Raw genomic sequence first — 45,000 nt, 5'->3', positions numbered from 1 at the left:
GAACCTCCGACCCTCTGATTAAAAGTCAGATGCTCTACCTACTGAGCTAATGGCTCGTTTCAAAAAAAGTTTTTAAATAAGATTTTTGACGTCCCGCTCTCAGTATGCTTAATCAAGTAGCAGCTCGAGCGGTACGCTGTTGCCTTTTCAAAGAAGCTAAATCGATCGTGCTCTACCTACTGAGCTAATGGCTCATCACATTCATGGCTGGGCTAGCTGGATTCGAACCAGCGCATCACGGAGTCAAAGTCCGTTGCCTTACCGCTTGGCTATAGCCCATTGATATAACTTCATGAAATACTTCTACGAATATGCTTCATGAGTTAACACCGCAGGATAATTTCAAGAATTTCTGTCAGGAAATTCGGGAAATTATCCGACATTGATATAATATTTTCAAAACAATGGCGGTCCCGACGGGGATCGAACCCGCGATCTCCTGCGTGACAGGCAGGCATGTTAACCACTACACCACGGGACCACAAAGAGTGGAGGATGACGGGATCGAACCGCCGACCCCTTGCTTGTAAGGCAAGTGCTCTCCCAGCTGAGCTAATCCTCCGAAATAAAATGGAGTGAACAAAATGAGCACTCCAAAAGATGACCCGTACGGGATTCGAACCCGTGTTACCGCCGTGAAAGGGCGGTGTCTTAACCACTTGACCAACGGGCCATGTTTATCATCTTCGTGGCGGAGAAGGCGGGATTTGAACCCGCGCGCCGTAAAAGAACGACCTAACGGTTTAGCAAACCGTCCCCTTCAGCCACTTGGGTACTTCTCCAATGGCTCCGCAGGTAGGATTCGAACCTACGACCGCTCGGTTAACAGCCGAGTGCTCTACCACTGAGCTACTGCGGAACAATCAAATCATAAGGACTGTTTATATTATATTTACTCTTTTTTGCTCTGTCAACTATCTTTTTTATTTTATTTCTTCGCCGAACGTCGAATGACGACGACCTTTATAATTTAGCACAGAAAGATTCGACTTGTCAACACTCTCTTTTTATTTTTTTCAATTTCCCTCGGCAAAAGCCGCATACGTATCGAGTTGTATCTAATGCTTTTCTTCGCACATACATATAGCGACATGATGTGCATTTGTAATAATGTTCTTTTGTCTTCGATAATAAAACAGGCTTACAAAAACGTGGAGCTTGTACCTTTTGTAATAATTCGCGAAAATCACGATCGCGATGGCGATAGCCTTTTCCTTCAAGATGCAAATGATAGTGACATAATTCGTGCTTAATGACTTGAATGAGTTCTTCTTCTCCGTACTGCTCATAATATTTTCTATTTAGTTCGATATGATGTGTAGAAAGCACATATCGCCCACCAGTCGTGCGTAATCGATCATTAAATACCGCACGATGACGAAATGGTTTATGGAATACATCCAACGATATGCGCTCAACAAGCGCCTGTAATTCACACTCATCCATTTTACTTCCGTCCTTTCACCATTGGGCTCTTTTACTCATAACATAATAAAAAACAATTTGAAGGTGATCATTATGCCGATGTGGTTAAAAAATCAAATGCGGCGTGCATACTATGAGAAAAATCGCGCACAAATTAAACTTCTTAATCAATGTTGGTTTTTTTATCGGAAAACACACTGCTCATGACAGTGTGTTTTCCAATGTTGGTGGAATCATTGTTAAAGCGATGCGCTCTTTTTGTAAATCGACCGAATCAACCCATACTTTCACAATATCTCCGACAGACACAACATCAAGCGGATGTTTGACATATCGCGTACTTAGTTTCGAAATATGAACAAGTCCATCTTGTTTCACACCAATATCTACAAATACCCCAAAATCGACGACGTTTCGTACGGTGCCTTCTAACTCCATTCCCTTTCTTAAATCCTCCATCTTTAACACATGTTTCTTTAAGATTGGTTTTGGCAAATCATCACGCGGGTCACGCTCCGGGCGATTCAATGCATCGATGATATCTTGAAGTGTCAATGTGCCGATATTCAGTTCTTGTGCTACCTCTTCGATGTTAATTCCTTCAAGCGCCCCTCGCAACTGCTCACTTCCAATCGCCTCTGTTGAAAAGCCAAGGCGATGTAGCAGTTGGTACACTTCCTCATATCGCTCTGGGTGAATTGGTGTGCGATCTAACGGCTCATCCCCATCTAAAATACGTAAAAACCCGATACATTGTTCGTACGTTTTCGCGCCAAGGCGTGGGATATGTTTTAATTGCGTGCGATTCGAGAACTTCCCGTGCTCTTCCCGATATTTCACAATGTTTTCAGCTACCGTCTTTGTTAGGCCCGATACATATTGCAATAACGTTGGAGAAGCAGTATTAACGTTCACACCAACTTGGTTGACTACTGTTTCAACAACAAACTGCAACGATTGCTCAAGCTTTTTTTGCGACACGTCATGTTGATATTGGCCGACCCCAACAGATTTTGGATCTATTTTTACTAATTCAGCAAGTGGATCTTGCACACGACGGGCAATCGAGACAGCGCTTCTCTCCTCCACTTGCAAATGCGGAAACTCTTTACGCGCCAAATCTGATGCAGAATATACACTTGCCCCTGCTTCATTGACGATCAAATAAAACACGTTCCCGTCCCACTCAGAAATTGTATCGGCTACAAACTGCTCTGTCTCTCGCGATGCCGTTCCGTTCCCAATGGCAATTAGCTCCACTTGATACGTATGAAGTAATTGCTTTAATTTTTCTTTTGCTTTTTCAACTTCATTTTTCGGAGGATGCGGGTAAATGACATCGATATGAAGTACTTTTCCCGTTTCATCGACGACAGCTAACTTACATCCTGTTCGATACGCCGGGTCTACTCCCAAAACAACTTTCCCTTTTAATGGTGGTTGTAACAATAAATTACGCAAATTTTCAGCGAAAATGTGAATCGCTCGTTCTTCCGCGCGTTCTGTCAACTCATTTCGCACATCCCGTTCAATTGACGGAGCAATTAAACGTTTATATGCATCTTCAATCGCTTCCACAACAATGGGAGCGGCCGATGCTTGTTCGTTCGTTACGATTTGTTTACGAATGTATGCAGTCATTCGGTCCGTATCTACGTCAATGTCAATGCGTAAAATTCCTTCTTTTTCACCCCGATTCATCGCTAAAATACGATGAGCAGGTGCTTTGGCGATCGGTTCACGGTGGTCGTAATACATTTCAAATACACGCTTTTCGTCTTTTTCCGTTTCTTTTCCAAAAGAAACAATGGTGCCCGTTTCCCACGTTTGTTGACGAATCCATTGCCGAAGGGCTGCATCATCTGACACTTTTTCAGCAATAATATCTTTCGCTCCTTGGATCACTTCTTCGATCGTATGTACTTCTTTTTGCTCATCAATAAACAATTGTGCTCGCTCTGCAATTGACTCATTAGGAAACGTTAATAACCATTCTGCAAAAGGTTCTAGCCCTTTTTCTTTTGCGATTGTCGCTTTCGTTCGTCGTTTTTGTTTATACGGGCGATATAAATCTTCCACCTCTTGCAGTTTCGTTGCTTTTGTAATCGCTTCTTTCAGCTCATCCGTTAACTTTCCTTGTTCATCGATTAAACGAATCACTTCTTCTTTTCGTTTCGCTAAGTTTTGCAAGTAATTCCATTCATCTAAAATGGTGCGAATTTGCACTTCATCGAGCGCACCAGTCATTTCTTTTCGGTAGCGCGCAATAAACGGAATCGTATTCCCTTCCTCATGAAGTTGGATGACGTGTTGTACATGTATAAATGGAATGTTTAATTGCGCAGCTAGTTGCTTTAGTAGCTCCAAACAAAATTCCTCCCCTAAACAAAAATAGCTACACAACGTAGCTATTTTTCCAGCATATTAAAAATCAATAAGACCGAGACTAATTTGCAACGCTTCATCTACTTTATCCATCATCTCATCATCTAGATGGGTAATCTTATCTGTCAGACGTTGTTTATCAATCGTCCGAATTTGTTCAAGTAAAATGACAGAGTCCCGTTCAAATCCGTAGCGCCTTGCGTCGATTTCAACATGTGTAGGCAACTTCGCTTTTTGGATTTGCGCAGTAATGGCAGCAACGATGACGGTTGGACTAAAACGGTTCCCGATGTCATTTTGAATAACAAGCACAGGGCGCACGCCCCCTTGCTCTGATCCAACTACTGGAGAAAGATCGGCAAAATACACGTCACCACGTTTGACAATCAAAAGATTACCCCCCGCTAACTAAGCGTTCAACGGTGTGGTCAGCTTCATATTCCGCAAGAAAAGCTTCCGACGCAAGCGACAAATTAATTTTCGCCATCTCCATATACCCACGTCTCATCGCTTCTCGAATTTGACGTTTTTTCCGCTCACGGATGTACATTTTCATCGCTTGATAAATCAGTTCATTTCGGCTGCCATTTTCTTGCTTCACAATTCCATCTAATTCGCTCACTAACGCCTGTGGTAACCGAATAACAATTTCTGTTGTTGCGCTGGATTCAGACACAAACACACACCTCCAACTAAACTACAACCACATAGTTGCTCCCAATTTACATCATACCATTTCATCTTCGCGATGCAAAGTCATTTCCAGCATCATTTGTTGAATTTTTGTAGAAATTTTTCGAAAAATACCGTTCTCCTTGCACCTATCTACTATAATACCGCATTTCTCACTTCAATTATACTCTTGTTTTTTAAAAAAATACGGGGAACACGATAACTAATTGTACAAGGAATTTCATAATTAATCGTATTTACATGCGCGGCAACATCATCAACGGAAATACGGTCCCCTTGTTGTTCACCGATGAGCGTCACTTTTGTACCGACAGGAAGCTCATACGGCAAACGAATCATCATTTGGTCCATACAAACCCGTCCAACAATTGGGGCACGTTTTCCATCAACGAGCACAGAAAAATGTTGCGTCCGACGTAACCACCCGTCAGCATAACCGATCGGAACTGTGCCGATCCATTCATCTGTCTCTGCTTCATATGTCGCTCCGTAACTTATTTTTTCTCCGCCTTTCACTTTTTTTACATGCGTTAAGCGACTGTGAAGCGAAAACGCTTCTTTTAACGGATAAGGTAACAATGATTTCATTTCTTGCGACGGTGCTAATCCGTACATTGAGATACCGAAACGAACCGCATTGAATATACGATCGGGATAACGTAGTCCTGCTGCACTATTGGCGCAATGAATGAGCGGTGGCTTAATCGACAACCATTCTAGCATGTGTAGAAACGTGTCATATTGAAACGAAAAATAGTCTATATTTTGTTCATCAGCTGTTGCAAAATGTGTGTATACTCCTTCGAGTATGAAACTAGGATGCTGTTCGATTGCGTGTATCATTTGCTGCACTTCTTCTTTTGTTTTCGCTCCTAATCGCCCCATCCCTGTATCTAACTTCATGTGAACGTTCAACGGTTGTTCATACGGGGCATACACGATCGCCTGTTCAAACCAATCCGCTCGAAAAACAGTTAGCGCAATGTTTTGACTAGCGGCTAACGGCGCATATTGAGGGTTTGTTGCCCCAAGTACGAGAATCGGTACGTCTAAAGAAATGCCTTTTTTTCTTAAAGCGAGCGCTTCGTCTAAAAAAGCGACGGCTAAACGTGTTGCACCTGCTTCAAGCGCTGTTTTCGCCACCTGAATATCCCCATGTCCATAAGCGTTCGCCTTCACGACAGCAATGACTTCAACATGAGATCCAACATGCTGTTTCATTGACTGTACGTTATAAAAAATCGCATCTAAATCAATTTCTGCCCATGTATCGCGGTAAAATGCTTGCTCCATCCTTCAAAGCCCCTTTAAAAATATGTTCACGTTTGATTATTTCTTTTGCCCTTGCATCATGTCAACAAAAAATAAAGACTCGCCGCGCGAGTCTTACTTCATAACCTTCCCTTGCACCGAACGGGCAATCGCAACCATTTCTTCTTTCGTTAAATCTTGTGAAGCGAGAATAAAATCGACACCTTTATACGTCCACGTCAACGTGCCGTTTGCCATCGCTCCAACGGCAAACCCTAAATCAACAGGCTCACCTTTAACCGTTGTCGATACGTTCGCTGTCGGTATAGCGTGCGCTTTTTCTTGTACAAGCGTAAACGACTTTTCCCCAGCAAATGTCATCACTATCCGCTTGCCATTTGCCGTTGTAAATTCTTTTTCTTCAGCAAGTTTCACACCATCGAGTTCGTATGTCGGATACATGATCGGCGCTGCTTGTTGGTTTGCTGCTGTCGTCGCTTCTTGTTCATTTTCTAACTTCGCTCTTGTCATATTTTTACTTACATCAAAAGCGTTATCATCAAACGAAGCATTCCATTCAACTTTGGAAAATTCAACTGTTAACATCGGTTGGGAGTCGACATCCATGACCATCACTTTTACCGGTGTTAAATCTTTTTTGTTTAACGTAATCTCTTGCTTCGGTAACATTTTTTTGTTTTCATAATTTGTTTTCGTTTGGAACACGTAATGGTTTTTTGTCGCTTTAAAATCCGCTTTCGTATCAGCTAAAATGTCTTTTACGAGCGATTCATACAAATATACTTGACTTGCGTTTTGCGGCCAGTCGCTTTGAAAACGAAAACTTTTATTTAGTGCAGGCGTTAATACAAATACTCCTTCGTCGTTGCGCAAAATCATTTGATGTTGATCACGCTGGGCGTTTTTCAAGTTCACGCGATAATAATTTGGAGACTTATGCCAAATCTCAATTTCATATACTTGTGGCTCCGTCCCTGTTTGCAGCGTCATTTTTGCTTCGGCTTTGTACCCAGACATCGTTTGTACTTTCTCATCGAGCGCCTTTAATACATCTTGTTGCGACTTTTCTCCGCAAGCGGCCAAACTGCCTACAATAAAAAGAAGCAGGCACCAAAAAAGCCATGTTCGTCTCATGTTTTCAACCCCTTTACCTCATTTGGACTCCCTTCATAAGCCATCATATGAGGTGAAACGGGAGAATATGCAGACTAGCTTGACAAGCGTTCAATAATTACTTGGGCAACTGCATAATGTTCGCTATGTGAAATCGAAACGTGCACACGTTCATCTATGGATGGAGAAATAATATACGGCTTGCCGTTTTCGTCATTGTTTATTTCAATATCGCGAAAAGAAACATGTGTACCAATCCCCGTCCCTAACGCTTTCGCATACGCTTCTTTTGCCGCAAATCGTCCAGCCACAAATTCAATTTTTCGTTTTGACGACAATTCGAAAAAACGCATACGTTCATTCTCTGTTAACACGCGTTCTATAAACTTCGGTTGCCTTTCTAACAAATGAGCTATACGACTTAACTCTACAATATCGATGCCAATCCCAACAATCATCCATACCCCTCCAACAAACAAAAAGAAGCTATCTGTTCAGACAGCTCCTATCGTTTTGTACGTGTTTTCGCTCCGCGTCCACGCGTCTCACTACGACGTTGGCGCGTTTGGACTTGCCGCTTTTTCTCTTTTTTCATAATCGGAGACTCTTCCGTCAACTGTACCGGCGTCATATCCGGCTCTTTCGTTAACATTTTAATACACGCAGCAACGAGCGAAACGGAGTCATGCTCCTCTAATAATTCCTCCGCTGCACGCTTATAAAATGACAAATTGTTATGTTCAATTGTCGCAAGCAGTTTTTCAATCGCTGCCCGTTGTTGCCCTTCAAGCGCCTCATCTAACGTCGGTGGCTTCATCCGTTCCATTTTCCGCTTTGTCGTCTTTTCAATATGGTGCAACTGTCCAATTTCACGCGGTGTAACAAACGTAATCGCCATTCCTGTTTTGCCCGCACGTCCTGTTCGACCGATACGGTGAACGTAGCTTTCTGGATCTTGCGGAATATCGAAGTTATAAACATGCGTTACGCCAGAAATGTCTAAGCCCCTCGCAGCAACGTCAGTCGCAACTAAAATATCAATCGAACCTTCTTTAAACTTGCGCAAGACAGATAAACGTTTCGCTTGGCTTAAATCACCGTGGATACCTTCTGCTGTATAACCGCGCAAGTTGAGCGCTTCCGCTAATTCGTCGACACGACGCTTCGTTCTTCCGAAAACGATCGCTAACTCCGGAGATTGAATATCTAGTAAACGCGTTAACGTATCAAATTTTTTCTTCTCTTGAATTTCGATATAGTATTGCTGAATGTTCGGAACGGTCATTTCTTTTGCTTTTACACGAACAAGCTCCGGATTGTTCATAAACCTCTCGGCAATGCGGCGAATTGGCTCTGGCATTGTCGCTGAAAAAAGAAGCGTCTGTCGTTCAGTTGGCACATGACTTAAAATAGCTTCAATATCTTCAACAAACCCCATGTTCAACATTTCATCCGCTTCATCTAACACGACGGTATGCACGTTCTGTAAACGGAGCGTACGACGTTGAATATGGTCAAGCACACGCCCTGGCGTACCGACAATAATATGCGGATGTTTTTTTAACGCTCGAATTTGACGTTCAATATCTTGCCCCCCGTAAATCGGCAAGACGCGCACACGCTTCGTTGAACCAATTTTATATAGCTCCTCGGATACTTGAATAGCTAATTCTCGCGTCGGTGCAACAATAATTGCTTGCACAGCATCATGGTTCATGTCAATTTTTTCAATAAGCGGAATGCCGAACGCTGCCGTTTTTCCAGTCCCTGTTTGCGCTTGCCCGATGACATCACGATTTTGTAAACTAAGCGGAATCGTAGCCGCTTGAATTGGCGTCGCCTCTTCAAATCCCATTTTACTAACTGCTTTCATCACTTCTGGACTTAATCCAAATTCTTTAAATGTAGCCAATGTTTTCATACTCCTTCTTCAAATAACTTACGAAAAAAGGCATCCCCGTATTGACGGAAGTGCCTTGTTGAAATTCATTCCGTAAACAGCTCTCGTTCATCATACCATTTTATGCATATGTTTTCAACAAATTGGACGCCTCTTTTTAATTATTTAACAAAGAAATGATTTCCTCTAGCTTCATGCCACGAGATGCCTTAAGTAAAATGACATCACCTGCTTCTATTATCCCACGTACATCCGCTGCTAATTCGAATTTATCGTCATGCGCCCGAACACGCCCCTCGCTAAACCGCTTGCTTGCGCGTTCAGCGATCGCTTTGGCACGTTCACCATATGTCAACACATAATCTATTTTTTGAGGATCGATCATCTCACCAATTTGCTCATGAAAGGCGATTTCTTGGTCACCTAGTTCAAGCATATCCCCGACAATCGCTATTTTTTTGCGATATCCTGTCAGTTGTCCAAGCAGCTCAAGGGCAGCACGCATCGATGTCGGACTTGCGTTATATGCATCATTAATAATTGTTACCCCATCATCTCGCTTGATTACTTCTGTTCGCATTTTTGTTACGGTCAAGCGCGAAAATCCCTTCTTCATACGTGCTACATCGATAGAAGCAAATCGAGCAACTGCAATGGCTGCAAGAGCATTCATCACATGGTGGCGGCCAAGAAGTGGCATACGAAACGTTTCGTTTGGCCAACGATTTACCTTAAACGTCGTTCCGTCCGCTTGAACACGAATGTCTAGCGGATAATAATCGTTTGTCGGTTCCATTCCAAACGTTTGAACATGCGAAAGATTAGCGTTTTCCACACGTGTTTGCAGTAACGGCTCATCCCCATGGTAAATAAATAAGCCGTCGCGTTTTAATCCCTTTATAATTTCAAACTTTGCTGTTGCGATTCCTTCGCGCGAACCGAGCTCTTGTAAATGCGATTCTCCTATGTTCGTAATGACCGCAACATCTGGTTCCGCAAGAGTAGAAAGGAGCTCAATTTCTCCAAAACCGCTCATGCCCATCTCGACAACAGCATACTCTGTGTCCTCTTTTAAGCGGAGAAGGGTCAGTGGCACACCGATATGATTGTTTAAATTTCCCTCTGTTTTTTGTACGCGATATACAGTTCCAAGAAGCGATGCAATCATATCTTTCGTCGTCGTTTTCCCGTTGCTTCCTGTCACGCCAATGATACGCGTCCGAAGTTGTTTACGATACGCATGAGCGAGCTGTTGGAGAGCAACGAGCGTATCATCAACAAAAATGAGAGGGACATCTTTCGGTGCATTTGGCTCGTGTTTGCTCCATAATGCGGCTGCTGCCCCTTTGTCAAACGCCTCCCTAACAAAATGATGTCCATTGAAAGTAGCTCCTTTCAGCGGAACGTATACATTTCCTTGCGCGATCGTGCGCGTATCTGTTGATACACCATGAATCATAACAGAAGCATATCGCTCATCAATCGTACTTCCCGGAATCATCGTTTGAATATTTGCTAATGAACGGGTAATCATGTTATCACCTTAAAATACATACGTAATATTTTGTTTTTCTTTATACCGCTCGATCGCCAGATGAATGAGGCGCTCGATTAATTGTTCATACGACACACCTGTATGTTTCCATAAAAGCGGAAACATGCTAAACGGCGTAAAGCCCGGCATCGTATTGACTTCGTTAATATACGCCTCTCCATCTGCTGTTAAGAAAAAGTCAGCGCGAACTAAACCGGATAAATCGAGCGTTTGAAAAGCAGTAAGAGCCATTTGTTTAATGGTCTCATATTCTTTGTCCGTAATATTGGCTGGGATGACTAATTGTGTGTGCCCGTCGACATATTTCGCTTCGTAATCATAAAACTCTTTTTTCGGCACAATTTCCCCAACGACAGAACAAATCGGCTCATCGTTTCCGATCACTCCAATTTCCACTTCACGACCGACAATCGCCTCTTCCACAATGACTTTTCGATCGTAACGAAACGCCTCTTGAAACGCTGTTTGTAATTGCTCACGGTTTTTACATTTACTAATTCCCACGCTCGAACCAGCATTGGCTGGCTTAACAAAGCACGGGTAGCCAAGCTCACGTTCTACCGTTTCATATACAGTTTCTTTATGTTTTTCCCATTCTTTTTTTAAGAAAAATACGTAACGCGCTTGTTTCAACCCTGCTTGTGCAAACAATTGCTTCATGACCACTTTATCCATGCCAACCGCTGATGCTAACACACCGTTTCCAACATACGGTACGTTTAATAATTCTAACATCCCTTGTACCGTTCCATCTTCTCCGTTCGGTCCGTGTAAAAGAGGGAAAATAACATCAATGCCATTCGCAATCGAAGCGAGCGCTGGTAAACCGTGTTGAAACGCTAGTTGTTTGACATCTTGCACTTCCCCTTCAATCGCCTCGCCGCGCAACCATTCTCCGTCTGTCGTAATGTAAATCGGAACAACCGTAAATTTTTCTTTATTTACCGCATTAATAACAGAGCGTGCGGTTTGCAACGATACTTTATGCTCAGGCGACTTGCCGCCGTATAGTACACCTAACGTGGTCGTCATGTTTCTTCCTCCTCAACTGTTCATGTCACTTCATTTATTGTAGCACAACTACTTTGTTATTTATATGGCGAAACGAGCCTAGATGGTGACGATGCATATCATTTCCCTGCTTGGAAACGATAAAAATACAAAAGATACGACTATTATGATTAGCTTATTTGAAATTTTTAAAGAGGCAGGGATGCGGCTGCCGATGGCGATCGGACAAACGTTTTCGGTCGTTGGGGGCTTAATTATCGGGCAAGCTGCAATAAACGCAGGTTTATCAGGACCAAGTACGCTTGTCGTCATGGCGACATCAGTTATTGCGACATTTACACTCGTTAATCAATCGCTTGCTGGAACGGTGTCGATTTTACGTTTTATCGTTCTTGCTGCTTCATCTATGCTCGGGCTTTTCGGATTTATCGCATCCATGTTTTTTATTCTTATTTATGTCGCAAATTTAACATCGTTTGGTGTCCCATATTTAGCCCCGATCTCTCCAGTAACAGGAGATATATGGAAAGTGGTGATTACTAGTGGATGGAAAAGATTTAAACGCCGTCCAAGCATGTTGAAAACGAACGACAATACGCCGGGTGACGAATCATGACTCGGCTATTTCTTTCCTTTTTTTGTTGTTTGTGTTTAGCCGGCTGTTGGGGAATGAAAGAAATTGACCATCTCGCTTATATTCATGCAATCGGTATAGATTATGAAGACGATCAAGTGATCGCATACGCTCAGCTCATTAGTTTTTCAGGGCTTGCAAAAGTCGAAGCGGGAGGTAGCCGAGAAAAATCAACCGTTACGATCGGAAAAGCAACGGGAGAGACGTTTAACGTGGCGACAGATCGGTTGTATCAAGCGATTCAACAAGGCGTATCGTGGGGGCATGTTAAAGGGATTGTTTTTACAGAACGGGCGCTCAACCGAGGGCTCGTACGCGAGGTCATTGATGTACTTGATCGTTACAATGAAACTCGCCATACGATTTGGACCTTTGCAACAAAAGAACCGATTGAACAATTGTTTGAGACAACACCGTTTTTAGATTATTCGCCATATTTCTCATTACTTGCCAATCCGAAAAACATTTACGAACAAAGTTCATTTATTCAACCGAAGCGGATAAATGAATTTATCGCTGCATCTGATGAGAAAGCGGTTGTTTTTCCGCTCCCCTCTCTTGCGATTGAAGAAAAAAGTTGGACGGAAAATAAAAAAGAAAAACCGATGTTAAAAATGGATGGCGTTTGTTTTTTACATCGCTACAATAAACAAGCATGTATCCCGCGCCGTCAACTTGATGGTTTACGCTGGGTAACGAAAGGGACGGAGCGGACACCGATTTACATTCAGCCAAACGGCAAAATGATCGGGACGCTCGTTGTGCGCGGACCAAAAGCAAACGTATCGTATGAAATCAAAGACGGTCGTCCGATTTTCACCGTTGACGTACAAGCAACAGGAAGCATCATCGAACTGCTCAAAAACATGCCCGAAAAACAAATTATTGAATACGCAACCAAAACAGTAAAAAAGGAAATCGAGGATTTATTTCAACTCGGCGTCAAAGAAGGCATCGATACGCTGCAATTATCGAACGCCTTGTATCGTCAAAATGTAAACGATTGGCGCAAATATACAACAAACGGATTAGTTCCGCTCACAAAGGATACACTAGGAAAAATCAACGTGAAATTAAGCATTGACACATATGGAAAGTCGAAAAAATAAAAGCGATGAGCCGGCCTCATCGCTTCTTTACCGCGTGTAAACGTGCTTCGATCCACTCGCTCAACGCCTCTTGTGCTGTTTTCTCGCGTTCGAGCCAATATTGTTCGATTCGTTTTCCTAATTGTTCCATCTCATCATTATCCGTTAATACTCGCATTAACTGTTGCTCGTACGGTTCATTGTCATGAAGAGAATAAATAAGGCCCTTCGCTTTTAAATAACGCAAATTCATTTGTTCTTGTCCAGGCAAATAAGAAAGCGTAAAAGCAGGAAGTTTTTTTGCAAGCACTTCGCTCATTGTTACACCACCTGGTTTTGTCACAACCGCATCGACTTTATCATATAATTCGTTCATTTTCGCTGGATCGGAAATATATTGATACGGGCGAATACGCGGATTGTTCCAACTTTTTATCTCATGATATAATGTTTCATTTTTTCCGCATAGTACGTCATATGTCAATTGTGTATGAGTTGCGTTCATTAAAAATTGTTCTATTTTCCCTAATCCTTGATTGCCGCCCGCCACTAAAATACGTTTATTTTCCCGCTGTTTTTTTTTCTTAGCAGGTACAATATGCTCATGAATTGGAATGCCTGTTACAATGACGCGACGAGGCTCAACATGAAACATTGTACATAGCAACCGCTTTGCATCTTTATGAGGAACGAAATGATAATCAATCGCTGTTTTTCCCCAAATACCACTTAAAAAAAAGTCTGTATATACGTTTATAACAGGCACTGTTATAGCGCCTCTTTGTTTCAATCGCTGCAACACGTGTGAAGGAAACGAATGCGTACATATGACGAGATCCGGTTTTTTCTCTTGAAGAAGACGTTTCATCTTTTTTTCAAAATAAAGTAGCCACGGTTCAAGTGTTGGCTGCTCGAATTTTCTCATCCAACGTCGGTACATCCACTCATACGAATGAGGTAATACCGAAATCCATCGAAGGTAAAAATCGGCTACTTTTTTTTCCATTTGTTCGTTGCAATAACTGAGGAAATCAAGCTTTTCAAAAGACGCCTCTGGAAAGCGACGTTGCAACGAATAGATAAGCGCATCCGCCACTTGATGATGGCCAGATGGCATTTGAAACAAAGGCAGGACGAGAATGTTCATCATAACGAGCTCCCTTTTATTTTTGTTTTCTATTTTTCACATACAATGCAATGAAAAATAAACTAAAAAATAACAACGTGATCCATGGCAATACATGAAGCGGGATATGAATACGCTCCCCGAGAAACTTGCCTACACATACAAATAAACAAATCCAAAATGACGCGCCAACAAACGATAAAAAAAGAAACGGAAAAAACGGAAAGCGAACAACTCCTGCCATATACGGAGATAATTGTCGAACACCTGGAACAAAATAACCAAATGTAATGAACCAACGCGCACGTTTACGAAAATGGCGATAAGCGTATCGATATCTTCGTCGGTGAAAACCAATGTAGTGTCCATATTTAAACAATAGGGGCGAACCGAATGTATACCCAGCAGTATAGGCGGCCACCATGCCAATTGTTGCACCAGAAATGGCAAAAAATAAGCTTTTTAAAAAATGCAATTGGTCATGCGAAATAAAAATGCCAACAAAAAACAGAAGCGATTCTTCCGGTGCGGGAATTCCAACGATGCCGAAAAATAGAGAAAGAAATAACACAATATAGCCGTGTGATTGAATATACGTTAAAATGCTGTTCGCTTCCATTCCCGCGTTCTCCTTTATTCTTCGCTTATCTTTACCCACTTCACATGCGTACGTTGCAGCAATCGCTCTAACGCTTGTAACATGTTTGCCGGCGCGTCTTGATCGGCTCCCATCGTCGAACCGCTATCATGTAGTACAATAATTGCTCCATCTTCTATGCTTTTTGTTAATCGCTCATAGAGTCGAGCAACGCCTAATGAAGCGTTCCAATCACCAAGAATATATGTCCACATTACTGTTTTATACTTTTTTTGCATGAACAACGTCCATATGTTTATATGTCCCCATGGCGGACGGTAATATACAGGGCGAACGCCTGTGATTTGCTCAATGATACGCGCCGATCGATGAAGCTCCCATTCCGCTACAAATGGAGGCAGAAACCAATTGCTCGTATGATAATAATGATGCAAACCGATCGTATGACCTTCTTCGTGCATTCGCTTAATGAGATGCGGATATGCTTTCGCCTTCCAACCGACAACGAAAAATGTCGCTTTTACGTCGTATTTTTTTAATATATCGAGCAATTGGGCTGTATACGTCAGATCTGGTCCATCATCAAAGGTTAATGCGACACCGTCTTTCACTCTTTTTTGTACACGAAATGACGAAAGGCGAATCAGCCACGTTGGACATATGCTATAAATAAAAAACAGTGCAATAAGCCATATGTATGTCACATGTTAAACCCCTTTCTTGATTATACAAAAAGAAGCATGAAGTACGAAACAAAGAACGCTGCTTGTAAAACAAATTCATTTTTTTCATCGTTAACATTCGCACATCGCTTTCTCGTTCGACACGCATTTTGTCGATTTCCGGGGAAATTTCCCGAAAAAAAGGCGATGTTGGAACACATCGCCCTCATTGTACCATATGTCTTCTAAACTACACAGGGTAAACCCCATATTTTCGTTCAGAAAATACCACATATTTCGACATATATGCATCTAATCGCCGAATAAGCTCGGAACGCAACTCATTTGGCGCGATAATCCCACCGACAACCATTTCGGAAGCGAGGCGATAAATATCGATGTCTTTTCGATATTCTTCACGTTTTTGTTCAATAAATGCAGCGCGTTCTTCTTCTGGCAGTTCAGCAATTTTATTCGCATACACCGCATTCACCGCCGCTTCTGGTCCCATAACTGCAATTTGTGCATGCAGGAAAGCTAAGCAACAATCCGGCTTAAACGCTGGACCTGCCATGGCATATAATCCTGCCCCTTATTTGTTTGATGTTGCAATTTTTAATTATGACTCGTTTGATTAATGGTTTGCCGTATGGTTCGATAATGTTTAGTGATCATGCTAAATGTAGAAATTGTTGAAGTTGACGGAAAAGAAATCGTGAAAATTTATGTTCCAAGAGCTTCACGTGAGGACAAGCCAATTTATATTGGTCATAATCCTTTTACAGGTACATATCGCCGCAATTATGAAGGAGACTATAAATGTACAAAAGAAGAAGTACAGCGAATGATAGCGGACCAATCTCCAATTCCTCAAGACAGCAAAGTTCTTCCCAATTACGGTTTAAATGATTTGAATATGGAATCGGTGAGAAGTTATCGAAATCGCTTTTCTTCTTTGAAACCAGATCATCCTTGGAATGGTTTAGAACTGAAGGAATTTTTATATAAAATTGGAGCTTTGGGAAGGCTACGCGAAACCAACGAGGAAGGGCTAACATTAGCCGGGTTGCTCATGTTTGGGGAAGAGCGCAGCATTACAGAGTATTTACCGCAGTATTTCTTAGAATATCGGGAAAAGGGTTCGGATGTGCCGGGGGAGAGATGGACAGATCGGATTATTTCTTCCGACGGCACTTGGTCGGGGAATTTGTATGATTTTTATTTTAAAGTGATCCGCAGACTAACGGATGATTTAAACATTCCTTTTCAAATGGAGGGGCTTTTTCGCAAGGATGATACAAGGGTGCACGCTGCTCTTCGTGAGGCTTTAGTCAATACGTTGGCTCATGCCGATTACTACGGGCAACGCGGAATTGTTATCGAAAAGGAAAAGATGTTATTTCGATTTTCCAACCCGGGTGTTCTTCGGATTCCTTTGCAACAAGCACTGAAAGGTGGAATAAGTGATCCGAGAAATCCAACGATTTTTAAAATGTTTATGCTAATCGGACTTGGTGAACGGGCAGGGTCGGGGATTGAGAATATTCATTTGGCGTGGAAAGAACAACATTGGACTGCCCCAGAATTAATTGAAGAATTTCAGCCGGATCGCACGATTCTTACGTTGCGAACAACTTCATTATTACCGCAGGAAAGCGTCGATTTTCTAAAAGCAGTTCTTAGGAAACATTATAAGTTTTTAACCAATGATGAAGTATTAATTTTAGTGACGTCACATCAAGAAAATTATGTGACTAATACGAGATTGCAAAGCCTGACAGATAAAAAGAGTGATGAAATAGGCAAATTATTATCCGGACTTGTGGAAAAAGGATATTTAGAACCAAATGGACAAGGAAGAGGTACAAAATATACGCTAACGGAAATGTTTCATCAAAAGTCTATAAGGAACTCCAGATATAATCGGATAAGCTCCGGACCTAATGTTAATAACTCCGGACCTAACGCTACTAACTCCGGACCTAACGAAAACGAACAAACAAAAGATCATGAAAAAGTGCTATTGGATATTTCTGAATTGGCAAGGAAGAAAAAGAGATTAAATCCTTCCGAAATGGATGAGATCATTTTAAATCTTTGTGCAATTAAGCCGTTAACGCTCAAAGAATTAAGTCAATTACTGAATAGGCAGATGGATCCTCTTCGCAAAAAGTACATTTCACGATTGCTTAAGGAAGGAAAATTAGAACCGCTATATCCAGAGCAAATAAACCATCCGAAACAAGCATATATGACACGATCTCTTTTTACAAACCAGCACTAGGATACTGGATTCCTAATGCTGGTTTATTGTTATTAGACAAATTTCCCTTCTCATATAGTTTTACAAAATATGATGGGGAGGGGTACGAATGAAGCTTGATGGGATTTGGATGGAATCCGTTGAATTAGATAAAATTGTCCCCATATACGTTGAAAATGTTTCAAAAAGGGCAGTAGAGAAAATGGTCAAAATATTAGAGGGAGGGGATCAGTTAAGCAGCCATGTTATTGTTGAAAAGGATAGAACAGAAGATAAATATTGGTTAGTCGCTGGTTTTCCGGAATACTTAGCATATAAAAAAATGAATGAAAAGCATAAAAGGTGCACAAGAATATTTTGCGTTATTCAGCGATATTCGAATGAAACGGAACAACGAATTAAGTTGCTAAGGAGGATGTTCCATCATCAAACAACAAAGTGGTTAGACAAACATATGTTGATTGATCAAATGGTTAATAGCGGAGTAAAGGTTGCTACGATAGCCCGGAAGCTGGGAGTTACTCAAGCTGAGATTGAAAATTATTTTGTTCATCCTGATATTCCTTTTGACATAATCAAAAAAGCCCGTGAAAATGAAGGAAGTTTGATAAACATAGAAAAAATTCGCAAATTGCCAATCCATTCAATGCTTAAACACAAGTTATATCAGCGAGCAGTATTACCAAAAAGTCACCCTGACCGATTAACGACAGATAAGTTGCAAAAAATAAAGTGGTTACTGAAAAGGGATTACTTTAACGATTTAGGAAGAGAAGATCAATGGGAGATGTTGCAACAAGCTTTAGATTACAGGGGAACATTAGAAAATACATGGGATTTGGATATTGAAAGAAGATTAAAACGAATGTCTCAAGGGGAGTTAATATTAAAATTTACGTTCAATCCAGCCTCCTATAACAATGACCTAAAATAAGAGATGCTTGGCGCTTAAAGTCAAGCATTTTTTATTTTGTCTGTAGCAATTTATAGTTTAATTTTTTTTGGATGATTTTGGCATAAAATGTAGAATTTTTTGGGTATTAGATTGTGGGGGGTATGCAATGCGTATTAAGGAAATAGTAATAAACCCGTGGTGCTAGTTGAGCGCTAGCGCTCAACTAGCCCAAGTGTTACAAGTGAATACACCAACAATATGCCATCTAGTGCTACTTCAAATCCCGCAATCGAACTCGCACGAATGTCTGTGATACGATACTGGTCAACGAGGACAGAGAACACCGTTTCAATGACTTTCCGTTTTTGTTTGAGCCATTTCTCCCATGATTCAGATGGGCGGTGTTTCTGATTTTTGCGAGATGGAGTCCAAAAAGCGATTTGGTACGCTTCATACAACTTTTTTTGCAATTCGCTACTGATAAATCCTTTATCACCCAAATTAAAAGGATGAGGAATTTGAGTCATGACGGTTCCCGCTACGATTCGATCGTGACAGGACGCCTCCGTTACCACGTACCCCATCGGCAGTCCTTGGTCGGTCACTTGAAGATGAAGCTTAAACCCATAGTACCACTGCTTCTTCGACGCACAAAGCCCGATGTCCGCGATCCCTTGGAATCGTTTGACACGGTACATTCTTGCGGCATTATACTATCTACGACCGCATAGGCGTGGTGCTGCCCACGTTTGGCTAGCTCATGGCGAATCCAGTTGCAACGATTTGCCTGTATGAAAATCAAAATTGTTTGGCACTTTCACAGTCATGCCGTGCGCCCCGCCCGTATAGCTGTATAACGTAAGTGGTTGACTGTACGCTGTTAACATAAATAATGCCAACACGATCAATATGTTCCGTTGTTTAAACACGCTGTTTATCTCGTTTGTTTTACCAAAAGTTTGCGTTAAAACAAACGAATTTATGCATTACTATTATTTTAACATTTGTTTCACTAACTCTCGATTTCGCTCCTTAAACGCTTCGTGATGTGAAGATACCATCGCATACGGATCGGCAGTGGGTTCAATGAAACGTTTCGCACTATTTACCGCATTCGCTGCGTCTTGGAAAGCACCTGTAAGTAAATATAACTTTCCATCATATTTTGAAATATCGCCAGCTGCATATAACCCCGGAACAGAACATTCTCCTTTTGCATTTGTCGCAATATAATATTCGTCAACCATTTGAATGGGTAGTTCACTATTGGCAAGCAATGAGGCATCTCGTTCATATCCATGGCTAATAATGACATCATCTACATCGAGTTCAAACACATCGCCCGTCTCATGATTTGTCAATACCACTCGCTCAATCATTTCATGGTTGGGGCTGGCAACTAATTTTGTAATGGACGTATGGAAAAAGCAAATGGCAGAACTATTTAATAATTGCGTCACTTGCGCCTCATGTCCTTTTAACGATTCATTGCGATAAGTAACATATACCTTTTTCGCAATCGGTACGAGCTCATTTGCCCAATCAATCGCTGTATTTCCCCCACCTGAAATGATCACCGTTTTCCCTTTAAACTGTTTTAACGATTTCACCGTATAGTGTAAATTTGTAATCTCAAACTTTTCCGCTCCTTCAACTTGAAGCTTTTGTGGTTTTAATATACCGCTTCCTACCGCAATAATGACCGTTTTCGATATATGTCGTTGACCAGATGATGTTTGTAAAATGAATATGCCGTCTTCTCTTCGCTGAATCATTTCAACTTTTTCATTTAATACAACGGTCGGATTAAAGGTAAACGCTTGTTTAACAAGTTGCTCGCGTAATTTCTCTCCTGTAATCGGGGCATGCCCGCCAACATCCCAAATCATTTTTTCTGGATACACATGCAATTTTCCACCTAGCTGCGCTTGATACTCAATCAACTTCGTTTTCATTTCTCGCAATCCACTATAAAACGTCGCATATAGCCCTGCCGGCCCGCCTCCAATAATCGTCACATCGTATAATTGTTCCATCGTCATCACCTTTAAATTTGATTATCATTCTCATTTAAATATACATCTTTTTTCAAACTTTTACAATGTAAAAAGACAGGCCAATGCCTGCCTACTTTTTGCCTGTGTAAATGAAAATGGCGTCACGAAGAAACTCCGCCATTCCTGGCTGTTTTTGATCGTAGTATGCTTTAAACCGTTCATCATCCACATACATTTGCGCCAATCCTGCATGTGCTTCTTTTGAATAATGATCCCAAAAATAGCTTAACCATTGACGGTGTAAATCTGCTGCTTTTTGTGCAAGCTCCCCTGCTGGATCGCCAGCCAAAAATGCTTCATACAATACGCGCAACACTTCCTCACCTAGTTTTGTCACTTCTTCGTACTGGGCTTGCGTCATGTTTTTTACTTTTTCGTTCGATTTGTTCACTTGCTCGTCACCGTATTTTTCCCGAATTTCTTTGCCGTATGTTTGTTCATTTTCGTCAATAAGCTGCTGTTTAAACGCTTCAAATTTTTCTTTGTCGCTCATCACGATTCTCCCTTCCTTCGCTAATAGTGTTTTTTCGACATTGGCGATTAGCGCCTCTAACCGCCTCCGTTCTGCCAAGAGTTTTTCACGATGCTGCTTCAACGCCTGTACGTCATCAAATGACGGGGATGTGACAATTTGCTTAATCGTTTCTAACCCCACACCAAGCTCGCGATAAAACAAAATTTGTTGGAGCCGGTCTACCTCTTTTTGTCCGTATATGCGATAGCCTGATGCATTAACCCTTGCCGGTTTCAACAGACCGATTTCATCGTAATACCTTAGCGTTCGGCTCGTCACCCCCGCCAATTTCGCTAACTGTTGCACCGTATATTCCACCCAATCACCTCCTGACAATTTCACTATAAACGTTTACGTAACGTCAATGTAAAGCGAAAAAATAAAAAAATCTCGCCATAAAAGCGAGCATTATTTGACTAATCCATGTTTAGATAGGCACGAACATGCGTCTCATCGACATGAAGAAGAACGATTTCTTCCATGATTAGTTTTTTTATAAACTCGAGTTCTTTTTCAAAGGCTGCTTGAAGCACTGAATCGCCTTTGACGAGCTTATAGGTCGGAAACGGAGATTTATGTGATCGAACCGTTGAAAAGTGGCTCAATTTTAGGTTATCAAATACAATCGCATTTGATGGCATTTGGCTGGTCACTTGTCACACTCGGACTGACGCCCAACTAGCATCATAGGTTTATATATATAAATTGTTAGGAAGCAGAGAACCAATCCATTAAATGTTAATACATATTCTAACTTCCCGGTTAAAGATATAGTTGCTGAAACAATCAATTTGGACAAAGATGCTATAATAAAAAGCAGTGAATTCCTAAGTAATAAAATCTCAGCAAAGCTTTCTTTATCAGTATAATTTTTATACAGATTTAATATATTTAATTTATACATTGTAAAAAAGAAACCCAATAATACTAATGAGCCCGCCCTTATTAGGAAGTTTTCGAAGACAAGTAAAAAATATGCCGTCCCCATAAAAAGTATTGAAAATATAAGATATTTTGCCTTCGGTTTAATTTTCACAAGTGTTAAGTTAGCTAAAATAAAAGTAATTGATAATATGGATTCTAGTGTGGCGAACATTAATAAACTATTGTCTGATTTAATATCTATAAGAGCAACAGCAGGTAGAATTACATCTAGTAAGGAAGAAGTAACAAATGTAGTAACTATCCCTACAAGCAAAAACAACTTAATTTCTTTACTTAATATAAGATTATTTTTCCATATCAATTTTAATCCTTTAATTTCTGATACACTTTTCACACTCTCTGTTTTTTGTTTCATAAAATAGAAAATTGAAACTAAAACGCAAGCAGAAGTTATCACCCCTATAGATGATTGATGGATATACTTAATTATAGCAGTTGTTATCCAAGGGCTTGAAACTAAGGTCAATCTATCTATTAAATCTATTTTCGCAGCAACTCCATAAAATGAAGAAGCTATTCTTTTATCTATGTAACTATAAATATATGGCAAAGTCACGATATCCATAAAAGCTTCAATAGCTAGAAGAAAAAAAGAAAAAGAAAAAGAAAAAGAAAAGTGATTTTCGAAAAAATAAGGGACAGTCAAATAGCATATACACTTAATAATAAGAGCAGTAATAAATAAATGGTGATCACCTATTAATGTTCTCATTATCTTAAACAATGGAAATGCAATGATATTCCCTATTAATAAAGCAGCTGTCATCAAGACAATTAATTTGGGATAGTATTCAAATACAAAAAATATACAATAAAATTGAAAAATTCTATCACCTACACTTAAAAAACAAAAACTTATTAATAACATTACTATATTCTTATCTATGTCGCTATCTATCGATTTCATATATGCCATTCACCTCTGTGTAGAAGTCCCTAAAATTAAGGCATCTATTAAACTCATTCACTATCTCTCGCTTTTTATCTCGTTTTGTTTCTCTGATGCCCAAAAATTCAAGAATTTCCTTTAAGTGACCCAACTCTAATAATACGTCCCTATAAAATATATGGTTTCGATATTTCCACTGCATCCTTTCATAGGTGCATGTAACTATCAGCAGAGAATCATCGTACTGAAAATCCTCTACAATTTCCCAATCATCAAGTAATGGTGACAAATATAATATTTTATTATTATGAGTTGCAAATATATCTAATGTGTGCCTAGCACCATTAGAAGGGTACGTCTTTTTTAGGGATGGGAAATTCATATAAATACATTTTGTTGATTTAAGCAGTTTATTTAATGCGTGAAATAAATGAACTTCATCCCTCTTCTCTGTATATCCTGTAAGAGCATCGAATACTGTTTCATTAATACTTCTATAAGGAAAATGTTTCCTGATACCCGAGAATTCAAATGAAATGCTTGGATGTTTCTTAGTCATGTTATACTCTAACATTTTTTCTTTGTCGTATAAATGAATATCTTTTGCATATGTGTAATCAGCGTACGGTATTCCATTTATTTTAACCCAATTATTTATTTCCTTTGAATCAAGATAATTGTTACTTAAATATTCAGACAATTCTTTTTTGTTCGTTTCTATCTGTTCAAGAAAAAGATTGATGCTTTCTTCGTCACATAATCTCAAGAAGCCAAAAAGGTTTAGTTGCGATAAAAATATTTCATTTTTTACCCACCACATATTCCAATTATTCATAGCATCAACCTGCCGTAGTAAAATAAACTATCGCTTGCTCAAAGTTATTAAGTCCCATCAATTTATCTACCTTTTCTTCACGTATAGCTGGTGTAATAAACATAGATTTATTCATACCGGAGAAGGTTATTAACAGTCTTTGCATTATTTGACCTGCAGCTATAAATAAATTTCTGTACGCTCTCTCATGTTGATATCTTATCATATAAGGAAGCCAATCAATTGCTAATGCAATGGATACTTTACCGCTTCCAGCCAACTTTTGACCAATACAAATTTCTGTAACTTCATTTCTAAATAAGCCTTTTTTTATTAAAAGCAACTTGTGGTTTAAAATATCATAAAAATATATACCATTTTCCAACCCTTCAATATCATAAGAAATAACATATAAGTAAAAAGAATCCACATAAGACATCTCATATAGTTTGTGGTAACTTTCTATATCTTTATCCTCTAGGATTTTTGCATTAACTCTTCTTTTTTCCCTAAACTTATAAAGGGATATATAAAGTATTTCAGAAAGATCATCTAGTGTAAATTTATCCTTACTCCATGGTTGATTAGATCTCCTATTCAACAGAGCCTTTTCAAAAGAGACATGAGATAACTTTTTTACTTCATTAGATAATTTTACCTCATAGATATTATCAAGAGGTAGATAGGTACATAAAAAATCGGAATATCTATTAATTAATTCATTCCTCATATTTATAGTTTTGTTACAGTCCCAATCATCGTCTTCATATTCAACTCTATTTGATATTAGATGGAATATTAAAGCCTCATGCCATCCATAATCTATCCACTGCTGAATGCCCTCTGCATAAGCATTATCAAATGGCTCTTTCTTGATTAGCTCCTGTTCCAGTAAATACTGAATTTGTGTCCCACTAAAAATAGCGGTGAGTTCATTTTTTTTAACATATTCTTTGCTTTTAAAAGCTTTAATTAATGAAATAAACTCACCATGACTAAGCTTCACTTCTCTATTCGGAACAGGAATTGTTATTTTAATAAAATTACTTTCGTTTGGATCTAAATCCCCTATAAAAACTGGGTTTAAATAGTACCTTTCCATGCTAATAACTCCTTCCTTTAGAAATATTGATATACCAAGACTTCTTGTACCTTAGGGATGCCCAAAAATATTTTCTGATAAAACCCATCATGTATTTTTGAATTTTTGTTTATATGGATTCTTACCAACAGTTGTACTCGATTTTTTATAACAAGTTCTACTAATGCTTGTGAGAAAAAATCAACAAATTAATGATTACCTCATGTTATTGTTCAGTAAAAAGTAACACTCGTCACATGTTGTGGTGATGAAACTTGTCTGTGGGTGCGCTCCGTCGTCACTGTGCGCGGATACAAATGCGATGCACCTCGGATCTCCACACATAGCTGATTCAGAAGAACGCCACCATGTCCCTAGGCATCCTCGTGTCAACATTCCTCTTTTCGATCTCTTCACCAAGCAGAGGCTAGCTAAATTCTTCTTAAATTTACTGTAGTTGAGCAATCTTTATAATAATAATTACCATGTAAAAAACAAACAGGTGCCCCTTATGCCATGCGGAAATGTTTTTTACGGCATCAATAGGAATATTTTGTTTCGCTGCGCTGTAGATAAATTCTACAAGACGATGTGCTTTGTTCGTTCGGCGAAGATCCAGCCCGGTAGAGAAATCATCGTTGGACTCGAACATACTGTACACACACGCCAGTTGCACCAAGATCCAATAAAGTTTCACCGCCCGACGCCCGCGAACGCGGTATCCATCGAGTTTCAGCTGGTCTTTCGCTTGACGGAAAAAACATTCGATCGACCAACGCTCGGCATAGTAGCGCAAGATGTCTTCGTCGCTTAGCTCACGATCGGTGCTCAAGACGCAATGAAGATGTTTCGGTGTCATCGGCTGATCGGCTTTCCAAGCGAGCAGCACCACAGCATCCTTGAGACCGTTCAGAGCACCTTCGTAGCGATACACCCGATAACGCTCTTTTCCCACCATGACGAGATGGGTATCATTCGGTTCGATGTATTCGGCAAACTCCTTCGCTTGGATAGCGATGCCTTTCGGGTAGAGAATTCGGTTCGTCTTGAGCATCGCAATCACGTGAAATCCCTTTTCCACGAGCGTTTTGGATGGATACCAAGAGTCCATGAGCACATAAACGGGGCGACTCACATCCAACTAAGAAAGCATCTCGCTAAGAAAGCATCTCGATCGCGAGTTCCCCTTTGCCTTTCCCAGCCCTCTTGTCGTAGAGGCGAAAGGCAAAAGGAAACGCTTGGGTCATCGTATGAACCATGAGCCAAACGAGAGAATGTCCCCAAATCGATTTTTTCTCTGTGTGAGAATAGCGCCAATCACACCCTTGAATGGCGTGTGTTGCCCGTGACGAAGGCTTCGTTTTTTGGCAAATCGTATCATCGATCGAAACAAAAATGGGTTGATTCTCTCGTTTCGAGCTGCGTTCGACACGATGAAGCACCCACTGCTGGAGTTTGCGAAGCAACGTCTCTTCCTCCCATGGGCTTTTCGTGAAAAAATGGCTCCGTGTCGTGCGATGGTTCGGATGAAAACTCCCATGATGTAGATCGGTCAGCGTTCCCGAAAACCTCTTGGTGATCATCGCACCCACAAGATGAACGAGGTGCTTCATGACAGGTTTCGAGAAATAAAGCGCCAACCCTAAAACGTTATGAAAAACTTGTGGATTCCTTGATGATGTGCTAGTCTATTCATGAAACATGAACCTCCTTGTGGATAGTTGTGGGTACATCTATTCTAACCAAGGAATCGAGTTCATGTCTTCTTTTTTGTTCAGTTGTCAATTTATGCAATAAAATCTATATACATCCAATTTAAAATTTTAACCTCTGGTTCACGCAGTACACCCGATGCGACGTAACACCTCATCTGGGTGCTGTAAGACATATTGTTCGAAACGAATAATCGACTGGGCAATATCATTTTGATCTTTATGCAAGATGTTGGCGATGACTTCATCTTTCAGCCACTTCCATAACCGTTCCATCGGGTTTAGCTGTGGAGAATACGGCGGCAAAAAGATGAAATGAAAAACATCACCTTCCTTGCCATCAAGAAAGGCTTGCACCATCTTGGTATGATGAATACGCGCATTGTCCAATACAAGCACGATAAATCGATCCGCATATTTCTCTTTCAACAGGCGCAAAAAGTCTAGGAACGTTTCGGCATTGGCGGATGATGCACGATGAAACACGACATCGCCTTGTTGAACATCGACGGCGCCAAAAATGGAAACATGAGCGTGGTGACCGTAGCTTGGCACTTGTTTTTGATTTCCTACTGCTGCCCATGTCGTACGAAGCGCTTGATACGCACGAACATGCGTTTCGTCCACATAAAACAGCATGGCATTCTCGGTAATTAGTTTTTTTTTATAAATTCAAGTTCTTTTTGAAAGGCAGCTTGACGCTTGGCGTCTCCTTTGACTAGCTTGTAAGTCGGACGTGTCCATGACAAACGAAGACGATGCAACAACTTACGAATGCCTTCACGTGACATCGAAACGCCATAGGTTTGTTGAATGTAAGATTGTAAAATGCGCGTGTTCCATGATGAAGCGATGCCCCAGCCAGCATCCACAGGTGTGGTGGTTAACACGAGTTGTCTAATTTCTTGTTGTTGTTCTTCCTTAAGAAATGGCACACGACCAGGCGGCAACCGACGATCGAGTAGATGATCGAGCCCACCTTGATTAAAACGTGCAACGTAGAGGGCAACCGATTGACGGCATACGTTGACCATTTTTGCGACATCTTTACCGAGGTGACCTTCCATGACAAGACGAACAGCGGTCACCCGAACGCGAAGCGAAGCATCTTTGATTTTCCGTTCTTGTTTCCGAAGTGTTCGCGGCGTCCAGCCGTGATCATTTGTAAGTTTCAGACGTTTCATGTCCTTTCCGCTCCGTTTATTCGTGAATATTTAGGAGCAGTATAACCATGGGGAAAGGTGTTCATACAGAAGTTACGGTTTTAAAGTGCATGTATATACTCATCTACAGTTATTTAATAGCTATGTAACAAATGCTGGCTTCCTTTAGTCCGTCAATATTTAATAATGAATTCACATATTCAAAGGAAGTTGAATGGCTCAAATTATAAGATATATTTAGACTATCTAAAATCAACGTTGCTGAAGACAGCAAATGTCCTACATCAATATTAACAGCCTTAAAAGATCTACTTTCTCTATATCTATACATACTCCGTTCAAAAATACTTGTTAAAATTATTATTACAGGGTAATCATTTGAATTTTCTTTAATTAATGGGCAAACTTTTTTTAGGTCAATTTCCGATAAGTTATTTATTTCTACCAAGTTGTTTGAATAGACACTATAATGATATACTGAATTTTTACTTAATTCACTTAGTTTTATGTTGTTTGTTGTAATTAAATAGCATTCTGTAGGATGTTTAATCCCTCCACTTGGACTAGTCTTTAGCAAGTATTCGTCTCCTAAACTTGTAGTTTTTATTCCCTGACGACCAAAAACCATTTTTAGGAGATATGATAATTGATCAAAGTTTATCTTTGAACTCTTTGCCTTTTTAGACATCATTACATCCCTTACAGAAAAATTAGTTGTACTAATTGTCGCTACTTCTTTCAAGCGCACTCTTTTTTGTTTAGAATCATATTCTTTATAAATTGGCGGGGGATTTTTTTCTCTTTTAAATTCTCTCATACCCTCTATATCAATTTCATAACCAGACTGGGAATAATCCAGTTTCTTTTTTGCATTATTAAACAACTGATATACATATGCTTCGTTCCAGTTAAAAGTTTTCCAAAGTTCCTGTAAATCTAACCATTCTTTTCTATAATCTGATTCACTCAATAAAAGTTTTTCTTCAATCAACTGTTCTAAGAATTGAAATAATAAATCTTTATCTATTTCGTAAAGACTTAGAATTTGAGCAACGATCCCATTTTTATTACAGGGTTTATTACTAGTTATTTTAAGTATCTCAAATATTAACTCATTGTATAATATTTCCGTAGAATAATATTCCTCGTTCAATAAATCCAATACATATTCCTCATTTTGCAAATGAAAATATCGAAGCATTGGATTAAAAAAATATTTCATTTGTACTCTCTCCTCGTAAATATGAGCTTCAATTGAAAAAATTCAATTGAAGCTCATATTTCTTTTATTCCCCCATTTGTCTTCTTACATAAGTTTCTTTGTTAGAAACTTTTAATAATTTTAATTGGTTAAGATTAACTTTTTTCTTTTTTGAAGTTTCCTCTTTTGAAACTCCTCTTTTCACATTTAACACCTCCTCTACATTATTAAGGTTCTTCACCAAAAGTTATATTTGATTTTTCTATAACACCCTCTACTGATGCTTGTGAAGAAGAACCAGTAAATCAATGGTTTTTCCACATTCTTTTTTCAAGAAACACATCACTTGTCCGATACATATTTTTACAACAAACAAAACCACCTCTTTTTTTAAAATTCATTTGAAATAATTTTATTTTTTGTACATTTTAAAATTTTTTGTACATTTTAAAATATAACAAAAAAAAAAAATCAATACTTTTTAACATAAAATTATCAACAAAATACCAATATTAACTTAAAAGAAAAATATAACCATTAACTACGGCGTTACATCTCTCAAAACCATCCACACGAAAAAAACATTTCAGTTGAAAAAAACAAAAAGTTCGTTTATTCTGAATTTTATACAACAACATAATAAGTTCACGCAACAGGTGGTTCACACATGCTGTGAATCTTAAAAGGGAAGTTTGGTGAGAGTCCAACACGGTCGCGCCACTGTGATGCAGAGCTGTTTATCATCATCCACTGTTTCATTTGAAATGGGAAGGAGATAGACGGCGATGAAGCTAAGTCAGGAGACCTGCCTGTTGTATGCACTTACGACCTACGCGTCATAGGGAGGAGTGAGGACATATGATCTTGAGGCACTTCATGTATCTCAATACGAGCTAGCTATGCCCTCCTTCTGTTTGGAAGAGGGTTTTTTTGCTTGATTGGGATATAAATGACTGGAGGTGCTTAACTTGTTCATCCGTAGTTCAAATGTAGGATATCCACGTATTGGAGAAAAGAGGGAATGGAAAAAAGCATTAGAATCTTTTTGGAATGGGCAAATGAACGAAGAGCAGTTCACAAAAACGATGGAAACGATTCGACTTGATTCGATTCGCAAACAAGTCGAGAAAGGAATTGATCTCATTCCGATCGGAGATTTTTCCTTATACGATCACGTGTTAGATACAGCATTTATGTTCGGATATATTCCAGAGCGATTCAAACAAATAGTTAATCCGCTAGAGCAATACTTTGCGATGGCGCGTGGGACGAATGGGCAACATGCGCTTGAAATGACGAAATGGTTTAATACAAATTATCACTACATTGTGCCTGAAATCGGGCAAACGAAGCCGAAATTAGTGGATAATCGCCTATTGAAAGAATACAAGCTTGTCAAAGAAACATTCAATTTAGAAACAAAACCTGTATTGCTTGGCCCGGTTACATTTCTTTTGCTTTCTAAGCAATACGCGCGAAACGAGTGGCGAAAATATCTCGCACAATTAGTTCCTCTTTATGTGGAATTATTCAAACAACTAAGAGAAGCGGGCGTGTCATTCGTCCAAATCGATGAACCGATTCTCGTTCAAGATATAGACGATGATATCATCAACGCATTTCATCATGTATACAACGTTTTTCACCGCGATATACCGAACATAAATATTATTTTACAAACGTATTTTGCTAGCGTATCGCATTATCGTGAAATCGTTGCTTTACCTGTCGCAGGCATTGGGCTTGATTTCGTGCATGACGATGGCGAGAACATGAAAAACATAAACACGTACGGATTTCCGAAAGATAAAATATTAGTTGCTGGTATTGTAGACGGTCGCAATGTATGGAAAAGCTCGCTTGCCCAAAAAGCGAAGCTCCTTCATCATTTAGCAGGCGTTTCTGAACAACTGATCATTCAACCGTCTTGCAGCTTACTGCATGTCCCTGTCACAACAAAACATGAACATACATTACCAACGGAGCTTGCTAGTACTTTATCATTTGCGGATGAAAAATTAGATGAAATACGTATGTTGACAGAGTATATGAACGGAAACGTAACGATCGACGAGCTAATCAAATACGATGAACAAACAACCGTTTATTTTTCCAAGTTCCGTCAATCTAAACAAACAGACGATATCACAACCGTTCCATTAAACCGAACATCTTACAGCGAAAGACAAAAAGCACAACAAGCCCATTTGCAGCTTCCACTTTTTCCGACAACGACGATTGGAAGCTTCCCTCAAACGAGCGACGTGCGCCAAGCTCGAATGAAGTGGAAAAAAGGCGAATGGAACGACAATCAATATAAGTCGTTTATAAAGAAAGAAATCGCAAAATGGATCGACATTCAAGAGCAACTTCAGCTCGATGTGCTTGTCCATGGCGAATTTGAACGTACAGATATGGTGGAGTTTTTCGGTGAAAAACTGCAAGGCATGGCATGCACGACAAACGGTTGGGTGCAATCATATGGATCACGTTGTGTGCGCCCACCTATTATTTTTAGCGATATTGCCTATCAAAAACCGATGACCATAGAAGAAACAGTATATGCCCAATCATTAACGACTAAACCTGTGAAAGGAATGTTAACAGGACCAGTAACTATTTTAAACTGGTCGTTCGTTCGCGACGATATTCCACGAAAACGTGTGCTCATTCAGCTCGCTCTTGCGATTCGTGAAGAAGTGCTGCAGTTAGAAAAAGAAGGAATACGCATCATTCAAGTCGATGAGCCAGCATTACGGGAAGGATTGCCGCTTAAAAAAGAGAAACATGCATCATATTGGGAAGATGCCGTTATCGCATTTCGTATCACGACCTCATCGGTGAAAGAGGAGACGCAAATTCATACGCATATGTGCTATTCACAGTTTGAACATATGATGCATATCATTGATGAGCTTGATGCGGATGTCATTTCCATTGAATCATCACGAAGCCATGGTGAACTTGTTTCATCATTTGAAACATATGAGTACCAAAAGGAAATTGGCTTAGGGGTGTATGACATTCATAGTCCGCGCATTCCGACAAAAGAAGAAATAAGTGAGCAAATCGAACGGGCACTTCGGGTTCTTCGTCCAGAACAATTTTGGGTCAATCCCGATTGTGGATTAAAAACGCGAAAAGAAGAAGAAACGACTGCCGCACTTCAAGTGATGGTAGAGGCAGCACGCGAATACCGCGAGCGTCTTTTAGCGTACGGAGGGATGAAATCATGGAAGTAAGCGTCGAGCAGTCAAAAACGATTCAAACACGGCTCGTATTACCTTCTGATACGAACCATCTCGGCACGATTTTTGGTGGTACCGTTTTAGCTTATATTGATGAAATTGCGGCAATATCCGCCATGCGCCATGCGCGAAAAGCAGTCGTCACCGTTTCGATCGACAAAGTTGATTTCATTTCGTCCGCAAAAGTTGGCGATATTTTAAAACTCGAAGCATTCGTCTACTCGACCGGACGCACATCCGTGAAAGTATTCGTCAAAGTCGAAACAGAAGATTTATTTACAGGCGAACATCACTTAACAACGACGTGCTTTTTAACGATGGTCGCCATCGATCAAAACAAAAAACCGACCCCTGTTCCAAAAGTTATCATTAGCGAACGGGAAGAACAAATCGTACAACTGTATCAGCAAAACAAACGAATCAACAAGGCATAGCATACATTCATATAAAAAAACACACGTCCGATTACATGCATCGTAATCCATGACGTGTGTTTTTTGAGCTTTATTCCACCGTTACAGACTTCGCTAAGTTGCGTGGTTTGTCGACATCGCAACCGCGATGTAGTGCCGCATAGTAAGCAATGAGCTGCAATGGCACGACAGACGCAAGCGGTGTGAGCATCGGATGAACGGCTGGAATGACGAAACGGTCGTCCTCCATGTCTAATCCTTTCATGGAAATGATACACGGATTTGCACCGCGCGCGACAACTTCTTTGACGTTTCCGCGAATGCTTAAGTTCACATGTTCTTGTGTCGCTAGGGCAATGACTGGTGTGCCGTTTTCAATTAAAGCGATCGTACCGTGCTTCAATTCCCCGCCCGCAAAACCTTCTGCCTGAATATAAGAAATTTCTTTCAGCTTTAGCGCGCCTTCTAATACAACATAATAGTCGACCGCGCGACCGATAAAGAAGCAGTTGCGTGTTGTCGCTAAATATTCGCGTGCGATGTTTTCCATTTCATGTTTTGCATCACAAAGTGTTTCCATCGCATTCGCTACAATGCCAAGTTCTTTTGTTACGTCAACATTCAACTCGATGCCTTTTGCTTTTGCAGCCACCGCAGCCAGCATCGCAAGCACTGCAATTTGTGCTGTATATGCCTTCGTTGATGCAACAGCAATTTCTGGTCCAGCATGAAGAAGAAGCGTATAATCTGCTTCACGCGATAATGTTGAACCCGGTACGTTCGTAATCGTTAACGATTTATGACCAAGCTCTTTCGTGCGTACAAGCACCGCACGGCTGTCCGCTGTTTCTCCGCTTTGTGAAATATAAATAAAGAGCGGTTTTTCCGATAAAAGCGGCATATTGTATGAAAATTCGCTTGCAATGTGCACTTCAACAGGGATTTTCGCCCAGTTTTCAATCAATTGTTTGCCGACTAAACCAGCATGATAGCTCGTGCCGCATGCGACGATATATAAACGATCCGCTTCTTTGACTGCTTGAATGATGTCTTCATCCATCGTTAGTTCGCCTTGTTCGTTGCGGTATTTTTCAATCAAACGGCGAATGACAAGCGGTTGTTCGTCAATTTCTTTCAACATGTAGTAAGGATACGTTCCTTTTTCAATGTCGCTTGCATCTAATTCCGCTACATACGGTGCACGCTCTACCACTTCACCATTTAACTTTTTAATTGTCACATGTTCTTTTGTCACAATGACGATTTCTTTATCCATTAACTCGACGTATCGGTTTGTTACTTGTAACATCGCGAGCGCATCGCTTGCGACGACGTTAAATCCTTCACCTAATCCAGCCAAAAGCGGGCTTTTGTTTTTCGCCGCGTAAATGATGCCATCATTTTCTGCATCAATTAAAGCGATCGCATACGAGCCTTTCAATAACGAAAGCGTCTTACGGAACGCTTCTTCCACCGACAATCCGTCATTTACAAACGTTTCGATTAACTGAACAATAACTTCTGTATCTGTGTCACTTTTAAACGTCACATGTGCTAAATAATCGCGTTTTAACAATTCGTAGTTTTCGATCACGCCGTTATGCACAAGCGTGAAGCGGCCAGATGCACTTTGATGTGGATGAGCATTCACGCGGTTTGGCACGCCATGTGTTGCCCAACGTGTATGGCCAATGCCAAGCGGTGCATCTACATCTTCTGCAACGGCGGCACGCAAATCGGCAATCCGTCCTTTTTCCTTAAATACATGTATACCTTTTTCATTTAATAACGCAATCCCTGCAGAGTCATAGCCACGGTATTCTAATTTTTCTAATCCGTACAATAAAATTTCTTTTGATGGTTGTTCACCAATATAACCAACGATTCCGCACATAAAAAATCCTCCCTAATGTTAGGGGCAAGAAGGGGCTCTTGCCCCTTAAATAATTGACTTGCTTGCGATGAACGCTCTTTCCTTTGTGCAAAGAGTCGCCTCTTTGTTTTAAGAAAGAACTTGCGGCTGTCATCGCATCAGCCGGGAGGCATCCGCCGAACACTCGATAAACCTCCTCCTCGTCAACTAAGCTTTTTTCCCGTCCAAGCTTAGTCCAGGCGCTTTTATACGATCGTTTCCGTCTATCCTCCTTTCATGTAAGATGTCAAACAACAATAGTTTACAACAACAAAGAGGCAACCGTCAATGTGTATCGCTTACCCCTGTATAAACAAAATATGCATAAATGGAATAAACCGTTCCATTTATGCATATTGTCTACCGAAACCATTATTGTGCGCCAAAACGCTCACGAATGACCGCTACAATGCGTTCTACGTATTGATCACAAAGCTCATTTGTCGGCGCTTCTGCCATCACGCGAACGAGCGGCTCCGTCCCTGATGGGCGAACGAGAATGCGACCGTTTCCAGCCATTTCTTCTTCTACCTCACGAATGACGCGTTGTACTTCTTCATTTGCGATTGCTTCCTGTTTATCTGTTACTTTTACATTTACTAATTTTTGTGGGTATTTTTTCATTTCCCCAGCTAGCTCAGAAAGCGGCTTTTTCGTTACTTTCATAATGTTGACCAACTGCAGCGCCGTCAACAATCCATCTCCTGTCGTATTGTAATCAAGGAAAATAATATGCCCCGATTGTTCTCCACCTAAATTGTAGCCGTTCTTTTTCATCTCTTCGACGACATAACGGTCGCCAACGGCTGTTTGTACGCTTTTGATCCCTTGCGCTTCAAGCGCTTTATAAAAACCGAGGTTGCTCATGACGGTTGAGACGACCGTTTGATGTTTTAAACGGCCTTGTTCATTGAGATATTTCGCGCAAATGTACATAATTTGGTCACCGTCGACAATTTGACCGTTTTCATCCACCGCAATTAATCGGTCACCATCGCCATCAAACGCTAATCCTACATCTGCTCCTTTTTCTTTCACAAACGCAGCCAACGCCTCTGGATGCGTCGAACCGACACCGTCGTTAATGTTTAATCCGTTCGGTGATGCACCCATCGTCGATACATCGGCATCTAAATCAGCAAATAAATGCGTCGCCAACGACGATGTCGCACCGTGGGCGCAATCAAGGGCAACGTGAATTCCTGAGAAATCTTCGTCCACTGTCTGTTTTAAGTATTGTAAATACTTTTGTCCACCTTCAAAATAGTCATTTACTTGTCCTAAATCTTTTCCTGTTGGACGAGGTAATGTATCTTCTTCGCTATCAAGAAGCGCTTCAATTTCCTGTTCTTGTTCGTCGGACAGTTTAAAACCATCCGGTCCGAAAAATTTAATGCCGTTGTCTTGGACAGGATTATGCGAGGCGGAGATCATCACTCCCGCCTGCGCCCCTAGCACTTTCGTTAAATATGCTACACCCGGCGTTGAAATGACACCTAGACGCATCACTTCCGCCCCGATGGAGAGCAATCCAGCAACAAGCGCTCCTTCGAGCATATGACCAGAAATGCGTGTGTCGCGACCGATTAATACTTTCGGACGTTCTTTATCTTTCGTTAATACATATCCACCAAAACGACCAATTTTAAAAGCTAATTCTGGCGTTAATTCGCTATTGGCAATCCCTCGAACACCGTCTGTTCCGAAATACTTACCCATGCTATCGCTCCTTCTATTATTACTCGTTTCTTGTAATGCGAATCGTTGCTTCTTTTTGTGGTAGTCTCCAGCGAACGTTTTGAGGTCCGTTTACTTCAATAGGTACGTCATGTTCTCCAATACCTAATTCACTAACGTTTAAGTATACCTCAATATCTTTTAGTTGAATAGCGTTCAATACACGTTGGGCCCCTAAAGCCGTTAGTGCAACATTTCGATCAGCAGGATCGATAAATTCTGCCTTGTACGCATCGTTTAGTCCGATGATTTCAATTGGAACTTGATCAAATGTTCTTTCTTTTTCCTGTTCAATTTCAATTAAAATTGTCACTTTCGCCGGATCTACCATTTTAGCTCCTTTTGGAACAGGCACATCAACTTGTAAAGTGGTATCACTTGTAATATCGCTTAAGTCGACTTCAATACCACTAATAAACTCGATCTCATCGATCTTTGCTTTTGGTCCAAAAATCGTTACTTCACTCGGAATTACTTCCATTTTGACAATGCTTAATCCTTCGCGTAACGTTCCTTTTCGTTCAATTTTTAAAGGAACGGTTTTACTTGGACTTTTTATTGGCACGGTAATGTCGACAATGGATGGTTCCACATCGAGCGGTAACACATTTCCTTCTTTATCATATACCGTCACTTTCGACTCCCTCTCAATTGTTTCTTCAACTCCTTTTAAGTCTACACGTGCCTTTACTAATGCCACTTTATCAATTAATGTTTTTGCTCCGGTCACTTTCACAACATTTGGCTTCACAATTGGCTGTTCTGGTGAATAACCATCTGCAATTTGTGATTTATTAATAAAGTCAACTTCTACAGGAAAGTCTTTTGACACTCGTTCATCAATCGTTACAGTAATTGTCGCTGGATCAATAGTGACACGCAACTTTTCCGAAATATTTCGGTATTTCAAAGGAACAGTATGTTTGCCAATTGACAACTTAGATAAATCGACATACACTTCAAAATCTCGCTGCAGCTTCGTTGGCGTAACAATGCTTTTTGGCCCCTCAAGCATGACATTCACAGATTGGGGAACCCCTGAAACAACAAGGTTTTCTTGATCGTAATACACGACGACTGGAACGTCCGTCACCGTTTCAACATCCGATTGACCAACCGTATTTCGTGACGTACTATTCGATTGTGTTTCAATATTGACTGAAACGTAAATCATAAGCGCTAACAACAAAGAAAAAATACGTATAAACCATGGGCTATTCATCCATTTATCCACTTTTTTTCGCCCTCCACTGCCAACGAGATGAGGAAGTTGTCTTCGGTTGGATGAGCTCTTTCGTCAGCAACTCTCTCAATACATCTAATTTTAAATCGCGGTAAAGCTCCCCATTTTTCGTAACAGAAATCGCTCCTGTTTCTTCAGATACGACAACAGTAATACTATCCGTCACTTCACTAATACCTAATGCCGCGCGATGTCGCGTGCCAAGCTCTTTAGAAATAAACGGGCTTTCAGACAGTGGCAAATAACAAGATGCCGCAGCGATTTGATTTCTTTGAACAATAACAGCTCCATCGTGAAGTGGCGTATTTGGAATAAAAATGTTAATGAGCAATTCTGATGAAACATGTGCGTGTAATGGGATGCCGGTTTCAATGTAATCGCCCATTCCTGTTTCTCGTTCAATAGAAATTAACGCCCCGATTCGTCGTTTTGCCATGTACTCTGTCGCTTTCACAATCGCTTCGATGATGTGCGTTTGCTCTTCCTCTTCAGGCGTCGTGCTCCGAGAAAACAGTTTTCCCCTCCCTAGCTGTTCAAGTGCTCGACGTAACTCAGGCTGGAAAATAATGATGATAGCTAAAAAACCCCATGTAATCGCCTGATCCATCAACCATTGCAATGTGCTTAATCCAATAAAGCTACTTACAATGCGAACAAGGATAATGACAATAATCCCTTTTAGCAGTTGCACCGCTTTCGTACCGCGTACAACCATAATAAGCTTATAAATGACAAACCAAACGACAAGAATGTCTACAAACTTAATGAGGTAATTCACAAATGTTGGGAGCTCTCCAAATGGCATTCTTACACTTCCTTCACTCATTCTAATTGCTCTCACATGTAAAAAAGCCATCAATATGGATGGCTATTTCGTTAATGTTTTGGCGATATTGTAACCGACTCTTTTTACATTATACCAAATCCAATCAAATACTTCATTAACTTCTTCAATTTGTCCGGTTACTTCACCAGCAGAAGCTAAATATTTATGACCGTTAATAACAGTAACGTTGCCACGCACTTCTCCTTCAATTTGAATATCACCATTTCGGACAACAATATCACCTTCCACGACTTTTCCTTTCGGCACAATGATAGTATGATTTTGAACAATTAAATGTTCTTGCTTAGAAAACGAAAATTCATTGTCTTCTTGCCAAACGGCCCACAAGCCACTTGTGCTTAATAGGAGAAATAGTGATGCAGCCGTTAAAAACGGATGATGAGTAAACCACCGTTTCCAACGTACACGTCGTTTTTCACGAGGTAAGTTGTACATCACTTTTTTGATAAAATCGTCTGAAGGGGTGAAGTGAGAAACGTTTTCGACAAACGCCACTGTTTTTTCCAATGCATAAAAATGTTCGCGACATGCTTCACATTGTTGAATATGGCTACGCAATTGTCGTTCTTCCTCTTTTGGAATATCCCCATCTAAGTAGTCATGCATCCATTGAACAATTTGTTTAGAGCATGGCATCTGTCTCACTCCTTTTATCATAAATGGCCTAAATGTTTACGCAATGCTTCACGACCACGATGAATGCGCGTTTTTACTGTGCCAATCGGTAAGTTTAAAATGTCACTAATTTCTTGTAACGATAGCTCGTCAATATATTTTAAAACGATGACTGTGCGATATTTTTCCGGCAATTTTAAAATCGCTTCTTGAACCATTTTCTGTAACTCTAAGCTTTCTAAAGCATCTTCCGGAGAAGTTCCCTTATCTGCAAGCTGAGAGTACATCGTTAGCCCATCTGTTCCTGACACTTCCGCATCTAAATAAACATCAGGACTTTTTTTACGCATGCGATCGATCGATAAATTCGTTGCAATGCGATACAACCAAGAAGAAAATTTCATGGTTGGATCGTACGTATGGATGTTGACATACGCCCGAATAAACGCTTCTTGTGCCGCATCCTCTGCCTCATGACGATTTCCTAACATGCGATAGCATAGTTGATAAATTTTATCTTTGTACATTTCGACAATATCAGCAAAAGCACTTTGATCTCCTTTTTTAACTGCTTTAATGCGTTGCCTAATAAACATGTCCATGTAATATTTACCTCCACATGGGGGCTACTATTTTATACGAATAACATAAAGCAAAGTTCCACAAATCGCAACGAATATATTCATATTTTTAAAAAAAATGAAGAGGTGGCATCACGCCACCTCTCATACAAGCTTCTCACCGAACAGCGATCCCATTAAAGCGACAGCAGTTGCAGCTGTTTTATTGCGCTCATCTAAAATCGGATTCACTTCAACAAATTCAGCTGAAGTGATGATTTGCGCTTCAGCTAACATCTCCATCGCTAAATGACTTTCACGGTAAGAGAGCCCACCGATCACCGGCGTTCCAACTCCAGGTGCATCATGTGGGTCAAGCCCATCTAAGTCAAGAGACAAATGTACACCGTCTGTTCGTTCTTTTAAATACGCAATCGTCTCTTCCATTACTTTTGTCATACCGAGACGATCAACCTCATGCATTGTATATATTTTGATTCCTTTTTCTTTAATTAATTGTTTTTCGCCTTCATCAAGTGCACGAGCACCGATGATCACAATATTTTCTGGTTTCACTTTTGGACTATATCCACCAATCATCGTTAAAGCTGGATGACCAAGTCCTAAACTTGCAGCAAGCGACATACCGTGAATATTTCCCGAGGGAGACGTTTCCTCCGTGTTTAAATCTCCGTGCGCATCGTACCAAATGACGCCTAAACTTTTATAATGTCTAGCCACTCCTGCAAGTGTCCCAATCGCAATGCTGTGATCCCCACCAAGCACTAGTGGGAAACGACCTTTGGCTACAACTTCATCCACCGTAGCGGCTAGTTTTTCATTCGCCTCAGCAACCGCTTTCAAGTTTCGTAATTTTGGATTTGTCACATCTTGAACGCGCTCCGCACGACCAATTTGAATATCACCTAAATCCTCAATATCATGATTTAAGTTTTCTAAACGCTCTACTACGCCAGCGTAGCGAATGGCACTTGGCCCCATATCAACACCACGGCGTGTTTGTCCTAAGTCCATTGGCACTCCAATAATCGAAATGTCCATCTCGATCTCCTCCCCTTGTTGTATCTGATGTTTATTGTACATGAGGAGAAACAGTTGGCTCAACTCGACAACTTTTTGAATATTTATTCTATGAATAACAACAAAAAACCTTAGGCATCATCTTGCCTAAGGTTTCAACGATATGGAGCCTATCGGGATCGAACCGATGACCTCCTGCGTGCAAAGCAGGCGCTCTCCCAGCTGAGCTAAGGCCCCATGGAGCGGAAGACGGGACTCGAACCCGCGACCCCCACCTTGGCAAGGTGGTGTTCTACCACTGAACTACTTCCGCAAAAAGTGAGCCATGGAGGACTCGAACCTCCGACCCTCTGATTAAAAGTCAGATGCTCTACCTACTGAGCTAATGGCTCATCATATACATGGCTGGGCTAGCTGGATTCGAACCAGCGCATCACGGAGTCAAAGTCCGTTGCCTTACCGCTTGGCTATAGCCCATTGATGTAACTTCATGAATTAACACCGCAAGATTATTTTGAGAATTTCTGAAGGAAATTCGCGAAATAATCCGACATTGATATGACAAAAATGTACATAGTCATTATGTGAAAACAAATGGTGGAGGGGGACGGATTCGAACCGCCGAACCCAAAGGGAGCGGATTTACAGTCCGCCGCGTTTAGCCACTTCGCTACCCCTCCGCGGATGGTGCCGGCTGCAGGACTTGAACCCGCAACCTACTGATTACAAGTCAGTTGCTCTACCAATTGAGCTAAGCCGGCAGTTATTTTCTCTGGACTACATTATATTACCCAATTCCCTACACATTTATCAAAAGATATGGTGGAGGATGACGGGATCGAACCGCCGACCCCTTGCTTGTAAGGCAAGTGCTCTCCCAGCTGAGCTAATCCTCCATAAAAGAGATGACCCGTACGGGATTCGAACCCGTGTTACCGCCGTGAAAGGGCGGTGTCTTAACCACTTGACCAACGGGCCAACATACGACACACAAGCTTCCAACCGGGCTTGAACCGGTGACCTCTTCCTTACCATGGAAGTGCTCTACCAACTGAGCTATGGAAGCACTGGCTCCGCAGGTAGGATTCGAACCTACGACCGCTCGGTTAACAGCCGAGTGCTCTACCACTGAGCTACTGCGGAATGATGCGTTAAAGTTAATCATTTGTGCTTCATCAACATGTTGCATAACTTTACTGCCTCTTCCTCTACTCGCACACTCCACGATGATGGATGCGTCGAGGCAACTCGAAGCCTAATCAATGAAGCATCGCTCGTCACTGAGCTACTGCGGAATAACTTATCTTTTGCCCGGCAACGTCCTACTCTCGCAGGCGGTGTCCCGCCAACTACCATCGGCGCTGGAGAGCTTAACTTCCGTGTTCGGGATGGGAACGGGTGTGACCTCTCCGCCATCGTCACCGAGCAATAATGCTTTAGACAAATGTTATTATAACGGAATATTTTTTGTTGTCAAGCATTTTTTATTCCTTCAAAACTAGATAACAGAACAGTCGCCTTCGCTTTTCTTACTGTCTAGCTTCGAACTAACATCCTCCTACGCCTTCGCTTTTTCCGTTCGACGTGCAAGCACGTCTTCGTCAAAAGCTCTCGGCTCCGTCGGACGTTTCCTTGGCTTCGCCAAGGACCGTTCTACGCTTTTCTTGATGTCTAGCTGCGGCTCCTAGCCCCTCGAACCGCTTCAGTCCTGCTGTGGCGGCAACAGCCTCCTCGCAGGCCTTTCGCGTTCTTCGTGGCTGGACAGTCGCCTTCGCTTTTCTTGTGTGCTTAGTTAAGTCCTCGATCGATTAGTATCCGTCAGCTGCACGTGTCGCCACGCTTCCACCTCGGACCTATCTACCTTGTCATCTTCAAGGGATCTTACTCGCTTGACGCGATGGGAAATCTCATCTTGAGGGGGGCTTCACGCTTAGATGCTTTCAGCGCTTATCCCTTCCGCACATAGCTACCCAGCTGTGCCCCTGGCGGGACAACTGGTACACCAGCGGTGCGTCCATCCCGGTCCTCTCGTACTAAGGACAGCTCCTCTCAAATTTCCTACGCCCGCGACGGATAGGGACCGAACTGTCTCACGACGTTCTGAACCCAGCTCGCGTACCGCTTTAATGGGCGAACAGCCCAACCCTTGGGACCGACTACAGCCCCAGGATGCGATGAGCCGACATCGAGGTGCCAAACCTCCCCGTCGATGTGGACTCTTGGGGGAGATAAGCCTGTTATCCCCGGGGTAGCTTTTATCCGTTGAGCGATGGCCCTTCCATTCGGAACCACCGGATCACTAAGCCCGACTTTCGTCCCTGCTCGACTTGTAGGTCTCGCAGTCAAGCTCCCTTCTGCCTTTACACTCTTCGAATGATTTCCAACCATTCTGAGGGAACCTTTGGGCGCCTCCGTTACGCTTTGGGAGGCGACCGCCCCAGTCAAACTGCCCACCTGACACTGTCTCCCACCCCGATCAGGGGTGCGGGTTAGAATCTCAGTACGACAAGGGTGGTATCCCAACGGCGACTCCACCTAGACTGGCGTCCAGGCTTCTCAGTCTCCCACCTATGCTGTACATGTCGCACCAACATTCAATATCAGGCTGCAGTAAAGCTCCACGGGGTCTTTCCGTCCTGTCGCGGGTAACCTGCATCTTCACAGGTACTATGATTTCACCGGGTCTCTCGTTGAGACAGTGCCCAAGTCGTTACACCTTTCGTGCGGGTCGGAACTTACCCGACAAGGAATTTCGCTACCTTAGGACCGTTATAGTTACGGCCGCCGTTTACTGGGGCTTCGGTTCGCACCTTCGCTTGCGCTAAGCGCTCCCCTTAACCTTCCAGCACCGGGCAGGTGTCAGCCCCTATACTTCGCCTTACGGCTTCGCAGAGACCTGTGTTTTTGATAAACAGTCGCTTGGGCCTTTTCACTGCGGCTCCCCTGGGCTATTCACCCGAGGGAGCACCCCTTCTCCCGAAGTTACGGGGTCATTTTGCCGAGTTCCTTAACGAGAGTTCTCCCGCGCACCTTAGGATTCTCTCCTCGCCTACCTGTGTCGGTTTGCGGTACGGGCACCTCTCACCTCGCTAGAGGCTTTTCTTGGCAGTGTGGAATCAGGCACTTCGGTACTTTATTTCCCTCGCCATCACAGCTCAGCCTACTCAAGCGGATTTGCCTACTTGAGGCGCCTAACTGCTTGGACGCGCACAACCAGTCGCGCGCTGACCCTATCCTCCTGCGTCCCCCCATTGCTCAAACGGTGAGGAGGTGGTACAGGAATATCAACCTGTTGTCCATCGCCTACGCCTTTCGGCCTCGGCTTAGGTCCCGACTAACCCTGAGCGGACGAGCCTTCCTCAGGAAACCTTAGGCTTTCGGTGCAGAGGATTCTCACCTCTGTTTTCGCTACTCACACCGGCATTCTCACTTCTAAGCGCTCCACTAGTCCTTCCGGTCTAGCTTCGACGCCCTTAGAACGCTCCCCTACCGACGACGTAAGTCGTCCCACAGCTTCGGTGGTACGTTTAGCCCCGGTACATTTTCGGCGCAGAGTCACTCGACCAGTGAGCTATTACGCACTCTTTAAATGGTGGCTGCTTCTAAGCCAACATCCTGGTTGTCTAAGCAACTCCACATCCTTTTCCACTTAACGTACACTTTGGGACCTTAGCTGGTGATCTGGGCTGTTTCCCTCTTGACCACGGATCTTATCACTCGTAGTCTGACTCCCGAGCATAAGTCATTGGCATTCGGAGTTTGACTGAGTTCGGTAACCCGATGAGGGCCCCTAGCCCAATCAGTGCTCTACCTCCAAGACTCTCAACTCGAGGCTAGCCCTAAAGCTATTTCGGGGAGAACCAGCTATCTCCAAGTTCGATTGGCATTTCACCCCTACCCACACCTCATCCCCGCACTTTTCAACGTGCGTGGGTTCGGGCCTCCAGTAGGTATTACCCTACCTTCACCCTGGACATGGGTAGATCACCTGGTTTCGGGTCTACGACCTCGTACTATACGCCCTATTCAGACTCGCTTTCGCTGCGGCTCCGTCTTTTCGACTTAACCTCGCACGAGATCGTAACTCGCCGGTTCATTCTACAAAAGGCACGCCATCACCCATAAACGGGCTCTGACTACTTGTAGGCACACGGTTTCAGGTTCTCTTTCACTCCCCTCCCGGGGTGCTTTTCACCTTTCCCTCACGGTACTGGTTCACTATCGGTCACTAGGGAGTATTTAGCCTTGGGAGATGGTCCTCCCTGCTTCCGACGGGATTCCTCGTGTCCCGCCGTACTCAGGATCCACTCAGGAGGGAACGAAGTTTCGACTACAGGGCTGTTACCTCCTCTGGCGGGCCTTTCCAGACCGCTTCGTCTACTCCGTTC

General features: G+C 41.7%; 35 protein-coding genes, 17 tRNA genes, 2 rRNA genes, 5 pseudogenes and 1 riboswitch (2 of these 60 running past the window's edge). Of the genes and pseudogenes, 7 read left to right on the top strand and 52 right to left on the bottom strand.

The features are described 5' to 3' along the window. The 8 genes from NSQ23_RS01160 to NSQ23_RS01125 form a co-directional block, all read right to left on the bottom strand. Positions 1-56 (bottom strand) — tRNA-Lys (locus NSQ23_RS01160); it reaches 20 nt to the left of the window's first position. Between the two features lie 148 nt (positions 57-204). Continuing rightward, positions 205-279, bottom strand: a tRNA-Gln gene (locus NSQ23_RS01155). 126 nt (positions 280-405) lie between these two features. Further along, positions 406-481, bottom strand: a tRNA-Asp gene (locus NSQ23_RS01150). An 8-nt stretch (positions 482-489) separates the two neighbouring features. Then, positions 490-562 (bottom strand) — tRNA-Val (locus NSQ23_RS01145). 39 nt (positions 563-601) lie between these two features. Next, positions 602-673, bottom strand: a tRNA-Glu gene (locus NSQ23_RS01140). Between the two features lie 16 nt (positions 674-689). Beyond that, positions 690-782, bottom strand: a tRNA-Ser gene (locus tag NSQ23_RS01135). A gap of 2 nt (positions 783-784) precedes the next feature. Beyond that, positions 785-859: transfer RNA gene (locus NSQ23_RS01130), tRNA-Asn, on the bottom strand. A gap of 134 nt (positions 860-993) precedes the next feature. Beyond that, positions 994-1,446, bottom strand: a complete 453-nt coding sequence (locus NSQ23_RS01125; protein WP_339172369.1) for a SprT family protein — start codon at positions 1,444-1,446, stop codon at positions 994-996. Between the two features lie 72 nt (positions 1,447-1,518). Here NSQ23_RS01125 and cmpA point away from each other — a divergent pair, with 72 nt between their 5' ends. Next, the gene (cmpA, locus tag NSQ23_RS01120; protein ID WP_012573928.1) at positions 1,519-1,632 is read left to right on the top strand and encodes a cortex morphogenetic protein CmpA; all 114 of its coding nucleotides are present in this window, start codon (positions 1,519-1,521) and stop codon (positions 1,630-1,632) included. On the opposite strand, the gene NSQ23_RS01115 is transcribed toward cmpA, so the two are convergent. The 9 genes from NSQ23_RS01115 to NSQ23_RS01075 all read right to left on the bottom strand — a co-directional run bounded on the left by NSQ23_RS01115 (position 1,627) and on the right by NSQ23_RS01075 (position 11,375). Continuing rightward, positions 1,627-3,792 (bottom strand): Tex family protein, encoded by a 2,166-nt coding sequence (locus NSQ23_RS01115; protein WP_231106964.1) that lies wholly within the window; start codon positions 3,790-3,792, stop codon positions 1,627-1,629. The two genes, cmpA and NSQ23_RS01115, sit on opposite strands and share 6 nt — an antisense overlap. Positions 3,793-3,849: 57 nt before the next feature. Further along, positions 3,850-4,200: a type II toxin-antitoxin system endoribonuclease NdoA gene (ndoA, locus tag NSQ23_RS01110; protein ID WP_004888744.1), complete on the bottom strand. Its 351-nt coding sequence runs from the start codon at positions 4,198-4,200 to the stop codon at positions 3,850-3,852. A 4-nt stretch (positions 4,201-4,204) separates the two neighbouring features. Beyond that, positions 4,205-4,486, bottom strand: a complete 282-nt coding sequence (locus NSQ23_RS01105; RefSeq protein WP_003398486.1) for a hypothetical protein — start codon at positions 4,484-4,486, stop codon at positions 4,205-4,207. A 152-nt stretch (positions 4,487-4,638) separates the two neighbouring features. Further along, complete coding sequence (gene alr / locus NSQ23_RS01100; protein ID WP_339172368.1) at positions 4,639-5,796, bottom strand: alanine racemase; 1,158 nt, start codon at positions 5,794-5,796, stop codon at positions 4,639-4,641. A 93-nt stretch (positions 5,797-5,889) separates the two neighbouring features. After that, positions 5,890-6,909, bottom strand: coding sequence for an outer membrane lipoprotein carrier protein LolA (locus NSQ23_RS01095; protein ID WP_004888741.1), 1,020 nt, complete (start codon positions 6,907-6,909; stop codon positions 5,890-5,892). A 74-nt stretch (positions 6,910-6,983) separates the two neighbouring features. Continuing rightward, entirely contained in the window at positions 6,984-7,346 is a 363-nt protein-coding gene (gene acpS / locus NSQ23_RS01090; RefSeq protein ID WP_004888740.1) for a holo-ACP synthase, read from the bottom strand. 47 nt (positions 7,347-7,393) lie between these two features. Beyond that, a complete protein-coding gene (locus NSQ23_RS01085; RefSeq protein WP_064220830.1) occupies positions 7,394-8,800 on the bottom strand; it encodes a DEAD/DEAH box helicase in 1,407 nt (468 codons plus the stop codon). A 145-nt stretch (positions 8,801-8,945) separates the two neighbouring features. Continuing rightward, the gene (gene murF, locus NSQ23_RS01080; protein WP_339172360.1) at positions 8,946-10,322 is read right to left on the bottom strand and encodes a UDP-N-acetylmuramoyl-tripeptide--D-alanyl-D-alanine ligase; all 1,377 of its coding nucleotides are present in this window, start codon (positions 10,320-10,322) and stop codon (positions 8,946-8,948) included. Positions 10,323-10,331: 9 nt separating this feature from the next. Next, the gene (locus NSQ23_RS01075; RefSeq protein WP_339172357.1) at positions 10,332-11,375 is read right to left on the bottom strand and encodes a D-alanine--D-alanine ligase; all 1,044 of its coding nucleotides are present in this window, start codon (positions 11,373-11,375) and stop codon (positions 10,332-10,334) included. Between the two features lie 142 nt (positions 11,376-11,517). Between NSQ23_RS01075 and NSQ23_RS01070 the strand changes: the two are divergent. Together NSQ23_RS01070 and NSQ23_RS01065 are read left to right on the top strand one after the other, a co-directional pair. Further along, positions 11,518-11,970, top strand: a pseudogene (locus NSQ23_RS01070) (spore germination protein); the annotation flags it as partial. A gap of 53 nt (positions 11,971-12,023) precedes the next feature. Then, entirely contained in the window at positions 12,024-13,097 is a 1,074-nt protein-coding gene (locus NSQ23_RS01065) for a Ger(x)C family spore germination protein (RefSeq protein WP_339172354.1), read from the top strand. A gap of 16 nt (positions 13,098-13,113) precedes the next feature. Here the strand turns inward: NSQ23_RS01065 and NSQ23_RS01060 are convergent, their stop codons facing one another. The 4 genes and pseudogenes from NSQ23_RS01060 to NSQ23_RS01045 form a co-directional block, all read right to left on the bottom strand. After that, positions 13,114-14,226 carry a UDP-N-acetylglucosamine--LPS N-acetylglucosamine transferase gene (locus NSQ23_RS01060; RefSeq protein ID WP_339172352.1) on the bottom strand — a complete coding sequence of 371 codons (1,113 nt, stop codon included), beginning with the start codon at positions 14,224-14,226 and terminating at the stop codon, positions 13,114-13,116. Positions 14,227-14,239: 13 nt separating this feature from the next. Further along, on the bottom strand, positions 14,240-14,821 hold the full coding sequence (locus NSQ23_RS01055; protein ID WP_339172350.1) for a VTT domain-containing protein: 582 nt from the start codon (positions 14,819-14,821) through the stop codon (positions 14,240-14,242). 14 nt (positions 14,822-14,835) lie between these two features. Continuing rightward, complete coding sequence (locus tag NSQ23_RS01050) at positions 14,836-15,504, bottom strand: polysaccharide deacetylase family protein (RefSeq protein WP_339172347.1); 669 nt, start codon at positions 15,502-15,504, stop codon at positions 14,836-14,838. A 208-nt stretch (positions 15,505-15,712) separates the two neighbouring features. Beyond that, positions 15,713-16,054 (bottom strand): annotated as a pseudogene (locus NSQ23_RS01045) (carboxyl transferase domain-containing protein); the annotation flags it as partial. 81 nt (positions 16,055-16,135) lie between these two features. On the opposite strand from NSQ23_RS01045, the gene NSQ23_RS01040 reads away from it, so the two are divergent. Beyond that, the gene (locus NSQ23_RS01040) at positions 16,136-17,746 is read left to right on the top strand and encodes an ATP-binding protein (protein ID WP_339172345.1); all 1,611 of its coding nucleotides are present in this window, start codon (positions 16,136-16,138) and stop codon (positions 17,744-17,746) included. 88 nt (positions 17,747-17,834) lie between these two features. Beyond that, entirely contained in the window at positions 17,835-18,659 is an 825-nt protein-coding gene (locus tag NSQ23_RS01035) for a hypothetical protein (RefSeq protein WP_339172343.1), read from the top strand. Positions 18,660-18,832: 173 nt separating this feature from the next. Here the strand turns inward: NSQ23_RS01035 and NSQ23_RS01030 are convergent. The 12 genes and pseudogenes from NSQ23_RS01030 to NSQ23_RS00975 all read right to left on the bottom strand — a co-directional run. After that, a pseudogene (locus NSQ23_RS01030) lies at positions 18,833-19,392 on the bottom strand (IS982 family transposase); the annotation flags it as partial. After that, a complete protein-coding gene (locus NSQ23_RS01025) occupies positions 19,379-19,549 on the bottom strand; it encodes a hypothetical protein (RefSeq protein ID WP_339172340.1) in 171 nt (56 codons plus the stop codon). The gene NSQ23_RS01025 and the pseudogene NSQ23_RS01030, both read right to left, overlap by 14 nt. A gap of 63 nt (positions 19,550-19,612) precedes the next feature. Next, on the bottom strand, positions 19,613-20,662 hold the full coding sequence (locus NSQ23_RS01020) for an NAD(P)/FAD-dependent oxidoreductase (RefSeq protein WP_339174203.1): 1,050 nt from the start codon (positions 20,660-20,662) through the stop codon (positions 19,613-19,615). Positions 20,663-20,747: 85 nt separating this feature from the next. After that, positions 20,748-21,509, bottom strand: a complete 762-nt coding sequence (locus NSQ23_RS01015; protein WP_339172338.1) for a MerR family transcriptional regulator — start codon at positions 21,507-21,509, stop codon at positions 20,748-20,750. 98 nt (positions 21,510-21,607) lie between these two features. Then, positions 21,608-21,754: pseudogene (locus tag NSQ23_RS01010) on the bottom strand (IS630 family transposase); the annotation flags it as partial. A gap of 86 nt (positions 21,755-21,840) precedes the next feature. Beyond that, positions 21,841-23,043 carry a hypothetical protein gene (locus NSQ23_RS01005; protein ID WP_339172334.1) on the bottom strand — a complete coding sequence of 401 codons (1,203 nt, stop codon included), beginning with the start codon at positions 23,041-23,043 and terminating at the stop codon, positions 21,841-21,843. Then, positions 23,027-23,860: a hypothetical protein gene (locus NSQ23_RS01000; RefSeq protein ID WP_339172331.1), complete on the bottom strand. Its 834-nt coding sequence runs from the start codon at positions 23,858-23,860 to the stop codon at positions 23,027-23,029. Before NSQ23_RS01000 ends, NSQ23_RS01005 begins: the two co-directional genes overlap by 17 nt. Before the next feature lie 4 nt (positions 23,861-23,864). Then, positions 23,865-24,941, bottom strand: coding sequence for a SagB/ThcOx family dehydrogenase (locus tag NSQ23_RS00995; protein ID WP_339172328.1), 1,077 nt, complete (start codon positions 24,939-24,941; stop codon positions 23,865-23,867). A 499-nt stretch (positions 24,942-25,440) separates the two neighbouring features. Beyond that, a pseudogene (locus NSQ23_RS00990) lies at positions 25,441-26,666 on the bottom strand (IS701 family transposase); the annotation flags it as partial. An 89-nt stretch (positions 26,667-26,755) separates the two neighbouring features. Continuing rightward, a complete protein-coding gene (locus NSQ23_RS00985; protein WP_339172326.1) occupies positions 26,756-27,259 on the bottom strand; it encodes an IS630 family transposase in 504 nt (167 codons plus the stop codon). A 26-nt stretch (positions 27,260-27,285) separates the two neighbouring features. Continuing rightward, positions 27,286-27,816, bottom strand: coding sequence for a winged helix-turn-helix domain-containing protein (locus NSQ23_RS00980; RefSeq protein WP_339172324.1), 531 nt, complete (start codon positions 27,814-27,816; stop codon positions 27,286-27,288). A gap of 109 nt (positions 27,817-27,925) precedes the next feature. Next, complete coding sequence (locus NSQ23_RS00975; protein ID WP_339172321.1) at positions 27,926-29,017, bottom strand: SagB/ThcOx family dehydrogenase; 1,092 nt, start codon at positions 29,015-29,017, stop codon at positions 27,926-27,928. A gap of 616 nt (positions 29,018-29,633) precedes the next feature. Beyond that, positions 29,634-29,824, top strand: a riboswitch (cobalamin riboswitch). 140 nt (positions 29,825-29,964) lie between these two features. On the opposite strand from NSQ23_RS00975, the gene metE reads away from it, so the two are divergent. After that, positions 29,965-32,238, top strand: coding sequence for a 5-methyltetrahydropteroyltriglutamate--homocysteine S-methyltransferase (gene metE / locus NSQ23_RS00970; protein WP_339172318.1), 2,274 nt, complete (start codon positions 29,965-29,967; stop codon positions 32,236-32,238). Then, a complete protein-coding gene (locus tag NSQ23_RS00965) occupies positions 32,229-32,678 on the top strand; it encodes an acyl-CoA thioesterase (protein WP_339172315.1) in 450 nt (149 codons plus the stop codon). Before metE ends, NSQ23_RS00965 begins: the two co-directional genes overlap by 10 nt. Before the next feature lie 70 nt (positions 32,679-32,748). Here the strand turns inward: NSQ23_RS00965 and glmS are convergent, their stop codons facing one another. From glmS to NSQ23_RS00870, 19 genes are all read right to left on the bottom strand, one after another. Continuing rightward, positions 32,749-34,551 (bottom strand): glutamine--fructose-6-phosphate transaminase (isomerizing), encoded by a 1,803-nt coding sequence (gene glmS, locus NSQ23_RS00960; RefSeq protein ID WP_339172313.1) that lies wholly within the window; start codon positions 34,549-34,551, stop codon positions 32,749-32,751. Between the two features lie 390 nt (positions 34,552-34,941). Then, positions 34,942-36,288, bottom strand: coding sequence for a phosphoglucosamine mutase (glmM, locus tag NSQ23_RS00955; RefSeq protein ID WP_339172310.1), 1,347 nt, complete (start codon positions 36,286-36,288; stop codon positions 34,942-34,944). Positions 36,289-36,307: 19 nt separating this feature from the next. Continuing rightward, positions 36,308-37,540, bottom strand: coding sequence for a YbbR-like domain-containing protein (locus NSQ23_RS00950; protein WP_339172307.1), 1,233 nt, complete (start codon positions 37,538-37,540; stop codon positions 36,308-36,310). Next, positions 37,533-38,354, bottom strand: a complete 822-nt coding sequence (gene cdaA, locus NSQ23_RS00945; protein WP_077429739.1) for a diadenylate cyclase CdaA — start codon at positions 38,352-38,354, stop codon at positions 37,533-37,535. Before cdaA ends, NSQ23_RS00950 begins: the two co-directional genes overlap by 8 nt. A gap of 63 nt (positions 38,355-38,417) precedes the next feature. Further along, positions 38,418-39,032 (bottom strand): anti-sigma factor, encoded by a 615-nt coding sequence (locus NSQ23_RS00940; RefSeq protein WP_077429738.1) that lies wholly within the window; start codon positions 39,030-39,032, stop codon positions 38,418-38,420. A 17-nt stretch (positions 39,033-39,049) separates the two neighbouring features. Continuing rightward, on the bottom strand, positions 39,050-39,613 hold the full coding sequence (gene sigW, locus NSQ23_RS00935) for an RNA polymerase sigma factor SigW (protein ID WP_339172303.1): 564 nt from the start codon (positions 39,611-39,613) through the stop codon (positions 39,050-39,052). Between the two features lie 123 nt (positions 39,614-39,736). Further along, positions 39,737-40,633: an arginase gene (gene rocF, locus NSQ23_RS00930; RefSeq protein WP_004888717.1), complete on the bottom strand. Its 897-nt coding sequence runs from the start codon at positions 40,631-40,633 to the stop codon at positions 39,737-39,739. A 143-nt stretch (positions 40,634-40,776) separates the two neighbouring features. Further along, positions 40,777-40,849: transfer RNA gene (locus NSQ23_RS00925), tRNA-Ala, on the bottom strand. Between the two features lies 1 nt (position 40,850). Next, positions 40,851-40,925 (bottom strand) — tRNA-Gly (locus NSQ23_RS00920). 6 nt (positions 40,926-40,931) lie between these two features. After that, positions 40,932-41,004: transfer RNA gene (locus NSQ23_RS00915), tRNA-Lys, on the bottom strand. Between the two features lie 10 nt (positions 41,005-41,014). Next, positions 41,015-41,089: transfer RNA gene (locus NSQ23_RS00910), tRNA-Gln, on the bottom strand. Between the two features lie 118 nt (positions 41,090-41,207). Further along, positions 41,208-41,292: transfer RNA gene (locus NSQ23_RS00905), tRNA-Tyr, on the bottom strand. Positions 41,293-41,297: 5 nt separating this feature from the next. Continuing rightward, a tRNA-Thr gene (locus tag NSQ23_RS00900) sits at positions 41,298-41,373 on the bottom strand. 59 nt (positions 41,374-41,432) lie between these two features. After that, positions 41,433-41,508, bottom strand: a tRNA-Val gene (locus NSQ23_RS00895). 10 nt (positions 41,509-41,518) lie between these two features. Next, positions 41,519-41,590, bottom strand: a tRNA-Glu gene (locus NSQ23_RS00890). 15 nt (positions 41,591-41,605) lie between these two features. Continuing rightward, positions 41,606-41,678 (bottom strand) — tRNA-Thr (locus NSQ23_RS00885). A gap of 2 nt (positions 41,679-41,680) precedes the next feature. Further along, positions 41,681-41,755 (bottom strand) — tRNA-Asn (locus tag NSQ23_RS00880). Between the two features lie 166 nt (positions 41,756-41,921). Next, positions 41,922-42,038, bottom strand: a 5S ribosomal RNA gene (rrf, locus tag NSQ23_RS00875). Between the two features lie 362 nt (positions 42,039-42,400). Next, positions 42,401-45,000 (bottom strand): 23S ribosomal RNA (locus tag NSQ23_RS00870); it runs 326 nt beyond the window's last position.

The sequence above is a fragment of the Anoxybacillus sp. FSL W8-1294 genome, from assembly GCF_037965005.1.
In the GTDB taxonomy this organism is placed as follows: Bacteria; Bacillota; Bacilli; order Bacillales; family Anoxybacillaceae; genus Anoxybacillus; species Anoxybacillus flavithermus_G.
This window is presented reverse-complemented; position numbering and strand designations above follow the sequence as displayed.

What these genes read in the sequence shown, in the direction of transcription:
- NSQ23_RS01125 (WP_339172369.1), bottom strand. Translation starts at nt 1,446, where the DNA reads ATGGATGAGTGTGAATTACAGGCGCTTGTTGAGCGCATATCGTTGGAT.
- cmpA (WP_012573928.1), top strand. Translation starts at nt 1,519, where the DNA reads ATGCCGATGTGGTTAAAAAATCAAATGCGGCGTGCATACTATGAGAAA.
- alr (WP_339172368.1), bottom strand. Translation starts at nt 5,796, where the DNA reads ATGGAGCAAGCATTTTACCGCGATACATGGGCAGAAATTGATTTAGAT.
- NSQ23_RS01095 (WP_004888741.1), bottom strand. Translation starts at nt 6,909, where the DNA reads ATGAGACGAACATGGCTTTTTTGGTGCCTGCTTCTTTTTATTGTAGGC.
- acpS (WP_004888740.1), bottom strand. Translation starts at nt 7,346, where the DNA reads ATGATTGTTGGGATTGGCATCGATATTGTAGAGTTAAGTCGTATAGCT.
- murF (WP_339172360.1), bottom strand. Translation starts at nt 10,322, where the DNA reads ATGATTACCCGTTCATTAGCAAATATTCAAACGATGATTCCGGGAAGT.
- NSQ23_RS01075 (WP_339172357.1), bottom strand. Translation starts at nt 11,375, where the DNA reads ATGACGACCACGTTAGGTGTACTATACGGCGGCAAGTCGCCTGAGCAT.
- NSQ23_RS01065 (WP_339172354.1), top strand. Translation starts at nt 12,024, where the DNA reads ATGAAAGAAATTGACCATCTCGCTTATATTCATGCAATCGGTATAGAT.
- NSQ23_RS01060 (WP_339172352.1), bottom strand. Translation starts at nt 14,226, where the DNA reads ATGATGAACATTCTCGTCCTGCCTTTGTTTCAAATGCCATCTGGCCAT.
- NSQ23_RS01055 (WP_339172350.1), bottom strand. Translation starts at nt 14,821, where the DNA reads ATGGAAGCGAACAGCATTTTAACGTATATTCAATCACACGGCTATATT.
- NSQ23_RS01040 (WP_339172345.1), top strand. Translation starts at nt 16,136, where the DNA reads ATGCTAAATGTAGAAATTGTTGAAGTTGACGGAAAAGAAATCGTGAAA.
- NSQ23_RS01035 (WP_339172343.1), top strand. Translation starts at nt 17,835, where the DNA reads ATGAAGCTTGATGGGATTTGGATGGAATCCGTTGAATTAGATAAAATT.
- NSQ23_RS01020 (WP_339174203.1), bottom strand. Translation starts at nt 20,662, where the DNA reads ATGACGATGGAACAATTATACGATGTGACGATTATTGGAGGCGGGCCG.
- NSQ23_RS01005 (WP_339172334.1), bottom strand. Translation starts at nt 23,043, where the DNA reads ATGAAATCGATAGATAGCGACATAGATAAGAATATAGTAATGTTATTA.
- NSQ23_RS01000 (WP_339172331.1), bottom strand. Translation starts at nt 23,860, where the DNA reads ATGAATAATTGGAATATGTGGTGGGTAAAAAATGAAATATTTTTATCG.
- NSQ23_RS00995 (WP_339172328.1), bottom strand. Translation starts at nt 24,941, where the DNA reads ATGGAAAGGTACTATTTAAACCCAGTTTTTATAGGGGATTTAGATCCA.
- NSQ23_RS00980 (WP_339172324.1), bottom strand. Translation starts at nt 27,816, where the DNA reads ATGAAACGTCTGAAACTTACAAATGATCACGGCTGGACGCCGCGAACA.
- NSQ23_RS00975 (WP_339172321.1), bottom strand. Translation starts at nt 29,017, where the DNA reads ATGAAATATTTTTTTAATCCAATGCTTCGATATTTTCATTTGCAAAAT.
- NSQ23_RS00965 (WP_339172315.1), top strand. Translation starts at nt 32,229, where the DNA reads ATGGAAGTAAGCGTCGAGCAGTCAAAAACGATTCAAACACGGCTCGTA.
- glmS (WP_339172313.1), bottom strand. Translation starts at nt 34,551, where the DNA reads ATGTGCGGAATCGTTGGTTATATTGGTGAACAACCATCAAAAGAAATT.
- glmM (WP_339172310.1), bottom strand. Translation starts at nt 36,288, where the DNA reads ATGGGTAAGTATTTCGGAACAGACGGTGTTCGAGGGATTGCCAATAGC.
- cdaA (WP_077429739.1), bottom strand. Translation starts at nt 38,354, where the DNA reads ATGCCATTTGGAGAGCTCCCAACATTTGTGAATTACCTCATTAAGTTT.
- NSQ23_RS00940 (WP_077429738.1), bottom strand. Translation starts at nt 39,032, where the DNA reads ATGCCATGCTCTAAACAAATTGTTCAATGGATGCATGACTACTTAGAT.
- sigW (WP_339172303.1), bottom strand. Translation starts at nt 39,613, where the DNA reads ATGGACATGTTTATTAGGCAACGCATTAAAGCAGTTAAAAAAGGAGAT.
- rocF (WP_004888717.1), bottom strand. Translation starts at nt 40,633, where the DNA reads ATGGACATTTCGATTATTGGAGTGCCAATGGACTTAGGACAAACACGC.